Below are 57,305 nucleotides of genomic sequence, written 5' to 3' on the forward strand. Positions count from 1 at the left end.
GAGGAGCAGGCAAGCCGAGGCTCCAATGTCACAGAGTTGAAAATTGCTGCCAAGAAACGGGCGCTCCTCAAAAAGCGTAAAGCAGAGGAGCTAGCGAAACTTAGGGCAGAGAAAGCGCATAACCGCAGGTCTAGCGATAAACCGAACGGCAGAGTACCTAGTAGCTCAGGTGCGGGTGCATCGGGAGCGAGCTCCTCTGGCGTCAATACACATGCGGTTGCTGCCGTCGCAACCTCGCCGAATAAGTCAGTTGAAACGAACGCTGCTGCGCTTTTACCCATCATAGAAAAAAAGAAGGCGCTGGAAGATCAACTCACAGCTCCTTCGATCGATAAAAAGCACGTTAGTGACATGGCCACTGTATTTGGTCACCTCCCAGACCTCGATTGGTCCCAAGAAGCTGACCGCCGCCGTTTGCAGATAAGTCTGGATGGTATGTTACTGCCTTGGATTGAAAAAGCGGTTGCTGATGGCCGGGAGAAGTCCTCATCGGTTGCCATAGATGGTTTACATTTGCGTTTAGAGTACTTGCCTTGGACCGATTGCTTTGTCACTAATCTCACTGAAGAGGTGTTGTACACTGTCATGACAAGCCGATTTGGTATGGGAGAGCTTTCCATCAAATTTGGTGATGTGATCGAGGAAGACCTCCAAGACGGTCTCGGTTTCTCTGAGCGGGTGATGACAGCACAAGATTTGCTCTGGCTGAGTGGCCTTTGGACAGTGCAAGGTCGTATCTTGCCGAATGATGATCCAACACGAACGCGCCGTCTGAAGTACGCGCCTGAGTGTGTCAGAAATATCGCTGTCCCAGAGGTGCACGCTGTGATAAACCTCTGGCAAACAAGGCCCATGAGTGCCTTCCAAGTGATAAGTGAGTTGCAGATTCCTCAGCGCTACGTATTTGGTGTCATGGCTGCTGCAACCACAGCTCAGCTTTTTGAATATTAATTTGCCGGTCTTAAGTTTTAAGGGGTTAAAGTGAGTCTGGATGACAATGCTGCACGCTATCTTCAAGTAACTCCAAGCGGTGCATACTACGCTACGGTTAATTCACAGCCTGATGATGCCCGCGCGATACTGCTACAGCTTATGAGTAGTGAAGCGGCGCTAGAGTTTAGTATCGAGCTTTTTGCTGAGTTGGCGGATATGGAAGAGAGTAGTGCTCAGGCGCTCTTTGATCGCCTTTTAGCGCGTCGTTTCTTGGGGCTTGTGAGCGAGCCAACAGAACCGTTTAAAGGCAGTTTAGAAGCCGGTTTAGTTGATATTCTGCCAAGTTTATCGTCCTCTGGAAAAGTTGTTTTAGGCGACGATCAGGGGTTTTGCTTGGCATCCGCAGGCTTTGAGCAAGATCACGCAGATGGTCTTGCAGCGCTGTCTGCAGATTTAATTGCATTACATGAGCGGCACGGTCGCTTGCTCAATACTGATTTGAAACTAATGGGGCAATCATGGGGATTGCTGGACCCTGTTGGTAACAGTATCTTAGGCACATGGATCGTGCATATTGGATCTCAGTCATTCGCATTGATGATTCATGAACAGCCAAATCTGAATCAGCAGTCTTTTGTAGATTTGTTGAGTGCTCTAGCTGTTCGATATCTGAATTAAAAATAATTGGATCAAGTACAATATAAAAAACGGAGTAAGATTGTTATGCGTTCTGAAATGATGGGGTCAATTCTCAGTGACCTGAACGGAACTTCGGCTGAGATCGAGGCCTCTGCTGTAATTTCGACTGACGGCCTTATGATCGAGGCGCTCTTACCGGCAAGCATGGATGAAGACCGTGTAGGTGCTATGAGCGCAGCAATGCTGTCTCTGGGTGAGCGTACCGCGCAAGAGCTTGCGCGTGGCGAGCTTGAGCAAGTGCTCGTGAAGGGCGCAGACGGCTATATTTTGATGACACATGCAAACAGCGATTCGGTTTTAACGGTCGTTGCGAAACCAAATGCACGCCTTGGTTTGATTTTCCTAGACGTGAAGCGTGCTGCTGAAGCAATAGGGAAGCTACTGTAACGCTTATGCAAATCGAATATTTTGATGGTACGTCGCGAGATGCGCTTGTTGTAGATCGCGAAGTACCTTATCCCGACGGTAAACTTATTGTTTCGCGGACGGATACAAAAGGCTACATCACCCATGCAAACCAGGCTTTTGTTGACATGTCGGGCTACAAACTCGATGAGTTAATTGGCGCAAACCATTGTATTTTGCGCCATCCAGACATGCCAGCTGCTGCTTTTAAGGACCTGTGGGATACGATTCAAGCGGGTAAAAAGTGGCACGGTTATGTTAAGAACCTCCGTAAAGATGGTGCTTATTACTGGGTTAAGGCGACGGTGATACCCAATATCCGTAACGGTCAATTGATGGGGTATACGTCGGTTCGGCGTAAGCCATCGCGTACAAAGGTAGATGCAAGCGCGAAACTCTACGCTGAAATGTTGGCTGGGGAGGCAAGTGCATGAGCTATGTTCTGAGTGTTAGCCCTGACTTTTCGCCTGATCATTTGTCTGGTTGGTTTATTTTTAACACCTGGTTACAGCGGCGCCTCGAGGAGAAGTTCCATCTCGAGCTTTATGACGATTTTGAGTCTCAACGCGGCGATATCCAAAGCGATAAGATCGATCTGATTTATGCTAACCCTTATGACGCTGCAATGTTGGTTCGCGACAAGGGGTTTAAGGCGCTGGCTCGTCCTAGTGGTTTGAGTGATGAGGCAATTATTGTCGTACCAGAATCGTCACCGTACCAGAGTATCGAAGAGCTGAAACCAGGTGTGCGCGTTGCATGCACACAAGACCCAGATGTCAACATGATGGGTATGATCATGATTGAACCTGCGGACCTTGATCGGAGCACAATTGAGCAACAAAGTGCTGGTAGCTACGTATTAGTCGCTAAGGCGTTGCTAAACGGCCAAGCAGATGTGGGGTTTTTCCTGAAAGATGCCTTCGATGATCTTTCTGGTCTTATCCGAAATCAAATGCGAGTCTTGGTTGAGAGCCAAATTGATGTTGTTCATCATACCCTGATGGCTGGTCCAAAGTTGCAGGCGTTAGCGCCTAAGCTGTTGGATGAGTTAGTTGCGATGGATCAGGATGACAAAGGCCGCTCTGTTCTAGAGGCAATGAGCATCAAAGGGTGGGATGCTATGGCTTCGGAAGACACCGAATTCATGATAGATCTCATCGATACATTGATAGATTAGTCTCTCCTTCCGCGCTCGATACACTTGATCGGGCGCAATATTCTCTGCATTCCTGTCAGACCTATCCTGTCGTTCTAGAGTTCTCGCACTTAAAGTCATTATAATACGCTCTTCTCTTTAGTTAGGTTGTTGGTTCGATGGAAGTATTAGACGAGATTCGTGACTTTTTAGGCTGTGAAACGCCGCAAGCGTGGATTGATGAAGCGCTAAAGCAGCAGGATATATTATTAATTGATCATGCTCATTGTGAGAAAAAAGCTGCTTCGACAGCGATGACGCTAATGTTCCGTTATGTTGATCGCAGTGACCTGCTGAATAAGATGTCTCGCTTAGCGCGCGAAGAGCTGATTCACTTTGAACAGGTTTTAGAGTTGATGGAAGCGCGTGATGTAACATATTGCCATATGTCACCGTCCCGCTATGCATCTGGAATGAGAGAGCATGTTCGTACTCATGAACCTGGTCGCCTTGTCGATACGTTGATCGTTGGAGCTTTCATTGAGGCTCGCTCCTGCGAACGCTTTGCAAAACTTGCTCCTTACTTAGACGATATTCTGGCAAAATTTTATCGCTCGCTTCTAAAATCTGAAGGGCGTCATTACCAAGACTATCTTGGTTTGGCCGAAGACTACGCGGGGGAGCCTATCACAGAGCGGGTTGCGCATTTTAAAGCGATCGAAGAGCAACTCATTTGCTCAGAAGATGATACTTTCCGTTTCCACAGTGGCGTTCCAGCCGCTTGAAATTTGTTTTGAGGTGCGATTAGTGGGTAGCCGCACCTCAAACTCTCCCTAGTAAAGCGCTTGCTCAGAATCCCTCCTGTCAGTACTTTAAGAGCTCTTATACCCAGAAAGGCATTGGGCCTAATTAAGGAGAGTGAGCATGCACCAGAAGATAATAAAGCCGCTAGCACTCGGAATTACATTGGCGGGCAGTTGTGTCACTGCAGCGGAGCAAGTGACTGATGCGATAGCACCAGAGGCAACATCGGCAGTACAAGCAACGAGTGAGGTCACTGCGGCCCAGTATATCGTTGCGGCTGCTCATCCATTGGCATCGGAAGCAGGGTATCGGGTACTCCAGCAAGGTGGTTCAGCTATTGATGCAATGGTGGCGGTGCAGACCGTGTTGGGTTTGGTTGAGCCGCAGTCATCAGGCTTAGGGGGCGGTGCGTTCTTAGTTTACTATGACGCAGAATCTGGCAAGCTTACCACGTTTGATGGCCGTGAAACGGCACCGCTAGCAGCTACCCCCGAGTTATTCTTAAAAGATGGTCAGCCTCTGAAGTTTTATGATGCCGTGGTGGGTGGGCGCTCGGTCGGTACACCAGGCACAGTTAAGCTGCTGGGGGATACTCATGCCAAGTTTGGCAAGCTTGCTTGGTCGGACCTATTGGCACCAGCGGCGGAGCTCGCACGTAAAGGTTTTACGGTGAGCGAGCGTTTGGCCAGCGCCATCGCCAAAGATCGCGGTAGGTTATACCGTTATTCAGTGACGCGAGCCTACTTTTTTAATTCGGATGGTTCGCCACTTCAAACCGGCCAAACCCTGACGAATGAAGCCTATGCGGCAACGCTCGATACGTTAGCAACCAAAGGTGCAGATGCTTTCTATTTCGGCTCTATTGCTGAGGATATTGTTGCAACAGTCACAGGTGCTGAGGGCAATCCCGGTGTTCTAGCATTGCAAGATTTTTCAGTGTATCGCATCAAGGAGCGTGCACCGGTTTGTGGCGGTTTTATGAGCTACGAAGTTTGTGGCATGGGGCCACCGAGCTCGGGTGCACTTACGGTGGGGCAGATTTTAGGCATCGCTGATCAGTTTAGAATGCAGCAGCGCAGTGCAGATGATCCGATCAGTTGGCAAATTATTGGCGATGCCTCGCGGTTAGCGTTCGCTGATCGTGGGCGCTATATGGCAGATACCGATTATGTGCCGATGCCGTCAGGGCTGTTAGATGAGGGCTACCTGAAATCGCGGGCAGCGCTTATCAAGCCCGGCGAGGCGTTATCGGAGGTTGCCCCGGGCGAGCCTAGCTGGGAAAACGCCGTATCGTTGGCGGACGATGAGTCGATAGAGTTGCCATCGACGAGCCACTTTGTGATACGAGATGCAAAAGGGAACATTGTCTCGATGACCACAACCATTGAGAATGGTTTTGGCTCGCGTTTAATGTCGAATGGCTTCTTGCTCAATAACGAGCTAACGGATTTCTCATTCCGAGCCCATAAAGATGGCTTGCCGATCGCTAACCGCGTTGAGCCGGGTAAGCGCCCACGCTCTTCGATGTCGCCAACTATTGTTATGAAAGATGGCGTACCTTATATGGCGGTCGGATCGCCGGGCGGTTCGCGAATTATCGGCTATGTTTCTTCGGCACTGATACGGCACTTAGCTTGGGGAGAGTCACTAGACAGTGCTTTTAATAGCCCTCATGCTGTTAACCGCTTTGGCACATATGATGTTGAGCTAGGAGTACAGAGTAATAGCTTAGCGACTTCACTTGAAGGTATGGGATTTAAAGTGAATCGCCGCGACCTAAACTCTGGCCTTCATGGGTTTGTGATAAAACCCGATGGCACCATGGTGGGCGCTGCTGATAAGCGCAGAGAAGGTGTTGTATTGGGTGATTAGAAAGTAAGCCCAGCGTAGTGCTGGGCTTTTTATCACACATTACTTCTGGGCTTTGGCCCAAGAGTCACGCAAGGTGACAGTGCGGTTGATGACTAGCTGTTCTGATGTTGAGTCTGGGTCGACACAAAAATAGCCCATTCGCTCAAACTGATAGCGAGACTCAACAGCGGCCTCGCGCAAGCCTGCTTCAGCGCGTGCGTTAGGTAACACAACCAGCGATTCTGAATTGAGATGCTCTGTAAACTCCACCTCTTTATCACCGTCAGGGTTGGCTTCAGTGAACAGACGATCATACAGGCGTACTTCGCACGGTACTGAAAGCTCATCAGAAACCCAGTGGATAACGCCGTTCGGCTTGTAGCCTACTGGGTTCTCACCTTTCGTGTCTGGGTCATATGTGCATAGCAGTTCAATAATCTCGCCATGGCTATCTTTAACAACTTCGTTGCAGGTAATGACGTAAGCGCCACGCAGGCGAACAGCATCCCCGAGAGCTAAGCGCTTCCAGCGTTCATGTTTGTTCTTCGCCACCGGCTTAACTTCGATAAAATCCTCTTGTTCGATCAAGAGGTTTCGTGTCAGTCCAACACGGCGTACGCCAAGTGACTCATCCTTTGGATGGGCGGGAAGCTCGAACCACTCCTCATGGCCTTCATCCATATTGGTGAGGGTGACTTTAAGCGGACGAGTAACGCACATCGCGCGCGGTGCTGTTTTGTCCAGATCATCACGAATTGCAGCTTCTAGCATACCCACGTCAACAACAGCATTGGAGCGAGTAACACCAATCATGTCGCAGAAGTTGCGGATGGAGTTAGGTGTGTATCCACGACGGCGCAGGCCAGAGATAGTTGGCATGCGCGGGTCATTCCAGCTGCTAACCGTGCCATTATCGACGAGCTGCTTAAGCTTGCGCTTACTGGTAACGGTGTAGTTCAGCTCTAAGCGAGAAAATTCGTACTGCTTTGGTGTAGCAGGGACGGGTAGGTTCTCGATAAACCAGTCGTAAAGTGGGCGGTGGTCTTCAAACTCAAGCGTACAGAGTGAGTGCGTGATCTCTTCGATAGCATCAGACTGGCCGTGGGCGAAGTCATAGATCGGATAGATGCACCACTTATCACCCGTCTGGTGGTGAGGTACATGCAAAATGCGATAGATCATTGGGTCGCGCAAGTTCATGTTAGGTGCGCTCATATCGATCTTGGCGCGAAGAGCGCAAGCTCCCTCTGCAAACTCACCATTCTTCATGCGTTCAAACAGCGCTAAGTTCTCTTCAACCGAGCGGTCGCGATAAGGGCTGTTTTTGCCCGGCTCACTAAAGTTGCCGCGGTACTCTCGCGCTTGCTCTGGGCTTAAGTCGCAGACATAGGCCTTGCCCTCTTTGATCAGGTGTACGGCCCATGCATAGAGCTGGTCAAAGTAGAGTGAGGTATAACGGATATCGCCGTTCCAACTATATCCGAGCCACTCAATATCGGACACGATTGAATCGATGTACTCTTGGCTCTCTTTCTCTGGGTTTGTATCGTCAAAGCGCAGGTTACACACGCCGTTGTATTTTTCTGCAGTCCCAAAGTTAAGGCAGATAGACTTTGCATGGCCGATGTGAAGATAACCGTTCGGCTCAGGCGGGAAGCGCGTGACAACCTTACCCTGATGGGTTTGGTTCTCTATGTCCGCTTCAATAATTTGATGAATAAAGTTTGTTGGCTTTGCAGTGGATTCGTTTTTTGACATCGTCTCAGCAACTTTGTGGCTCATTCGAAGATTCGCAATGCGAATAGATAGCTCGCTAGTATAAACGCTTACGCAAAGACAGTTAATCGCCAGCCGGTAAAATATTATCAGTGCAACACCTTAATACTTGAGTATAATAACCTACCAACGAGTAGGCTTGAGAAATAGGAAGATAATAATGATCGTTTTCCATACGACACACGGTGATGTGCACATTGAACTTAATCATGAAAAAGCGCCCAACACAGCGGCTAACTTTGAACAATACGTGCGCGATGGGTTTTACAACGGTGTGATTTTTCACCGTGTTATCCATAACTTCATGATCCAAGGCGGTGGCTTTGAGCCAGGTATGGTACAGAAGGAGACACGCGATCCTATCGATAACGAAGCTGACAATGGTTTGTCGAACGTAGCGGGCTCTATCGCGATGGCGCGTACAATGGACCCACACTCGGCTTCTGCTCAGTTCTTTATCAATGTGAACGACAACACGTTCTTAGATCACACAGCGAAAACAACTGAAGGCTGGGGTTACACTGTATTCGGTAAAGTCGTTGAAGGCATGGACGTTGTTGAAAAAATCAAAATGGTTGAAACGACAACGCGTGCAGGCCATCAGGATGTACCTGTTGATGATGTTGTGATCGAGTCAGCTGAGGTGGTTGAAGCGTAACAGCTATGGCTGACTACTTTATCTCAGATCTTCATTTGAGACCTGAACGCCCGGATATCACCCGGGCGTTTTTGTCTTTTCTAGAGCAGATCAGCGCCGATGCCGAGAAGCTATACCTGCTAGGTGATATCTTTGAGGCGTGGATCGGTGATGACGCGATGTTGCCGCAGATAGAGCCCATAACCACCGCCTTAAAGCAGCTTGATAAGCTAGGTTGTCAGCTGTTCTTTCAGCATGGAAATCGGGACTTTCTGGTTGGCCCAGCGTTTGCCGAGCATATCGGCGCGACTCTACTGGAAGAGGCCTGTGTGATAGAACTACCCAATCATCAGTCGGCGTTGATTATGCACGGCGATCAGCTTTGCACCGATGATGTGGAGTACCAACAGTTTCGTGGACTGGTACGCAGCGCCGCTTGGCAGCACGAGTTTTTGGCAAAAACGCTTGAGGAGCGCGTTGCAATAGCGCAGCAACTGCGTGAAGCCAGTAAAGCTAGCGCTAAAATCAAATCCAACGCTATTATGGACGTGAACTCTCAGGCCGTTGCCCAGACCTTTGCGCAATATCAAGTGCCGATCTTAATTCATGGGCATACGCATCGTCCCGCTATTCACCAACAGCAGGGCGTGGTAGAGGGTGCTCGTATCGTCCTCGGTGATTGGGACACGCATTTGTGGTACCTGCGCGCAGACCAGCAAGGGCTAGAGCTGCTGAAAGAGCCCATCGAGGCCTAGATTGTGGGCAAGATTGACCTAACACAACGTAGTTACAGCAAGGCGCCTAGTGCGCATAGCCACGCCTTTCATCAAATCGTGATTCCGCTCCAAGGTGAACTAGAGATTCAAATAGGCCATGCGCAGGGTGTGTTATGTGCAGATCGGGCAGGTTTTATTTGCGCACAAGAGACACATGAGTTTGCTGCACCAGAGGGTAACAATCAGTTTCTTGTTGCCGATATTCCTATTGATCAAGCTCCCCGTATTGCTAACCTAGCGCCGTTCTTTTCGCTGTCTTATGCAGCACAGCACTATCGCCGCTTTTTAGCAGCCTCGCTCGAGCATATAGACTCTTCGGCACTGCGGTCTCAGGTGAGCGCGCTAGCGGTCGCCTTGTTAGAGGACGGCGCCGAAGCAGAGTATGATCGGCGTGTAGCGGCAGCAAAATGCTATATCGAACGTCACTTTCATCTGGATATTAACGTGCGAAACGTCGCTGATGCTGCGGCTTTAAGCCCTCGCCAACTAAACGCATTATTCAAAGCGCAGGTAGGCACGACGGTCCATGCTTACGTGGTGCGCTGCCGTATGGAACATGCCCGTGATCTCCTGCTGACATCATCAGCCACCATTACCGACATTGCCGCTGCGGTCGGCTATGATAGTGCCGCGGCGTTCAGCTATCGGTTTCGTCAGTTCTTCGATCGATCGCCACGGTATTACCGCCAAAACGTCTAGTTCGCTGTATCTCGATGATGCTGCGCCGTTTCTCGATAGTTTTATTGGCTGCTCGCCTCTAATCTACTTCCAGAGTATGTACGAGAGGTTTTTCATGAAAGCAACAGCCATTGGGTCGATCTCTATCCTGCTGTGGGGAACACTGGCCCTTTTTACTCAGCTTACCGGCGGCAAGATTCCACCGTTTCAATTGCTATCGATGGCGTTTGGCGTTGCCTTTGTCGTGATGGCAACCAACTGGCTACGAAAAGGGCATGTAGGGCAACGGTATCTGCGCCAGCCCTGGCAGGTTTGGGTCTTGGGAGTAGGGAGTTACTTTGCGTTTCACTTTTGTTACTTCATGGCGATGCGTTTTGCACCGGCCATTCAAGTCAGCCTGATCGCCTACATGTGGCCGCTGCTTATTGTATTGTTATCGAGTTTTTTGCCGGAGCATCGTTTTAGGTGGCAGTACATTGTGGGTGGTGGCGTGGCGTTGGCCGGATGTTGGGTGTTGATGGGGGGTGTTGACGCATTGATGCACATGGCGAAAGGCGAATTGAAAGGGTACCTCTTCGCTGCTGCGTGCGCATTCATCTGGTCAGGTTACTCGGTGTTGAGTCGTCTCACACAGGCAGTATCAACGGATGTTGTAGGGTGGTTTTGTTGCTTTACAGCCTTGTTGTCTGCCATCTGCCACCTGTTGCTTGAAACCACCGTATGGCCAACTTCAGGTATACAGTGGAGCGGTATTCTGTTGCTCGGACTTGGGCCGATGGGGGTTGCGTTCTTCACTTGGGATTATGGAATAAAGCATGGCAATTTGCCGCTATTGGGAGTGCTGAGCTACGGTGCGCCTCTGATCTCGGTTGTGTTGCTAGCGGCGTTTACTGAGGCAGTACTTACAAAAGCCACTATCATTGCAGCAGCGCTGATTGTTGTAGGCTCTTTGTTTGCTGCGATGGCCGCTAGAAAACCGGTGTAACGACTATCTGATGTAATGAAACTCAAACGAATAAAAAAGGCTGCAATAGCAGCCTTATGATGAGATTTTAGGGTTTAGCTCTGATCAGCCAGCGCTTGCATCGCCTCTTTAGTCCACAATACCGCCTCGCGATAGGAGGCTTCATAGACATCGCCATCGAAGTTCATGGGGAGTAGATCCCAGTCGCCCGCTTCATAATGAATCACGTTCTTCAGGACTTCGCCAATCTCGCCACTACCGTCAGAGATCGCTTGCTTGATATCGTCCCCTAGCGGGACCTGCTCAAGCATCATGCTACGTTCAAGATCGAGCAGCGCGTCTAAGCCTGACATCATGCCCGCCATAAAGTAGCTCGGCGCATTCGGGCGTTTATGGCGCTCGGCAACCTGCTCTGACATGCGCCCACGGATCAATAGTTGGCGTGATAGCTCTTCAGGTTTCTCGGTATTGGCAGACATCGCGATGAGCGTTGCCCATTTCTTAACCTGAGGAATACCTAATAGCACAATCGCTTCCGAAACAGACTCGACTTTGCGTACCAGTGAGTTGGCAGCCGAGTTAACGATACGTAGCAACTTGTAAGTCAAAACCGGGTCTTGAATGATAAGCGCTTCGAGCACTTCGGGCGTGGCATTACTTTTTTGCAGCTCTTGCAGCAGTTGCATCAACGCCACTTGGCTCGTGCTAACTTTACGGCCTTTAACGACTTTTGGCTTACTTAAAAAATGGCCTTGGAACAGCTTAAAGCCAAGCTCAACACACTCTTCAAGTTTTTCGTGCGTCTCAATCTTTTCTGCTAAAAGCGTGACCTTAAACGGGCGAATATGTTTGATCTGCTCCACGAGCTCCGCGTGGTTGTGCTGCATCACATCCAGCTTCACGATTTGTGCCATCTCAAGGAGAGGGTCGTAATCGGGGGTGTAGGTGAAATCATCCAGCGCAATGCGATACCCCTGATCAACTAGGTTGCGCACACCGTTTACGAAGGCTTCATCAACAACAACATCTTCTAAAAGCTCAAATACAACCTCTTTGCGCGGTAGTTCAGGGATATTCCCCTCAACCACAATATCGTAAGTTAGGTTGATAAAAGCCGGTACTTTACGCACAGAACCTGCATCAGAGATCGATGTGAATGCATTCAGTAGAACTTCGCTGGTGGCTGAGCTGCCATCCAGAAATGAGGCTTCCGCTGCGTCCTCTTTGCGATAGAGGAGCTCATAGGCGACCACGCGTTGCTTGTGGTCGAAAATTGGCTGCCTAGCCATCAGCACTTGGCTGTCTAAAACCTCACCGGTCATTAATTACTAGTCCCGTAACAAATATTAGTCATCCCACATTTTAGCGGGTGTTGAGCCAACTGCAAAAAATTAAGCGATATTTGCAACTGCGCAATAGAAGAACCGACGGTATAATGCGACCAACGATTTAGGAGATGTAGATGACAATTAACTGGTTCCCTGGGCACATGCATAAAGCCCGCAAAGAGATCGCCAAAGTAATGGATGAAATTGATGCCGTTATCGAGGTGCTTGATGCGCGCTTGCCTCTCTCGAGCGAGAACCCTCTGGTCGATTCTTTGCGCAAAGGGAAGCCGGTGTTAAAGATCCTCAATAAAAGCGATTTAGCTGACCCGAAACGTACCGCCGAATGGTTGGAGTTTCTCAACGGGCAAGAGGGCATTACCGCGATTGCTCTGAGTCAGGACCAGAAAAAGGTGATTCAAAAAATACCCGACATGTGCAAGCAGATGGTACCTGCGCGTGCTAACAAAGAGCGCACGGTGCGTGCCATGATTATGGGTATTCCCAATGTAGGTAAATCCACGCTGATCAACGCATTGTTGGGCCGCCGAATCGCTAAGGTGGGCAATGAGCCTGCGGTCACCAAGAACCAGAAACGCTACACCTTGAAAAACGGTATGGCGCTATCGGATACGCCAGGTTTCTTGTGGCCCAAAATTGAAGACTACGATTCGGGATATCGTTTGGCATCTAGTGGAGCCATCCGCGATACCGCCATTGAGTATGAGTTGGTGGGGCAATACGCGGCCAACTTTTTACTACAAGATTATCCCCAAAGACTCTTAGAACGTTACAAGCTGAAAGAACTACCGGAAACCAATACTGCGTTACTAGATGAGATCGGTCGTAAACGTGGTGGGCTTCGCCCAGGTGGTGTGATCGATGTACACAAAGCCTGTGAAGTTCTTTTAAACGATTTGCGCTCAGGCAAACTGGGTTTAATTACCTTTGAAACGGTTGCCGAGTGGGAAGAAAAACGCGCAGAAGCAGAACGAATGCGCCTAGAAGCAGAAGCAGCTGAAGCCGCAGAGCAAGACGTTGACAGAAAACAATAGGCGCGAGGAAGTACCAAAATGTCTAGAACCAAGAAAAAACGTGCCTTTGTGCACCAATATTTACCTGCAGATCCTGTGATCTCTAAACAAGAGCGCTTGGCTGATGGCGACAGCTACGAGAGCCGTAAAAAGCGCGCGCAGGAGAAGAAAAAGAAACACAAGTCGGTTTATCAGAAAGCTCAAGAGAATGAGCAAGCTGCGCAGAACTCTGAGCCAACACAGCGTGGCGCTCGAGGTGGGCGTTTAGCCGATAAAATTCGTAAGTTAAACCAACAGAAAGATAGCAGCGGCTCAGACGCTTAAAGAGACTCTACATTGGAATTTGACGTTATTGTAATTGGGGCGGGCGCATCGGGCTTGATGTGTGCCGCAACCGCTGGGTACCGAGGTAAGTCGGTCTTGGTGTTGGAGCACACCAAGAAGATTGGCCGCAAAATTCTGATGTCTGGTGGAGGGCGTTGTAACTTCACCAACTTGCACAACAGTGTTGAAAACTTCATCTCCCACAACCCGCATTTTTGCCGCTCCGCACTCAGCCGTTATCGCGTTAGCGACTTTGTTGAGTTGGTGGAGCGCCACGGCGTTGAATACCATGAGAAAACACTCGGCCAGCTCTTTTGTAACGAAAGCAGCAAAGAGATTTTGCGTGTTTTGATGACGGAGTGCGAATGGGCAGGGGTGCAGATACAAACCGAGACCACGATAGAGCGTCTCGTTGCAACGGATAATGGCTATCAACTGGTGACGTCAAGCGGGGCGATGAACGCTCCGTCTGTCGTGATCGCCACTGGTGGTTTGTCGATCCCCAATGGCGGCGCAACGCCTTTTGCCTATCATATTGCCGAGCAGTTTGGTTTAAAGATCTACCCAACCTCTGCTGCGCTGGTGCCGTTCACGCTGCAAGCGGAGCTAAAAGAGCATCTAAATCCGTTATCGGGTGTCTCCCACGCCGTGACAGTCAGCTGCAACGGTATGACGTTCAAAGAGAACATGCTGTTTACGCACCGTGGATTAAGTGGCCCAGCGATGCTGCAGATATCCTCCTATTGGCGGCCGGGCGATGCCATCTGCGTTAACTTCTTCCCAGAAGAAGACCTACTCGCGTTGTTAAAAGTGCAGCGTGAAGAAAAACCCAAAGCCGATATTGTTACGGTTATGGCCAGTCACATGAGTAAGCGGATGGCGCAAATTCTTTGCGAACTCTTTGGCTGCTCTGGACGCATGGCAGATCAAAGCAACGCCGATTTGGCAAAGGTGGCTGAAGCCTTTACCTGCTGGCAGGTAAAACCCTCTGGCACCGAGGGCTATCGCACCGCAGAGGTGACGATTGGCGGTATCGATACAGATGAGATCAACCAAAAAACGATGGAAGCGAAGCTAGCTCCCGGCCTTTATTTTATCGGTGAGTGCTTAGATGTGACCGGCCACTTGGGCGGCCATAACTTCCAGTGGGCGTGGGCATCAGGCTTTGCTGCTGGGCAGGCGGTTTGATGTGTTCCAGATAAAGCCAAGCGACTGATCGAAGGTGCCAAAGTCGCGGTTAAGCCCGGCACAGGTAAAGACGCAGAAGAGCAGTAGTCCAAGCCGTTCATTTCCCTGTATATTGCGCGTAAACGTGATATGCAGGGAAGAGCGATGAAGGACGATAAGCTACAAAAGAAGTTAGAGCGCTTAGAGAAGCGAAGTAGTTTTGCATACTTTATAGATAAAATTCGGCCTAATCAGTACTGGATTATTTTTGTACTGATTCCTTTCTTTATAGCGGCCTTTTTATCCAAGTTTCATGGAGACGTTGGGGCTATCCTTCCTGCTATTGATACCAAAGATATCAGAGAGCAGTACGCACTCTTAGGAGATACTTTGGGAGGCTTGCTCAACCCCTTGCTATCGTTCGTGAGTCTGGTTTTTCTTATTATGACGTTGCGGCAGAACCAGAAAGCCTTAAAGGTAAACTCAAAAGAGCTGGAGCTAAGTAGGGTTGAGTTAGGGCGAAGTGCTCAGGCACTTGAAACCCAATTGGACCAATCCGATGTACAGCACCTAACTGCAGTTGTGCTTGAAAGGTTATCGGGACGACGCTGCGGATAAGCCAACCATTACTATACTTGAAAGTCTTTTGATGACTAAAGAATCAAGTCTGCTGACATCGGTTGCGGCGACTGAAAATGCTTACGATCAGATGTTTACGGAAGTATTAGAGCTCGGGGAGGTAAAAGTATTAACGTCCCAAGTAGAAAATATATATGCTTTCATCCATAAGTTTTCTGATCAAAAATCTAGGGAAAAGTTATTATTCTTGGCTGATGCGTCCATAGATAAGTCAGTAGTTATGATGGTGCTAATTAAAGCTGCTCGTAACCACAATATCTCTTTAATGTCCCTTCTGAAATCTCTGTTAGGAGCATCAAAAATACAGCGATTGTGTCTTGATTTTTTGAATGCCAGAAGTATTAGGCTGCGCAGATTTGTTTATGGGGTCGGTGATCTTATTGAGAGCGATATAGACCAGATGGTCAAAGATCATAACCTAGACAAGTTCAAAGTTGGGTCCATGGTTATGTATATCTGTGAATATAGGTTTGTTCTGAGAGAGTTTGAATGCTCAACGAGCCTTACAGTAAGGCTCCGAGACGTAGAGACGCTGTTAGAGAAAAAGTGGGCGTCTATGTAACTTACACCTATCAACCCGCTCCGACGGGTTTTTTATGGGCGAAATATGAACCTATCCCTTGTTAAATCACACCTGCGTATCGATGAAGATACTCCTCTCGAAGGGTGATAAACGCAGAACTGACAACACGCATCATCGTCTGCTATCGTGCGTGCGTTACCTCACACGATCCTTTTCAGGCAAAAGGCGTGCGCAAAGGGATTAAACTGAAAGCAATTAGCCAATGCCCGAATGCAAGAGTCGAATAAGGGAAGTGGTGATCAAATTGTCTTCGTTTTACGAAGCTATTCTCAAATGCTTTGAATGTACTTTTTCTCAAGTTGATTTTGTCTTAAAAATCGTAGGGCTTCATCGCTTGAACCGAACCCTCTTTTGCGTTTCACCATGGACTCAAATACAGCTTTTTCTGCTCTTATTTATTTCGGCGCAGAGCGCTTACGCCAACTTTTGAATGCCCGTTATGGCCAAGATCCTAATATGCGCTTTAGCTAATATCTTTAGTTAGCTCTGTCTATCGCTTGTTTCAACTTATTGTTGCAACCAATGTAACCACCGCACCCCTACAGGTTGGGGGGCGCTTCTTAGATACTCACGCCACATTTGTTTAATCGACTCTAAGTTGGAGTGAGTTTCATGCATTTGCGCATACTTTCCAGTTTACTACTGGCTGTTGTCCTCGCGGGTTGCACCGCAGAAGCGGAAACACCGGCACAGTCAGCACCGCCGCCGCAGCCTGTGGATGTGGCAACCGTTATCTATGCCCAGTATAGCCCTGAGCATACCTTTACCACGCGTTTAGTATCGCCACAGCAAGTTGAGTTGCGCCCGCGTGTCTCAGGCGTGATTGATGCGGTTGAGTTTCGCGAGGGCAGCCATGTGAAAAAGGGCGATCTCCTCTTTCGTATTGATCCGCGCCCGTTCGCTGCGGACGTTGCTCGTTTAGAAGCAGATCTTAACCGTGCTCAAGCTGCACTGCGCCAAGCGCGCTCAGAAGCAAAGCGCGCAAAACGTCTGCAGGGGCGTAATGCGATGTCTGCCGAACAAGCGGAGTCGCGTTTATCGGTTGCAGCGCAACGTGCGTCTGAGCTGGCTTCGGTTAAAGCGGCGTTAGAGGCCGCTAAGCTGAATCTTGAGTTCACTGAGGTGCGTGCACCCATCGATGGCCAAGTCTCCAACGCATTTATCACCGCAGGTAACAACGTTATTGCCGGCCAGAGTGTATTGACCTCTTTGGTTGCAACGGATCGTTTATATGCCTATTTCGATATTGATGAACGGACGTGGAATAGCAGCTTCTCTGATGTTTCGATGCAGAGCCAAACACCGGCAGCATTGAGCTTGGTGGGCCGCAATGATCTGGCACACATGGGCCAGATCGACTTTATCGACAACCGTATCAACGAGCAAACGGGCACCTTGCGGGTACGCGCTGTGTTTACGGCGGATGCCGCTAACCTGCGCCCGGGAGCGTTTGCGCGCATCACGCTAGAGGCTTCAGCGTCTCAGCCGACCGTTGTTGTACCTGACCGTGCGATCGGTACTGACCTGAAAAATCGCTTCGTGTTGGTCGTCAACGACAGCAATGTGCTTGAGTACCGCAAAGTCGAACTGGGCGCACGTGAAGGCGCATTGCGTGTTGTGATGTCAGGTCTTGAGCCGGGTGAGCGCATTGCTGTTAACGGTCCTGCACGCGTTGGTCCGGGGATGCCGATCACGCCACGCGATGTTCAGATCGAAACGCAAGATCTCACAATACTCGCTTCTGACATTGAACCGTCTGCGTAAGTAGGGCCGCTATCGTTATGAAATTTAGCCACTTTTTCATCAGCCGGCCGATCTTCGCGGCGATGCTGTCTCTGCTGATTTTGGTAGGGGGAAGCATTTCGCTATTCCAACTGCCGGTCAGCGAATATCCTGAGGTTGTGCCGCCAACGGTTGTTGTGACCGCGAACTATCCAGGTGCGAATCCAAAAGTTATCGCAGAAACCGTTGCTGCTCCCCTAGAGCAGGAGATGAATGGCATCGAGAACATGCTGTACATGTTCTCGCAAGCCACAACAGATGGCCGGATGACCCTAACCCTGACCTTTAAGCTCGGTACCGATTTAGACCGCGCTCAGGTGCAGGTACAAAACCGCGTCACCAGTGCGTTACCGCGCCTACCACAAGAGGTGCAGCGTCTGGGTGTAGTTGCCGAAAAGTCGTCACCTAACTTAACCATGGTGGTGCATCTCTTCTCGCCTTCTGGTGAGCGCGAGATTAGCTACTTATCCAACTATGCCGATATCTATATCAAAGATCAGCTAGCCCGCTTGCCGGGTGTGGGCGATGTACAGCTATTTGGCGGTGGTAAATATTCAATGCGCCTGTGGCTTGACCCAGATGCCTTGGCCGAACGCGGGCTTGTGCCGGGTGATGTTGTGCGTGCTGTTCGCGAGCAAAACCAGCAAGTTGCTGCGGGTAGTTTAGGTGCGCAGCCCGTCACGTTAGAGAGCGAGTTTCAGGTGCTGCTTAACGTAAAAGGGCGCTTGGAAAGTACCGAAGAGTTCGAAAACATTGTGGTTCAAGTGGCGCCTTCTGGTGCTATCACGCGCCTGAAAGATGTGGCGCGTATCGATCTTGGCCAAGATAGCTACTCGCTCCGCGCCTTGCTAAACGGTAAAACAGCGGTTGCGATTCCGGTATTCCAACGCCCCGGCGCTAACGCAATCGAGCTATCAGATCAGGTGCGCGCCACTATGGATAGTTTGGCGCAAGCGTTCCCAGCGGGCGTTGAATATCGTATCGCATACGACCCGACTGTCTTTGTACGTGGCTCGATTGATGCCGTGATCGACACATTGCTAGAGGCGATCGTGCTGGTGGTGATTGTTGTGATCTTGTTTCTGCAAACATGGCGCGCATCGATCATTCCGCTCATTGCGGTCCCCGTTTCATTGATCGGCACCTTTGCTGTGATGCAGTGGTTGGGTGTCTCGATTAATACACTGTCGCTGTTTGGGTTAGTGTTAGCGATCGGTATCGTGGTGGATGATGCCATTGTTGTGGTCGAAAACGTTGAGCGTAATATCGGCGAAGGTCTATCTCCGATAGAGGCGACTCGCCAAGCGATGACCGAAGTCACCGGCCCGATTATCGCGATTGCATTGGTGCTGTGCGCTGTGTTTATTCCCACCGCCTTTATCCAAGGTTTGAGTGGCCAGTTCTATAAACAGTTTGCGCTGACGATTACCATCTCGACGCTGATCTCTGCATTTAACTCGCTCACACTATCACCTGCGCTATCCGCGTTGCTATTACGTGGCCACGATGCCAAGCCAGATCTGCTCACGCGCGTGATGAACGCGTTGTTTGGGCGCTGGTTATTCAACCCCTTTAACCGTTTGTTTGAGCGCATTGGCCGCCTCTATGAGAAGGGTGTTAAGAAGCTGATTCGCTTGGGCGTTGTGGTCGGTATTGTGTATGTGGGTTTGCTCGGCGGTACGATTAAGCTCTTTGATACCGTGCCCGGCGGTTTTATCCCGCTGCAAGATAAACAGTATCTTGTTGCGGTGGCGCAACTACCTGATGCGGCCAGCCTTGATCGCACGGAAGCGGTGGTTCGCCAGATGGAAGCATTGGCGCTGGATACGACCGGCGTGTTGCAAACTGTCTCGTTTCCAGGCCTATCAGTGAACGGCTTTACGAACAGCTCCAACAGCGGCATCGTCTTTGTAACCTTAGAGGACTTTGACAAACGCACTGATCCTGCGCTCTCTGCGAATGCGATAGCGGGCCAGTTGAATGGCCGTTTTGTTGAGATTGATGAGGCCTTCGTTGCCGTGTTTCCGCCTCCACCAATCTTAGGTTTGGGTACGACAGGTGGCTTTAAACTGCAGATCGAAGATCGCGGTAGTTTAGGCTTCGAAGCGCTGTTCGCAAATCTCCAAAAAGTACTGAACGCTGCGCGCCAAGATCCGGCATTAACGGGCTTGTACTCAAGTTTCCGTATTCAGGTGCCGCAGATGGATATCGAGATTGACCGCGAGCAAGCCATGCTGCAGGGGATTCCGCTAGCGCAAGTATTTGAAACGTTGCAGATCTACCTTGGCTCTCTCTATGTCAATGATTTCAACCTGTTTGGTAAAACATATCAGGTGAATGCGCAAGCAGATGCCAACTTCCGGGTCGATCCGGAGCAGATTCTGCGCCTTCAAGTGCGTAACGCCAAAGGGGACATGGTACCGCTGGGTTCGGTGCTCACGGTTGAGCCGGCGATTGGTCCTGATCGGGTGATGCGCTATAACGGCTACCCGAGTGCGGAGCTCAATGGTAACCCAGCGCCGGGTTATAGCTCGGATCAAGCGCAGCAAGCGATTGAGCGCATCCTCAACCAAGAGTTGGACAAAGGCATGGCCTTTGAGTGGACCGAAGTCACCTATCAGCAGATCTTGGCGGGTAACACGATGGTCTATATTTTCCCGCTGGTGGTGTTGCTGGTGTTTATGGTGCTGGCGGCCCAGTACGAGAGCCTGACGTTGCCCCTGGCGATTATTCTGATTGTGCCAATGACTATTCTTTCAGCATTGGCGGGTATCTGGCTCATGGAGGGCGACAACAACATCTTTACACGCATCGCGTTGATCGTGTTGGTGGCTCTGGCGTGTAAGAACGCTATCTTGATGGTCGAGTTTGCGCGCGATAACCGCAATAGCGGCACAACGCGCTTAGCAGCGATCTTAGAAGCGTGCCGCTTACGTCTACGGCCTATTCTCATGACATCCATCGCCTTTACCGCAGGTGTGGTGCCGTTGGTACTGGCGAGCGGCGCTGGAGCAGAGATGCGCCAAGCGATGGGTGTGGCAGTCTTCTCCGGCATGATAGGCGTGACCTTGTTTGGCTTGCTGTTTACGCCGGTGTTCTACATGGCAATGACCGCCCTAGAGCGCCGCCGAGACCCACAGCTACCGTCAGTGAAGGAGGCAAACCATGAGTAAGTCACTGACCAAAACTAAGCTTAGCGCTGTGATAGCAACAGCGTTGCTGGTGGCCGGTTGTGCGACAACTAGCCCGCGCCATGCGCTACCTGAAGTGGACTATCTTGCTATCGAGGTGATCTCGGAGCGGCTTGCCAATCAGACCGAATTGCCCAACACCGGTGCTCATTGGTGGCAAGCGATGGGCGACCCCGCGCTCGATCAGTTGGTCGAGCGTGCACTCGCTGCTAATCATGATTTAAAGGCTGCGGCGTTGAGGGTTGATGCACAGCTAGAGCGCTTGCGCGTTAGCCGTGATCAATATCGCCCCCAAGGCGGTGTAGCTGCACAAGCCTCATCCTCTCGGCAGCAACCGTTGGGCGGAGGGGATGCGCAACGTACCGAGCAACTGAGCGCAGGTCTAAGTGCCGATTGGCAGCTCGACCTGTTTGGCAGGATCAGCGCACGCGTGCGTCAGGCACAAGCCAGTACCAACAATGCTCAAGCGGCAAAGGCGCAGGTCTTGGCGGATGTTGTGAGTGGCGTCGTCTCAGCTTATTCCGGTCTTGCTGGTGCTGAGGAGCAGCTCGCGGTGCTAGATCAGCAGCTGAAACTACTCGATGAGAGTGTCGATGTATTGCAGTTTCGTGTTGACGAGGGGCTTGCAACCTCGCTGGAATTGAGCCGAGCTAAAGCACTGCAGTACGAGTTTCGTGCTCAAAAGCCAGCGCTAGTGCAGCAGCAAAACCGTTACCGCGAGACCCTAGCAGTCCTCACGGGGTCGAGGGTTCAAGGCATTGTGACTGGGCAGACCGCAGGGTTGCTCGCGTCCGCCAACTCGATGTTGTGGGCGATCGATAAACCTGTTGTCGCGTTGGTTAAAGCCCCCTCTGTGCTGCTGGCAACATCTAACGTTGCCAGCGCTTTTGCACTCACCGATGAGGCGCAAGCATCGCTATATCCGCAAGTGAGTATTAGAGGTGTACTCGGTGTGCTAAACGGTGGCGGGTTGAGCTTAGGTGATGCGCAAGGGCAGCGCCTTGTACAGCCGACGTTGCGCTGGTCGCTGCTCAACTTTGCAGCACTGAAGGCTAACTTACGTGCGGCTAAACTAGAGGAGCAAGCAGTGCTTGAAGCCTACGAAAAGCAGTGGCTAACGGTACTCAATCGCGCAGATACCGCCATCTCCCAGTGGCAAAGCCAACAACAGCGCTTGACACTATTGATAAATCGCCAGCGGTTTGCTCAAGATGCTCATACACAGGCAAAGTCGCGCTATGAGGAAGGGATCATCCCTTACTTGGACTATCTGGATGCACAGCGCGATCTACTCTCGTCCGAGTCTGAGCTGGTGGCCGCCCGCACACAGCTGCTGGCGCGTTACACTGAACTGCGCCGCGCGTTTGCAGGAGACTGGGCCAACACGCTCTACGATGCCTAAACGGCTCGGCTCTTCCTGTACCTAATTAGCCTTGCTGCGCACCGCAGCAAAGCTTTTGCGCCATGCTTGCGGGCTCACACCGAAGCGTTTGCGGAACTGCTGGCGTAGTGAAACGGTGGAGCCAAAACCGCTTTTCTCGGCGATGGCTTCAATCGGGTAGCTGCTGGTTTCCAACAATTGTTGAGCGAGTGTAAGGCGTTCGTTGAGCAGCCATTGGCTCACGGAGCTTCCGGTGAGTTGGCGAAAGTGGCGCGTGAAGCTGCGGCGGCTCATGTGAGCATGTTCGGCAAGCCCGTCGATATCTAACGGGCGGTGCAGGTTGGCGCGTATCCAGTCCAGTTGCTGAGCAAGGTGGTGATCGCGTTCTGCGCTGGGTACTGGGCTTTCAATAAACTGGGCTTGCCCGCCTTGGCGGTGCGGCGGCACTACCAAGCGGCGGGCGATGCGGTTTGCCATCTCGGCACCCGCTAATTCACGTACGAGATATAAGCAACAATCCATACCTGCCGCGGTTCCTGCGGATGTAACAATACGCTCCTCTTGAAGATAAAGCACATCGGCGCTGAGCTGAACTTTGGGGAAGCGCTTGGTGAAGTGATCACCGTATTCCCAATGGGTCGTGGCGTGCTTTCCATCCAGCAGGCCAGCTTCTGCGACGACATAAGCGCCAAGGCATAGCCCCACAATCATCGCGTCACGTTGGTGTGCTCGCTTCAACGCATCAAGCAGTGCTGTTGGCGGTGTCTCATCAGGGTTACGCCAGCTCGGAATCACCACAATATCAGCATGATCTAGCAGCGCGAGCGTTGCTTGTACCTCAATGGCGTAACCGGCACTGGTGCTTAGCTTGGTGCCCTCGGCTGAGCACACGGTCAATGCAAAATGTGGCTGGCCATGGCGGCTTTCGCGAAAAACCACGCCCGGCACAGCAAGGTGAAATGCGCTGATCCCCTCGAAAGCAACCACCGCGATCTGAATTGGTGAATGGGTCATGATGTTTACCGTGCTCTTTTGGCCCAATATAATCGAAATATGTATTTTGGGCCACTCGTTGGTGTGTTGATCGTAGGTGACAATGGCACTTAGTTAACTCACATTGGAGAAGGAAATGTCACATACATCCAAACGCGCTTTGCTAGTTATCGATCTACAAAACGACTATTTCGCAACAGGTAAATTCCCGTTGTGGAACACAGAAGAGGTGCTAAAAAATACGCTGGTGGCGATAGAGAAAGCGCAGCAAGCGGGAGACCTTGTTGTGCTGGTCCAACATGTGGCCGATGCCAGCCGCGGTATAGCGCCGTTCTTTAACGAGGGCACAACCGGTGTGGAGATCCACCCACAGATACTCGCCGCAGCGCCAGATGCTCCGGTGGTGGTTAAGAGCAACGCGGACAGCTTTGTTGATACCTCTCTTGCCGCTGTACTTGCATCGCACAACATCGAAAAGTTGCTGGTCTGCGGCATGATGACGCAGAACTGTGTGGCGCATACAGCGCTCTCGCCCGATGCAAGTGGCTACGATCTGCAGGTGCTGGCAGAGGCGACTTCTACGGTTGATGTGATGATCCATAACATCGCACTTAACGCGATCTCAACGCGACGTCCGCTTGTCACACTGGATACAGCGTTCGCCTAATGACTATTAATGCCGATATATCACCCGTGCTAACTGCTTAGGTGATATATCGTAAATTAGATATATCAATGAAAGAATATATGGATAATTGTATATGTTGTTTTAGGTATGTATAGTGCACCCAAATATTAAGAGGGTGTCGCGTGAAAAAAGTCCTATTTCTTTGTACCGCTAACTCCGCACGGTCACAAATGGCGGAGGTGTTGCTGCGCCAGTTAGCGGGCGATCAGTTTGAGGTGTTTAGTGCTGGCACCGAGCCATCCGAGGTAGACCCACGCACGATAGAGGCGATCGAACACTTTGGTTTATCCGCCGAGGGATTAGTGGCTAAGTCGGTACAGAGCTTGGGCGATCAGCCGTTCGATTACATCATCACCTTGTGCGATAAAGCGCATCGAGAATGCCGAGCTTGGCCCCATGGCGGCGTTGTGCTGGCGTGGGACTTCCCAGACCCGAAAGCCAGCCCAGACCCAAAAGCCTTTACCCGCACCCTGCAGGAGTTAAGCGAGCGCCTGCGCTTGTTCGTGTTGGTGAACAGCAAGAACGTGGATTCACAAGTCAAAGCGCTGGATGCTGTTACCTTCTTTAAATCTATCGCCGATGAGACACGCCTACTAAGCCTGCTGTTGATTGAACAAGAGGGCGAGCTGTGCGTGTGTGAGTTGATGGAGGCGTTGGAACTATCTCAGCCTAAAATTTCGCGCCATCTGGCTCAGTTACGCAAAAACGGTTTATTGCTTGATCGCCGCCAGGGCCAATGGGTTTTCTACCGTTTACACCCGCTGTTGAATGATTGGATGTTGAACATTCTGCGTGAAACACGCCTGCACAGCAGCACTTTGCTAGACGCCCCTCAAGACCGTCTGCAACAGATGAGTGCGCGACCTAGCGCATCGAATACCGCCTGCCAGTGAGTTTTTAAAACATGAAAGACCTACCCAATATTGATCCGCAACAATGGCGTTCACCCCAGCTTACTAAGCTTGCCGCCGAGGGTGAAACTGCGCCCAAAATCTTGCTGCTATATGGCTCTTTACGTGAACGCTCCTTTAGCCGCCTAGCAGCGGAAGAGGCGGCGCGTATTCTGGAGGCGTTAGGTGCTGAGGTGCGCTTTTTCCATCCGCACAAGCTGCCTCAGCCCGATGCTGTGGAAGATAACCACGCCGTTGTGCAGGAGCTACGCGATCTGGTGCTGTGGTGCGACGGTATGGTGTGGTCATCGCCTGAGCGCCATGGTGCGATGACCTCCACCATGAAGGCGCAGATCGACTGGATTCCACTGAGCTTAGGCGCAGTAAGACCCACGCAAGGCAAAACATTAGCACTGATGCAGGTGTGCGGCGGCTCGCAGAGCTTTAATACCGTTAACCAGATGCGTGTGTTAGGGCGCTGGATGCGCATGATCACCATACCGAACCAGTCGTCGGTGCCAAAAGCCTATATGGAGTTTGATGAAGAGGGGCGCATGCTGCCATCGGCGTACTACAACCGCATCGTTGATGTGATGGAGGAGTTGGTGAAGTTTACGCTACTGACCCGCAGCCGCGGCGAGTACCTCACCGACCGTTACTCTGAACGGGTTGAAACGGCAGAGCAGTTATCAGCGCGAGTTAACCAGCGCGCTATCTAGAGGAGAGAGTTCATGGGCTTGTTTGAGCGTTATTTAAGCCTCTGGGTTGCGCTATGTATTGTTGCAGGTGTGGTGTTGGGTAATCTGGCACCTGCGCTTTTTGTTGCCGTTGCGCAGTTGGAGTTTGCGCATGTGAACTTGGTGGTGGCGCTGTTTATCTGGGTGATGATCTACCCCATGATGGTGCAGATCGACTTTTCGGCGATCAAAGATGTCGGTAAAAAGCCGAAAGGGTTGTTGCTAACGCTGGTGATCAATTGGCTAATTAAGCCTTTCACAATGGCGCTGCTAGGTTGGTTCTTTTTCCGCGTACTTGTGGCTGATTGGGTGGATCCACAGAGCGCAACAGAATATATCGCCGGTATGATTTTATTGGGTGTCGCCCCTTGCACCGCGATGGTGTTTGTTTGGAGCCAGCTCACCAAAGGCGATCCAAACTACACCTTAGTGCAGGTTTCAGTAAACGATCTGATCATGATCTTTGCGTTTGCACCGATTGCCGCATTTTTGTTGGGTGTGAGTGATATCGAAGTGCCATGGGAAACGCTGCTGCTGTCCGTGGTGTTATATGTGGTGCTGCCGCTTTTAGCGGGTGCGTGGACACGCCGCCAGCTCGAGAAGCAGGGTGATACCGAGCGTCTCAACCATTTTTTACAGACGCTTAAACCTTGGTCGGTACTTGGCTTGCTCGCCACCGTTGTACTGCTATTTGGTTTTCAGGCTGAAACGATTATCAGCCAGCCCGAGACTATCGGTCTTATTGCGATACCGCTGCTGGTACAAACATACGGTATTTTTGTTATCGCTTATGCTGCGGCTTATTGGTTGCGGTTGCCACATAATGTAGCAGCACCGGCTTGTATGATTGGCACCTCTAACTTCTTTGAGCTAGCGGTGGCCGTTGCGATCTCGTTATTTGGTTTACACTCGGGGGCAGCGCTGGCCACCGTAGTTGGGGTGTTGGTGGAGGTGCCGGTGATGTTATCGCTGGTGGCCATCGCAAACCGTACAGCACATTGGTTTGATCGAGCTGAGGCGTGATCGACCAAACACTGATAATAGATGTGGGATAAAGAAGATGAGCTTAAAGATCGGTATTAATGGGTTTGGCCGCATGGGGCGGCTAACGTTCCGCGCTATCTGGGGTAAAGGCGATGTTGAGATCGTCCATATCAACGACCCGGCGGGCGATGCGCCAACCCTTGCACACCTATTGAACTTTGATTCGGTACATGGCCGTTGGGAACAAGACGCACAGGCCAGTGATAACACCATCACGATCAACGAGCAGGTGATCACCACGAGCCAGAATAAACAGATTCATGAAACAGACTGGTCTGGCTGCGATCTGGTGATTGAAGCCTCTGGCAAGATGAAAACTAAGGCGCTACTGCAAGCATACCTAGCGCAGGGCGTTAAGCGTGTTGTTGTGACTGCACCCGTCAAAGAGCAGGGTGTACTCAATATTGTGATGGGTGTGAATGATCACCTTTACAATCCAGATGAGCACCGTATTGTGACGGCAGCCTCCTGCACCACCAACTGCCTAGCGCCAGTGGTAAAAGTGTTGCACGAAAAGCTCGGTATCGAGCATGGCTCGATCACTACCATCCACGATATTACCAACACCCAAACAATCCTGGATGCACCACACAAAGACTTGCGCCGTGCACGCGCGTGCGGAATGAGCTTGATTCCTACCACAACGGGCTCAGCAACCGCTATCACTCATATCTTCCCCGAGCTAAAAGGGAAGCTGAATGGCCATGCGATCCGCGTGCCGTTGGCGAACGCCTCCATCACTGACTGCGTATTTGAAGTGGCCCGCGATACCACCGCCGAAGAGGTAAACGGCTTTTTGCAGGCGGCGGCTGAGAACGAACTAAAAGATATTCTCGGTTATGAAGAGCGCCCGTTAGTATCCATTGATTACAAGACAGACCCGCGCTCTAGCATTATTGATGCGCTATCAACCATGGTGATTAATGGCACGCAGGTGAAGATCTACGCGTGGTATGACAACGAATGGAGTTATGCGAACCGCACCGCTGAGTTGGCGTTAAAGGTAGGGCGCAGCTAAATGCTAAGCCAGCTCACCCCCGCTATTCGCCAGTACCTCGTTGTTACCGGTAACTACTGGGCATTTACGCTTACGGATGGTGCGTTACGGATGCTGGTGGTGTTGCACTTTCACAGCCTTGGCTATGCGCCGCTCGATATTGCGCTGCTATTTCTCTTTTACGAAATTTTCGGGGTTGTCACCAATCTGGTCGGGGGCTGGTTAGGCGCGCGTTGGGGCCTTAACCGCACCATGAACATCGGTTTGGTGATGCAGGTGGTGGCATTGAGCATGTTGTTGGTGCCCGCCTCATGGCTCACCGTACCGTGGGTGATGGCGGCTCAAGCGCTGTCTGGAATCGCTAAAGATCTAAACAAAATGAGTGCCAAAAGCTCGATCAAGCTACTGGTGCCCAGCGATGCACAGGGCCAGCTCTATAAATGGGTCGCTATTTTGACAGGTTCAAAAAACGCACTCAAAGGGGTGGGCTTCTTCTTAGGTGGCGTGCTGCTCAGTTGGCTAGGCTTTGCGGGTGCTGTCGCCTCCATGGCCATCGCGCTAGCCGCCGTATGGCTAATGAGCTTAGTCTTGCTAAAAGACGATTTAGGCCGAGCCAAAAGCAAACCTAAGTTCCGCGATATCTTCTCGAAAAGCGAAGCGATCAACGTACTCTCTGCGGCGCGTATGTTTTTGTTTGGTGCCCGTGATGTTTGGTTTGTGGTAGCACTGCCGGTGTTTTTATCACAAACATTAGGCTGGAATCACAGCGAGACCGGCGCGTTTATGGCACTGTGGGTTATTGGCTACGGCGTGGTGCAGGGTGTCGCGCCAAAAATTACGCGTGGCCATGGCAACCAAACACCCGATGGTGCCAGCGCGCTGGCATGGGTAAGCCTACTCACACTCATCCCCGGCGCAATCGCTGCAGCGCTCTGGCTGGGCATGCCCGCCAGCTGGGTTGTGGTATGCGGCCTGATGCTCTTTGGTGCTGTATTTGCAATTAATTCATCGCTGCATAGCTATCTTATCGTGCAATACGCAGGGCGAGATGGTGTATCGCTGGATGTTGGTTTCTATTACATGTCGAACGCGATGGGACGACTATTGGGCACACTGCTCTCTGGTGCACTGTTCCAGTATGCAGGGCAGGGAAGCAGCGGGTTGCAAGCCTGTTTGTGGGTATCGATGCTGTTTTTGCTCGCAGCAGCGGGTGCTTCTATCAAGCTCCCCCGCCACCCTCAAGAGGCTGCTTAAGTAGCCTCTTATTTCACGCAGCCAGCCCCATTGCCTGCTTTGGATCATCCAGCGGCTAATCCACCACACACTCAGCTATTGATCCACTTTACGTAAACCGCTAATGTTCGCAACCAGTCATGATAAGCACGCAGGACGCGTAGCAACGCTTAAGGTAAGGAAGCCGGGCCAACTAAGTGCCTCTCTTTATTAATAGATAGCACCTTTATCTTTTATCCTTCTTAAGCAACAGCGCATCGGCTTGCTTGTCACTCTGTTTTTCTGGGTGTTTTAGGCTGTTTTTACTCTATTTTATAGCTAAATAGGGTTTTAAAAATCAGGTAATTATTCAGGAGGATATGAGGAGGAATTTATTTAATTAATTGTTTTGATGCAGGTTGGCATCTTAATCATGTTTTTATTTTTCAAGCCAAACGTTTTAGAGGTCCTAATATGAATCGAATATTGTTAGTTATTTTTATTTCTTTATTTTCTTACAAAGCATCAGCCGGCCCAATTGTCCAAGTTTATGACAATCTTTATGAAATAAACACAGTTACTGGTTTGTTAAGCACTCATCGTTTAGTAATTGAAGACCAAGCTTGGTTTGGTGACAGCGATCTTGCTCGCATTTTTGCTAATGAGCTTGGCACACAGCTCTCGCTACCTAATCTCGGACTTGGACCTGTTTTCGGTTTTTCTATATATGATGGAGTGGGTGCTGATTACACTAAAGGTTGGTTCTACAACCCAAGAAAGCCTCACCAACATGAAAACAACAGAGCCCAAGTTCAAAATGCTGGTGCTGGTGTTTATTATACCTATGCAGTCGCAAAACATATCGGAGTAGCGGAGGTGCCTGAGCCAAATTTATTCATTATTTTCGTTATGGCTTGTATTTCCATGCTTTTTCGCGTGCGCCGTAAAAGTATACAAGACTCTCGAGTATTTTCCGCTAGCTAAGATTAGCTCTCTAGCAAGATTTTATGCTCTAAAAGATTTAAAGATTACGAAAAATATAAGATTGTTTGTCAGCTTTAGTTAGAGGAATCTGCGAAGTTTTCGGTGTTTTTAACGAGTGAGATTATTGAACGTGCCGGAGCACGATGATTTGATATATCTCTAGCAGAAACCTATGTGAGATTTATGTTTCAACCGGTATTTTTCATGTAATTTTGGCGTTTTATCATGATAAATTAATTGAATTTGGTTCTGTTTTTTTTGATGGATATTAACTTTGCAACGAAATGGTTTTTTTATTTATTAGCAGAGTGCCGCTCAAACGAAGTCGGTAAATATCTTGTTATTGATATAATGAAAATTTTTACGAAATGGTGATCTTGCTTAGAGGGGAATTTATATAGGGATCTATAGGAATTAATGATCTATACTTTATAATTAGAGGTAATCAGTATATTTTTATAAAAATTAATTTTTATATTAGGTTTTTTCTAAGAAAAGAGTAAATAAACAGGGCGGATGCTGGTTTTTCTATTGTTTTGAGGAATTGTTTAAAAAAGGAAGCAGTGAATGATTGTATATATCGATATGGATGATGTGCTTTGTAACTTCACCGAAGCATTCAATCAAGCCTTAGCGTTAAATCCCGCTATTAGTTTTCCGCAATCTCAATACGGATTTTTTACGGCGCTCGCACCCAAAGAGGGTGCCATTGAAGCGGTGAGTGCTTTGCTCGCATCAGATCGGTATGACCCATACATACTGACTGCACCATCGGTTAAAAATCCGCTTTGCTACACAGAAAAGCGCGTATGGGTGGGTGATCATTTGGGAATGGAGATGGTGGAGCGGCTTATTATCTGCCGCAATAAGAGCCTGCTTAAGGGCGATTACCTTATCGACGATAATATCACGGGCCGCCGCCAAGAGGCGTTCGAAGGGCAGTTGCTGCACTTTGGCTCAACTGAGTACCCAGATTGGCGGGCGGTGCGGGATTACTTAAACGTATAAGAGGCGAACGTTTTTTACTTGCCGGTCAGTAGAAAAGTTACTAAATGCTCGTGCTAGAGAACACCGCTCTGCTAACAAAGAGCGTGTTTCTTTGGGCAGCGCGGCTTTAACTGTTCAACTGCTTTGCCGGTTGCCGCTAAAAAGGACTAATTGGAATGGGTAGCCTATTTGCTTGTCACCCGAACTGTAGCTTGCAGAGCTTAGCGCTAGTGGATTGGTTAGTCGTTGTAGTGTTGTTCTTTTCGATAGCCTTTGTGCTCACTGTTTGGCGCCGGTGGGCCTTCAGTCATAGTCAGCATCCTGCTGCATCTATCCGTTGGCATATCCCTCGCTTTATCTATATTGCCGTGGTTTTAGCACTGCTGACTATCCCTGCTGTGTGGTGGTTGTTTGGCTACACGGGGGCAAAGTTATTCGGGCAGTTTGGCTTTCCGGTGTTGGCCATCGTTGGCTACATTCTGTGGCTCTTGAGCAGTGAAGAGCAAGATAAGAACCACTGACCTTCAATGCACAGTGTCCAAATAGGCTCATACGCGCATGGGACTCCTGCTATAAATAGTCGGTGGGGTACATTAGCCATCAACCCGTTTCTAACCCATATCACTATAAGCTAGGCATTGGCGCTACCTTTTCGCATCGATTCGCGCATACAGTCTGCCAACAGTGAGAGCAGTTTAGGCTCAAGGGTGCTCGCTTGGATCAGGTTTGCATAAAGCACATGGCTTTCTGGCCAGCCGGGTAGCTCGCGCAGTTCGGGGTTGGTGTGTAGGCACGACTCGGGCAGTAAACTAACCGCCAGGCCACTTGCAACAGCAACCTCTAGGTTGATGATCTCCGCGCTCTTTACCACTGGCTTAAAGTTGATCTCACGTTTCTTAAGGTCGTTAAGGCAGATGTCTCTGAGGATACAGTCACCATCGTAGAGCGCGACGGGGAGGGCTGTGTTTGGCTCAACCTCTAGGTGTTTGGTGCCAAGCCATAGCAGCCGTTCCGACCAGAGAGTTTCGCTATCTTTCAAAGTGGGTTCTCCTGTCACAATAGCGATATCAACTTCGGCTCTGGCTACCATCTTGCGTAACTCACGGCTGCGTGCGCATGTCACAAGGGGCACGAGTTCAGGAAACGTGAGGCGTAACTGCGGTATGAAATGACGTAAAAAGTAGGGCGCATAATCGGTGGGAACACCAAAATGCACCTCTCCCCGGAGTGGCGTTTTGCTCAACGCATTGAGGGTTTCGTTGTTTAAACTGAGCAATTTGTCGGTATATGCGAGCAATGTTTCGCCAGATTGGGTGAGTTTGATACCGCGGTTGTTGCGCTGCAAAAGGCTGGTTTCTAGTAGCTCTTCTAATCGCTTGATCTGCATACTGATAGCCGCTTGCGAGCGGAACAGCTTGGAAGCAGCGCCTTTAAAGCCACCTTCGGCGACAACCGTTGCAAAGGTGTTTAGCAGTTCAAAATCTAACAGCGGTTTCATAAGCGGCCCTATCAGCATAGTTTGTGGTTCAATAAAAATGAATTATGGTCTTAATTATATTCGTTTGACGAAATTATGAGCAAGCCGTTAGCCTAACCTTATGTTGCACAATAACAGCGAGAAGAGGCGCTAATCATGCCAACAGATAGCATTCCAACGACAATGAGTGGGGTTGTGTTAACCGGCCACGGCGGGCTGGATCAACTAGAGTACCGTCACGATCTTCCCGTACTTGAGCCCAAAACTGGCGAGGTATTGATCAAGGTGGGTGCCAGTGCGATCAACAATACCGATATCAATACCCGTATCGGCTGGTATTCCAAAGCGGTGCAGTCTGGCACCGATACAGGTGCCACTCAGGGCTTTAGTGATGTGGATGCTGGGGATGCCACATGGTCAGGTGCAGCACTGAGCTTTCCCCGTGTGCAAGGCGCAGACTGCTGCGGAGAGATTATCGCGGTGGGTGCAGGTGTCGATGCGGCTCGTATCGGTGAGCGGGTGCTGGTGCGGCCTATGCATCCGAGCTGTGAGCATGCAGCAACCTACGATTTCATCACGTTTGGTTCAGAGCGCGATGGTGGGTATGCGCAATACACAACGGCGCCTGCACGTGAAGCATTTACTATCCAGAGCGACCTTACCGATGCGCAGCTGGCGTCGTTTCCTTGTGCGTACTCGACAGCGGAAGGGATGCTCGAAAAAGCAGCGGTTGATGCCAATGATAGGGTGTTAATCACAGGTGCATCCGGCGGAGTTGGCTCGGCAGCTGTGCAATTGGCTAAGCGCCGCGGTGCTTATGTGATCGCGATATGTGGCGCTGAGAAAAAAGCCCAAGTTGAAGCGTTAGGCGCTGATGAGGTGATCGCCCGTGATGCACCGTTAGCGCAGGCGCTTGATTCAGAGTCGGTCAGTGTGGTGGTGGATCTTGTGGCGGGTGGCCAGTGGCCACAACTGCTGGATGTATTGCAGCGTGGTGGGCGCTATGTGGCATCGGGCGCAATTGCCGGGCCGATTGTCGAGCTGGATGTACGCACTCTGTATTTGAAGGATCTGAGCCTGTTCGGCTCCACATGGCAGCCGCGGCAGGTGTTTGCCAATCTGATTCGTTATATCGAAGCCGGTGAGATTAAACCTCAGGTTGCTGCGCGTTTTGATCTGGCTGATATCCAGCAAGCTCAAGCGGTGTTTCTGGAGAAGAAGTACGTTGGCAAACTGGTGCTGACGCCCTAAGTGATAAGGCTCCCATAAGGAGCCTTTGTGGTTAAATTTCGTGGATCATATCGTCCATATTGATCTCTCGCTCATCATGGAAATGGTCGAGCATATGATCAATAAATAGGCGTGTTTTTGCAGGTAGGTAGTTGCGCGATGAGTAGTAGATCATCACTGGGATTGGGAGGAAGTTGAGCACAAGGCGAATATTGATTTCCTCCAGATTTCACCTTAAAAATCCTCCGCACTTACAACTTCTCTTAACCAGAGCTGTTTAGAATTTCACCATCAAGGAGCCCTTGTTCACATAGGGAAGTAATCACTTCAACAACCAAATCTTCAATGACACGGCATGCTGCTGTTACAGGCCGCCCTTTCAACCGCACCAAAGAGTGAACCCGGTCAATAGAAGGCTGAATCACCTTCAGAGCATCCAATTCGCCTTTCTGTAATTCTACGTTCATCACATCCTTAGGGATAAGCGCGTTAGCAATGCCACTGTTGATTAAACTACGCATTCCCTGAGCTGCATCCTGCTCATAACGGATATCCAGCGGGCGGCGTGCCTCCAACGCCGTTTGTTCGATATGCATCCTTATATTGTGAGGTCGGGACGGGGCAACCAGAGGATAATTTGACAGTTTTTCAAACAGAATCGTCTGCTGATCTTCATCAATATCAGTATTCTTCTGTCGTATATCTTTCCCCACCAGGTGCATCGACTCACGATAAACAGGCAGCACCTCAACATCGCTGAGATCTGCAGCATTGGGAATCAAGCCTATATCAACTTTACCATCAGCAATATTTTGGGCGGCTACCAGACTCATTGCTTCAAAAACTTGAAGCTGAATTTCAGGAAAGCGCTGGGCGGTTTCGGTTACCAATAAAGGCATTAATGTATACGCCTTAGAAGCATCCAACACTAGACTCACTTCACCACGAGGTGAGGCTTCATCAGATATAACATCCGCGCGTGCATTTTCGATCTGGCGTAAAATCAGACCTGCATGATGTATCAACTTCTCCCCGGCCGGCGTTAATTGAACACCTTTCACCGAACGTATGAACAGCTTAACCCCAAGGTCCTTTTCCAGTGCTGAAATCTGATGACTGAGAGCAGGTTGGGCAATAAACAGATCGCGTGCTGCCGCAGATACGCTACCTACCTCAGCAATTCTGAGAAAGTATTTCAACTGAGTAAGTTTCACTATTGCCTCCCTAACCCGGTATCAATGTAAAGCTATATTGATTTTTTATGGATAGCCATAATGAATATGTATTTTTTTTTATAAACGGCGCTGTTTATATTAATTTCAATTGCATTCTATCTGGCTGATAACTGTGTGGTTGCTCTCGGCACCTGCCGTTGTAGACAGAAAAAATAATTACAATCTGGCTTTAGAGGGATAGATGATGAGCGTCATTCTCAAACAAAAAATCGAAGATGCAACTGCATGGAAAGGCAAAGACATAAAAGATGATACTTCGTGGATTTATCACTGGTCCGATCAGTCAATTACTGTTCTTGAAAAAGCCCTAGAAAACGTCAAGGCTAAAGGGCTGAAAGTCCCAGACTTTACCAAAGAAGACTTCCCAATCACTGAGCTCGCAGAAGAGATCAACCACTTCAACGAAGAACTTGAAAACGGACGCGGATTTATCCTTATTCGCGGCTTACCCATCGAACGCTACTCAGATGAAGAGGCGGCCATACTTTACTACGGTTTAGGTCTGCATATGGGTAAACCTGTATCACAAAACATGAATGGCGATATGTTGGGGCATGTCAAAAATATCGGGGCGGAAGATACCAAACAAGTTCGTGTGTACGAGACAAATGAATATCTTCCTTATCATGCCGACCTGTCAGATGTGGTGGGTTTACTCTGTCTACGCAAGGCCAAATCGGGTGGTATGAGTAGTCTTTCAAGTGCAATGACTCTTTACAATGAAATTCTCGAAAAACACCCTGAGTATCTCGGGCTCCTTCACCGTCACTTTCTGTTAGAGCACCTAAATGATGGTGATGTTGGTCAAACACCCATATTTAGCTATCACAAAGGCAAATTAAGCGGCATGTATCTACGCCAGTATATAGAGATAGCCCAGGAAAACGCAGACTTACCGCTATCGCCAGTAGAAATTGAAGCGTTAGATCTCGTTGATTCGATTCTAAGCGATCCAGATATCCGCTTAGACATGATGATGGAGCCCGGCGATATTCAGTTTGCTAACAATTACGCTATCTTTCACTCCCGCACAGGCTTCGAAGATTATGAAGAACTTGACCGCAGAAGGCACCTTTACCGGCTATGGCTAAAAATGCCTAACTCCAGAGAGTTGGCTCCTGATTTTCCTGGGCGTAATGGTATTTCCAAACGCTAAGGATGAGCGAGCCCTCGCGATTCTTAATAACCAGATCTGATTTAGAGATATAAAAATAAAAAGAAGGTAGACCATGAAACTAAAGACTCTGTTTAAACCACTAGTGGGTATTACCCTAAGTATGACCCTAACTGCGACCGCAATAGCCGAAACCAAAATGCGTGTTGCGAGCTGGCTTCCGCCAACCCATCCCCAAAACTCAGTAGTGCTGGATACCTGGGGTAAGTGGATTGACGAAGCTACCGAGGGGAGAGTGAAAATGGTAATCGAGTATGGTTTGGGGCACCCCAAAACCATGTTCGAACTGGTGGAGGATGGGGTAGTTGATGCTAGTTGGAGTGTGCACGGCTATATACCAGGCCGCTTTAAACTCACTGAATCTGTGGAGCTTCCTAACCTGAATGCCAGCGCTGAGGCAGCATCGGTTGCTCTGTGGCGAGTGAGTAACAAATATTATAAGCAGGCTAATGAACATGAGGGACTTACCCTCGCTGCATTATTTACTCACGGGCCAGGCCAGATCCATTTGGCGGAGTCTATCGACTCACTGAAGGATTTAAAAGGCCGTAAAATACGTCTAGGTGGGGGAATCCAGGGTGCTCTGGGCAAGCGAATGGACATCACCCCGGTTGGAGCCCCTGCCCCTAAAGTTTACGAAATGATGCAGCAACGGGTTGTCGAGGGCGTATTCATACCGGCTAGCGAACAAAAAACGTTACGTCTGAACGAAGTAACAAAACAGTTAGTACTCCTGCCTGGCGGCATGTACACAATGAGCTTTTCTATGTTCCTCAACCCGGATTTTATGGCAACTTTGAGTGAGGACGATCAGAAGGCGATTATGAATGTATCTGGAGAAAAGTTGTCCGCACTGGCGGGGCGAGCCTGGGATAATGGTGACGCGGCAGGGCTGAAGGCAGCAAAAGAAGCCGGAGTATCCATCCTAGAAGTAAAACCAGGTGATCTGATAGATAAAGAGTTCCAGTCAATGATTAAAGGCATGGACGAAGAATATCTAGCCCGAGTCGCAGATCGAGGCGTGGATGCGGCAGGAGCGCTGAAAGAGTTGCGTGAAATCGCAAGAAATTATAACCGCTAATCTATATTTTCCGACAAAGCTGCGAAGTTAGTCACATCATCAGATTGTTCATATCACTTTTGCCGCCAGCATGCTGATTAACAAGTATGTAGGCGGTCCTCCCCTGAGCCTTGATTCATTAATAAATGCAACGCTCATGGCTGAAAAGAAAATGTCAAACCAGAGGTCTTTACATGGAACATTCATTGGTTATCAAGTCGTTGGGCGCATTAGTAGGAGAGGCTTATGTATTAAGCGGCGAACAAGACCGCGAAAAGTACGACTGTGATTGGACTGGTAAATGGAAAGGCGAGTCACTGGCAGTTGTACGCCCGTCAAACACATCAGAAGTGGCAGACGTCATCAAGTTTGCCTATGAGCATGATATTTCAGTAGTACCGCAATCTGGTAACACGGGTATTGCTGGGGGGGCGTACCCTGGTCAGGATAAAAGCCAAATCATTCTTTCTTTAGATCGAATGAACAAAATTATTGAGATTAACACTAATTCCCATTTAGCAATTGTTGAAGCAGGGGTGGTGCTTCAAGAGCTACATCAGACGGTGGAAGAGTATGGGCTCATCTTTCCCCTAACATTTGGTGCACAGGGCAGTTGCATGATTGGTGGTAATTTGGCCACTAATGCAGGTGGCTCCAATGTTGTCCGATACGGGAATACAAGAGATTTGTGTATGGGACTCGAAGTTGTAACGCCTGATGGCCGCATCCTCAATCTGATGTCCCAGCTTCATAAAGACAATACCGGTTACTCGCTAAAAAATTTATATATTGGCTCGGAAGGTACACTGGGAGTGATTACATCGGCCGTGCTAAAGCTTTTCCCAATGCCGAAAGCCTATGCAACAGCATTGGTTGCTATCCCGAGTGTCGATGCCGCACTAAATTTGCTTAATCGATTTCAAGAGGCGACAAGAGGGAGCGTAGAGGCTTTTGAGCTAATGCCGCATCAATTTATTGAGTTAGTAACAAATCATTTTGATAATTTATCTCCTCCTTTTGACCAACCAATGGAATACTCCGTTCTTATCGAAATTGGCGCAGTTTCACCTGAAGATGTAGCCCCTCAGGAAGATGGTTCAATCCCTGTTATGAACCTGCTTGAGTCGCTACTAGAAGAACTCTTTGAAGAGGGCGAAGTCTTGGATGCGGTAATAGCTCAGTCAGAGGAGCAACGTAAAACTCTTTGGAGTATAAGGGAAGGAGGCCTTGAAGCCATACTCGCCAAAGGCCGTCCAATAATAAGTGACATAGCCGTGCCGCTTGATAAGGTGCAAAGGTTCATTGATGAAATGGAGAGCAGATTAGCAATAATTGCCCCTAATTCAGAATACAGCGTAATTGCCCACTTAGGTGATGGGAATCTTCACTATGGGATATGGCCTAATGTACTGGCTGGAGCTGAATGGGATCCGATACTTGAATCAGAGATAGTTGAAGAAATAGAAGTAGTGATAAAAGAGCTTAGTGGAACGTTCAGTGCGGAACATGGAATTGGTTGTTCAAAAACGGATACGATGGAACGAATGAAGGACATTGTGGCACTAGATGTCATGTGGCAGATCAAACAATCGCTAGATCCGAAAAACCTGATGAATCCAGGAAAACTATTACCTTGCAGGTAATGTTTAAAGGATCTGAGCCTGTTCGGCTCCACATGGCAGCCGCGGCAGGTGTTTGCCAATCTGATTTGTTATATCGAAGCCGGTGAAATTAAACCTCAGGTTGCAGCACGTTTTGATCTGGCTGATATCCAGCAAGCTCAAGCGGTGTTTCTGGAGAAAAAGTATGTTGGCAAATTGGTACTGACGCCCTAAGTGATAAGGCTCCCATCGGGAGCCTTTGTGGTTAAATTTCGTGGATCATATCGTCCATATTGATCTCTCGCTCATCATGGAAATGATCGAGCATATGATCAATAAATAGGCGTGTTTTTGCAGGTAGGTAGTTGCGCGATGAGTAGTAGATCATCACTGGGATTGGGTCGGCTTCGTACTCGCGCAAAATACGATAAAAACAGCCCTGCTCAATGTAGTTTTTTGCATGCCCGATGCTCACTGCGGCAATACCAACCCCCATCTCAACCGCTTTGACGGCAGCCGATAGGTTGTTAACGATCAGGTTGCCTTCTGGCTCTATTTGCAGCAGCTCACCATCAACACGGAAGTTCCATGTTTTCTTGCGCCCAGTGGTGGAGGAGCGGTAAGCAATACAGTTGTGCTCGACAAGCTCAGATGGGGTTTTTGGCATCCCGTACTTATCAACGTAGCAGCGGTTTGCAACCAAAATGGGCTGGACTTTGTAAAACTCCCGAGCGATCAGGCGGCTATCTTGGTTCAACATGACGCCAATGCCCACATCCGCGCCCTCTTTTACAAGGTCACCGATGCGGTCATCAAAGCGCAGGTCGATCTCGATATCGGGGTACTTTTCGATAAAAGATGGGATCAGTGGGAGCACCACCATGCGTCCAAAGCTATCAGGCAGGTTGACCTTTAAGCGGCCATGCGGCGCTTTTTGCTTATCGGTGCTGAGACGGATCTGATCTTCAAGTTGATCCACCAGTTGACCGGTACGCCGGAATAGATCGTGGCCATCTTCTGTGAGTGTGAGTGAATGGGTTGTGCGATGAAACAGGCGTAAGCCGAGGTTTTTTTCAAGCTGCGCAACCGCTTTACTCACGGCTGCGGATGAAACACCAAGCTGGCGAGCCGCTTCTGAGAAGTTGCCGTTTTTTACTACGGCTATAAAAACCGGTAACTGGTTTGGAATCATTGAGCGCGATAGGCCCCTTTATCGTCGTATGGGTGGTTGCTGCCCGGCGTTCGGGCAGCTGTCTGTGCTAAGTTTAGTCCAGATCGTTGGCGCTGTGGCGCTCAGCCAGCTGCTCCGACTCATCGCCCCAGACACGGTTAACGCGGCGGCCGCGTTGTACAGCAGGGCGTTGAGCAATCCGCTCAGCCCAAGCGATCACGTTGGGGTAATCGCTAACGGATAGGAACTCTGCGGCGCCATAGAGTTTGCCCTGCACCAAAACGCCATACCATGGCCAGATCGCGATATCGGCGATGCTGTATTCGTCACCGGCAATATAGGCATGATCTGCTAACTGGCGCTCTAGTACGTCTAGTTGGCGCTTGGTTTCCATGGTGAAGCGGTTGATAGGGTATTCAAACTTCTCTGGCGCATATGCGTAGAAGTGGCCAAAGCCGCCCCCTAAATAAGGTGCTGAGCCCATCTGCCAGAATAGCCAGTTCATCACCTCAGCTTTTGCTGCTGGCTCTTTTGGCAGCAGTTCGCCAAATTTATCTGCAAGATAAAGTAAGATAGACCCCGATTCAAAAACACGTACGGGTTCGTCAGCGCTACGGTCTAAAAGCGCCGGGATTTTCGAATTTGGGTTCACATCCACAAAGCCACTCGAGAACTGATCGCCCTCATTGATGCGGATGAGCCACGCATCGTATTCGGCACCGCTGTGGCCAAGCGCCAGCAACTCTTCAAGCATGACGGTGACTTTGACACCGTTAGGTGTGGCTAAGGAGTACAGCTGAAATGGGTGCTCGCCTGTCGGTAGTGCTTTGTCGTGGGTAGGGCCTGCGATAGGGCGGTTTATGCTGGCAAATTCGCCCCCGTTGGAGCTGTCCCACGTCCATACTTTTGGTGGGGTGTAGGATGTTGTCATGGGTGTCTCCTTAGTTTTTAAACGGTGGAATACTCAGCGGCGTATCGCGAGTTATATTCTCTAAGCGCGACTGATATTGATCTAGCAATACGATGCGTTCTTGCTCGCTAAGTTCCGCAGGCTCATAGGCGATAAACGGTGGTAAGACCTGAAATCCCGTCATCGCTAAGACACCGCGGTGAATCGGTTTAAGAACGCCCAGCATATCGCCATGTACGCCATCTGGCTCATACATACACTTAGGGTCGCCTGTGGTGACTGCGAGCAGTGCTTGCTTATCGGTAAAGCGGCCACACTCATAACGAGCTTCTTGGCAGTAGGTTTGCTGGTACACAAAGATACGATCGATCCAGCCTTTCATCATCGCTGGCATCGCGAACCAGCACAGCGGAAACTGGAACAGTAGCAGATCACACCAAGCGAGCTTCTCAAGCTCGGCGGCAACGTCGTCTGAAAAGCAGTGCTGTTCAACAGCATGTTGCTCCTCGTGCTGCTGTTTAAAGTATTCAGCGTTGGCCGCAAGTGTAAAATTATGGCGGCCGGAAACCGGGTTAAACGATTGTGCGCCAAGGTCAGATGTTTGAACATCATGCCCCTGTGCTAACAGTGTTTTTTGCGCAGTGCGCAACATGGCTGCGTTAAAGCTTGCCGGTTCCGGATGCCAGTAAACAATTAGTACATTCATAGTTTAAGGGCTCCCTATTGTTTCGCTAGGGTAAGCCAAGGGCAGGTGGTGCGTGTAGGGCATGACCGGGTGGAACGGTTTCAACCATTGGTTGAAGTATATGGGCTGCGGGGGCTTTTAGTAGGAGAGCGTGCGGGATAAAAGTGCAGGTGCATGTTGATACATACACCTGCAAAGGGTGATTAACTCGGTAAGAACTCCTTACCCCAACCAAGCCCGGCAATCTTGCGCTCGATCATGTCGTCGATCTCGTTATCTGAGTAGCCCACCTCACGCAGGACCTCGCGAGTTGAGTGGCCAAAGCGCTCAGTTGGAGCGACTGCTTTAATGCGCGCCTCCGTCGGACGGATCGAGTAGTGATCGATCTGTGTTAGGCAGTGGCCGCTTGGGTGGTCAGGGTAGATCGAGAACGCATAGCTGCCCTTATCGATACCCGACGAACCATCGGCGATTCGGCTGTACTGCTCACGCAGTGTCTCGATCGATAGCGGCGTTGCTGCGGCGATATCAGCACTGTGCAGTACGTCGATCCAGTAGTCAGTGGATGCTTGGGCAAAGGCTTCCGTTAGGAAACTGCGAACATCACTGGTGCTCTCGACACCGGCCAGCCCCTCAATAGCCGCCAGTTTAGGCAGTTCTTGGGTATTGGAGTCTAGGAAGATCCAGCCGTCTGCTGTCTGGTAAAAATAGGACAGCTCATGGTTGCCCAATGCTTCGCGGCCAGAGGCTTCGTTAAAGGGTGCGCGCCCCTCATAATCAAATGCGAACGGCACTTGTGCAAGGTTGGTAACCGCCGACAAAGATGTACGAGTACGCGATACAATGCCCGTTTTGTGCTTGTGGTAGATCGCTAACGCCATGCCAAGTCCTGCAGCGAAACCACAGTTTACATCCAGTGTTCCTAAGTGCGCGTGCTCTTCTGGTGTATCTGGGCCGCCGAATCGGCTCATGATGCCGCTGTTGGCCTGAATAATATCGTCATAGCCGATGTAGTTTGTTTTCGGGCCTGGGCGCGGACCACCGAGGCAGTCAAGGCGGCAGAAAAGCACACCCGGGTTCACCGCTTGCAAGCTGTCGTGATCTAAACCGAGTGGCTTCATTTGACGATCAGGTGCATTGATCAACACAAGATCCACTGAGCGAACCAGACGGTTAAACGCCTCGCGCCCATCATCGGTGGTGATATCCACTAGCGCCTTCTTCTTGCCCATATCCGTTTGGAAGGTGAACAGCGTGCCGATCAGCGGATCATACAAGGGCGTTACCGGATCAAGCTTGATCACTTCCGCACCGAAGCGACCCAAGAAAGCACCAGAGTGGGGGCCAGCAATGACGTTAGTGAGGTCCAACACACGTAAACCATCAAGCCAACCTTTGCCGCTGGCAGGTAAAATATTGTCGCCCGTTGGGCGTGATAGCGGCGCTTGCGCGGCAGCGTTTTGCAGCGTCGCGAGCGCCTCCTCATAGCTGACATTGCGCCGCGGAGCAGGCGTGAGCATCGCTTCGGCATTGTGTTCAAACCATGTGATTGGCCCCGGTTGTTTCATCAGACCATACTCTGGGTCATCCACCTCCACGATGAGGCCCGCAGTATTGGTGTGCTCGTCGTTGACCCACTCTTGGGTAGTGCGGTGCGGCGCGCCGGGGATCTGGCCCTCGCCAAAGATACGTCCCCACTCATCGGAGGTTTTGGTCAGGAAAGCTTGTTTCATCTTCGCTGAGATAATATCTGCCCACTTTTTCGGTAGTGGGTAAACACCAATCGAGGTTTCACCTTCCCACTCAGCGATAGGCTGGTGGAGATCTTTTACATCCGGTAGGCCTTCCGCGATCAACTCATCATAGATACCGAGGGCTATCAGGGCGCGCTTAGCGTGGTTGCGGTGCGATGGGCAAACACAGTAAAACTTGCGGCCGTCGGCGCACTCATAAGTGCGGTAGAAGGGGTCGAGGTACTCTTGAAGATCTGCATAGGTCAGATCCATTTTGATGTTGTTGGTTTTGCGATACTCAATCTCATGCTCGCGCATGGTTTTGTAGCGCTCAGGAAGGCCTTCGACCACATAGGAGTTATAGGATAAACCCTCCATCAGCGCGGCTGTCACAGGCACTTCAATGCTATCACCGCGGCCCGTCTTTTCACGCTCTAGCAGTGCGAGTACCACTGAACTTGCAGCAAGGGAGGTGGCGTAAGAGGAACCAAGCGGCAGCGGTGAGAAGCTTGGCTCTATGCCCATTAGTACACGGTTAAAGCCCATATCAGTGAAGGCCCCAGAGGTGGCTGCAACAATCGCTTCGGTTGCTTTCCACTCGCGGCGCAGCTCGTCATTGCTGGCAAAACCGGGTACCGAAAGCGTAATCAACTCTGGGCGGTTTTGGCGTAGTTGCTCAAAATCGATACCCAGGCGCTGCATTACGCCCGGGCGGAAGCTCTCAATGACGATATCGGCTTCGGCAATCAGACTGAGCGCCTGATTCAGTCCGGCTGCGGTTTTTAAGTCGAGCCGTAAGCAATGCTTGTTTCGCTGCAGCACTGCATTGGCAGGATGGTCCCACATTGGGCCCTCTGGCGGATCGATATGCACTACCGTTGCCCCTAAATCTGCGAGTGTCATCGCAACAGCGGGACCGGCAATCTGCTGGCCAAAATCGACTACACGGACGTCTTTCAGAGGTAGTTGATTGTTATTATTCATCTCGATTTATCCTGTCAAAAAAAGCGTCCAATCCGATAGCAGATGGTGGTGGACGCGCAGTTGTCATTCGCTAAGCAGACGCTCGGTCTGTGCTAAACGCTGTTCGCAGCACCCTGCATCGGTCTGGCTCCCGATAGGATTGAATGCCGTTGCGGTAGAGGTGACTGGTCCGGGAGATGGTATGAACGAATTTTTTTTTGAACCAGCAATAAAAAATTAGCCTAAGGCGTCATTTTTTTTATGGCTTGTTTTGGGGTGTGCGCCGAATTACAGCTAAAGCTCGGTAAATATTAGATATTTCTTATGGTTTGTTAGTGGTTTTGATTTTTAGCTATAAAAATAATTAGGTCTTAGGGGTTCTTTTTTTTTCTTTTCACGGCCGGGGGTATTTCATAACAATGGCCGTGAAATCACTTCATCAACAGGTTTGCCGAAGTGGTTTATGCCATTGGGCTCGAATAAAAATCATGAACCCCAAGCAAAGAGACGAATCATGCATAATAAATACAAGAATATCGTCATTCCGGTGGACTTGGCCCACGACTCCTCGTGGCGCGCCTCGTTGCCAGACGCAATCGAATACGCCCGTAACCACAGTGCCGATCTCCATGTTGTTACTGTGGTGCCGAATGCAGATATCCCTGCCATTGCGGCGCATCTACCCGACGGTATTGACGCTCATATCCGCGAAGATGGCTTGCAGCATTTGCAGTCGCTGATCACTCAGCAGGTTCCTACTGGGATCCGCTCCCATGCTGCGGTGGGGCAGGGTAGTGTCCCTCGCGAAGTATTACGTATCGCCAAAAAGGTGAATGCGGACCTTATTGTGATGTCCTCACACCGCCCTGAGCTGAAAGACTATGTACTTGGCGCGAATGCGGCGCATGTAATGCGTCATGCCGACTGCTCAGTACTGGTCATCCGAGATAAGGGAGGGTTAGAGCATGCGTAACGAAACTATGCTCGCGAAAGGAGGCTTGCTTGCCGATACGTCGCCAATTATGGCGATTGGTTCTGGGCTGTTGGTCCTAGCCTTTGTGCTGTTTACGATCGTTGATCCTGAATATGCGAATGGGCTTTACAGTGCAGCGAAAAATTATATCGCCTCAGACCTTGCCTGGTACTACGTAGGCGTTATCAGCTGCTTTCTCTTTTTTGCAATTTGGCTCTCTCTAAGCCGCTACGGCAGTATCCGTCTTGGTAAAGACCATGATCGGCCCGAGTTTAGCAATTTCTCGTGGTTCTCTATGCTGTTCGGGGCAGGTATTGGTATCGGCATTCTCTTTTGGAGTATTGCGGAACCTATTTACCATTTTCAGAGTAATCCGCTAATTACAGAAGACCAGCAACTGACTCAAGAAGCGGCGCAAGTTGCTATGCGCATCTCGATTTTCCATTGGGGTTTGCATGGTTGGGCGCTATTTTCAGTGATTGGTTTGGCTCTTGCGTACTTCTCTTACCGTAAAGGGCTGCCACTGAGTATCCGCTCGAGCTTGTATCCGATCTTTGGTGAACGTATTTACGGCCCCATTGGGCATATAGCGGATCTATTGGCGGTGTTTGGTACGGTCTTCGGTATTGCCACGTCACTAGGTCTTGGTGCGCAGCAGATGAATGCTGGCCTGAGCTATCTGCTGGGTATTGAGGTGTCGTCGACCAATCAGGTCATATTAATCGTTGCCATCTCGATCATTGCGACCGTGTCTGCGCTGACGGGTGTGAATAAAGGCATTCGTATTCTAAGTGAGCTGAATATGCAGCTCACGGCGTTGATTTTGGTGCTATTTGTTGTTTTTGGCCCAACGGCATACCTACTGGGTGCGTTTTTCACGAATACCGGTGACTACCTTCTTCACGCGGTTGAACTTGGCCTTTGGGTCGACCCTGATCCTGAAGGGCAGTGGCAAGGCTGGTGGACCATCTTCTATTGGGGTTGGTGGATCGCTTGGGCACCATTTGTAGGAATGTTCATTGCCCGAATCTCTAAAGGGCGCACGGTTCGCGAGTTTGTATTAGGTGTCTTGATCGCACCAACGCTACTTTCAACTTTCTGGATCACTATCTTTGGGAATAGCGCCATCTTCATGGAGTTGCATAGCCAAGGTGGTGTTGTTGAGGCGGTGAATAACGACATTACCATGGCGCTGTTCAAAACGATTGAGCTGATGGTGGCCAATGAGTGGCTAACCATGGTGTTGGCAGCGATCTGTACCGTCATGCTAGTGACCTACTTTGTGACGTCTGCAGATTCGGCAACATTGGTGATCTGCACATTGATCTCTGTCGGTAATGAACACCCTCCTGCGAGACTACGCGTGTTCTGGGGGCTAGCTATTGGTGCGGTAGCCGCGGTGCTGCTATACGCCGGCGGCCTTAAAGCGTTACAAACAGCGTCTATCGTGGCGGCGTTACCCTTCTCGGTCATCGCGATCATGGCGACCTACGGTTTATTGCGCTCCCTTCAGGAGGAGGTGAATCCGTGCCAGTCGTCAGTGGCTGAAGAGGCACGCGAGATCGAAGCCGAAGCTGATGGAGCATTGGTGCCTGAGCGCTAATCCCTAACCCAAGCGCCCTCTATGGCATCACATGGAGGGCACTCTTTCGATGATTACACTGTTTTTCCCACATGGCTGGGTGTCGGAGTTCTTATGTCTACACAAATCATTCTTCCTCGTGTCCTGCAAGTAGGCGAAGGTGCTAGCGGGGATATAGCTGGGGTCCTCGCCAGCTTAGGCTGTGCCAAGCCGCTCATCATTACCGATAAGATGATGGTGGAGTTAGGCTATGCCGCAGCGATTCAAACGAGTTTGGCAGATGCATCGATACGCGCAGATGTATTTGATGACACCGTGCCTGAGCCGACCATCAGTTCGATTCAAGCCGGCGTCGAAGCCGTTAAAAATGGTAGCTACGACAGTATTATCGCGCTCGGCGGCGGTAGCCCAATCGATAGTGCTAAGGCGATCGGAGTTCTAGGGAAGTTCGGTGGTGATATGCGCGACTATAAGTTTCCGCGCATCGTCAATGAAGCTGGCTTACCGATTATAGCGGTACCAACGACTGCGGGTACCGGCTCCGAAGTCACGCGGTTTACGATCATCACTGATGACCATAGTGACGAGAAGATGTTGTGCGTTGGGGTCGGCTTTATGCCAGTTGCGGCCTTGGTTGACTATAACCTCACATTATCTTTGCCAGCCCGTATCACGGCAGATACCGGTATTGATGCGCTGACCCACGCGATGGAAGCTTATGTCAGTAAAAAAGCGAGCTTGTATAGCGATAGTCAGGCTATTGCGGCAATGCGCTTAATCGGGCCAAACCTACGCCGCGCTTATCATGACGGCAACGACAAACCCGCGCGTGAAGCGATGATGTTAGGTTCAACCCTTGCGGGTATTGCGTTTTCTAACGCCTCGGTCGCGCTGGTGCATGGCATGAGCCGGCCAATTGGTGCTGCGTTCCATGTGCCTCATGGGTTGTCTAACGCCATGCTATTGCCGGCTGTAACGGAGTTCTCGATTCCAGAGGCATCAGCTCGCTACGCCGACTGCGCGCGAGCGATGGGTGTCGCTGATGAACATGAAAGCGATGCAGTGGCGAACGCTAAGTTAGTTGAGGAGTTGCGCGCCCTAAACGCTGAACTGCAAGTGCCTACGCCTGCCCAGTTTGGGATTGAGCGGGCGGCCTTCTTTGATCTGCTGGAGATCATGGCCGAACAAGCATTAGCTTCTGGCTCCCCGAATAACAACCCCCGAGTACCGACCCACGCGCAGATCATCGACATCTATAAGCAGCTGTGGTGATCAATCGGCACGCATCTAATTAAGTCATAGGAGTAGTTATTAGGCTGCTCGATTCAATCTTGAGGAAACACCCATGAACATTGTTGGACATCTAATAAACGGCCAAATCAACACAGATGCAGCCCGTACGCAGGAGGTTTTTAACCCTGCAACTGGCCTTGCATCTAAGCAAGTGGCGTTAGCGTCAAAGCAGACGGTGGAAGAGGCGATTGCTGCTGCCGAAGCTGCATATCCGCAGTGGCGTAACACGCCGGCTATTAAGCGCGCCCGTATTATGTTCCGCTTCAAAGAGCTACTGGAGCAGAACGCTGATCGCATCTGCGAATTGATTGGTGAAGAGCACGGTAAAATCAGCCATGATGCGGCAGGTGAGTTGCAACGCGGTATCGAGAATGTTGAATATGCGTGCGGGATCCCAGAGCTGCTCAAAGGCGAATACAGCAAAAACGTGGGCCCAAACATCGACTCGTGGAGCGAGTTTCAACCACTGGGTGTGGTTGCGGGCATCACGCCATTTAACTTTCCTGCGATGGTGCCAATGTGGATGTTTCCGCTTGCTATTGCGTGCGGCAACACCTTTGTACTGAAACCATCTGAACGTGACCCATCGTCCACCCTATTTATTGCGCAGCTACTGCATGAAGCGGGTCTGCCGGAGGGAGTTCTCAATGTCGTGAATGGCGATAAAGAAGCCGTTGATGTACTGCTTACCGACGAGCGTATCAAAGCGGTGAGCTTTGTAGGTTCAACGCCGATCGCAGAATATATCTACACGACAGCTAATGCCAACGGCAAACGTTGCCAAGCGCTGGGCGGCGCGAAGAACCACGCTATCGTGATGCCAGATGCGGATATGGACAACGCGGTTAACCAACTTCTGGGCGCGGCATTCGGATCGTCTGGTGAGCGCTGTATGGCGCTGTCGGTGGCTGTTGCTGTGGGGGATGCTGCGGCTGATGCGTTGGTTGCCAAGATGCGTGATGCCATGCAGACCCTGAAAGTTGGGGCTTACAGCGATAGCAGCAATGATTTCGGTCCGGTTATTACTCGCCAACATCAACAGAAAGTGGTTGGGTATATCGATAGTGCCGAAGCGGATGGTGCATCCGTTGTTGTGGATGGCCGAGCACCACAAGTAAGCGGCTATGAAGAGGGCTTCTTTGTCGGTGCAACTCTCATCGATGGTGTGACACCAGCGATGCAGAGTTATCAGGAGGAGATCTTTGGGCCGGTGCTACAAGTGGTCCGCGTTGAGAGCATGGATGAGGCGATGCAACTGATCAATGATCATGAGTACGGTAACGGCACATGTATTTTTACACGTGATGGCGAAGCTGCACGCTACTTCTCGGATCATATTCAAGTCGGTATGGTAGGTATCAATATTCCCCTGCCGGTACCGGTGGCTTACCATAGCTTTGGCGGTTGGAAACGCTCATTGTTCGGTGATCTACACGCCTATGGGCCAGATGGTGTACGTTTCTACACGAAGCGTAAAACCATCACCCAACGCTGGCCTTCTGCGGGTGTGCGTGAAGGTGTTGAGTTCTCCATGCCAACAATGAAGTAGGCTAGCGCAGCCCACATGGCAGGCTTACAGATCTGTAGGCCTGCTTGCGCCAGTATCGATAATAAAATTAGCTCCGTAGGATCGAGTGATGAAAAAACGACTCCCGCCCTTAAATTGGCTGCGTACCTTTGAAGTCTCTGCAAGACATCTGAACTTCACCCAAGCGGCGGCCGAACTAAATATGACGCAGGCTGCGATCAGCCAGCAGATTAAGGGGCTTGAGTCTCAGTTAGGAGTTACGCTTTTCAAGCGGCTTCCGCGTGGCCTTGAACTCACCGAAGCGGGATTAGCCTATCTGCCAGTCGTGCATGAATCGATTAAGCGCCTTGCTGTGGCAACGGATGAGCTGTTTGGGCGCGGGCGTGACCGCTCGTTAACCGTACGAACAAATCTGGTGTTTTTTACCAACTGGTTAGCGCCGAGAATTGGCCGTTTCCGTGAGCAGTTTCCAAGTGTAGGGCTGCGTTTCACCAGTAATATCTGGGCTGAAGAGAGCGAAAAAGATGCTGATTTAGACATCCGCTACGGCAAGGGCAGCTGGCGTGGCTTTCGTGCCGATCGGCTCTCTTGGGATGAGCTTATACCAGTCTGTAGCCCCAGTATTGGTGACACACTGCCAAGCTCCCCCGAGGATTTAATCAACTACACCTTGCTGCATGTGATCGGCTATGAAGAGGGGTGGGGTTATTGGCTAAGTCAGACCGGCTACCCCCATATCGATTCAGACCAGAGCATCCAATTGGATACGCTGATTACCGGACTTGAGATGGCAGTTCAAGGCCATGGTATCGCGTTGGGGCGAACCTCTTTGGTGGCTGAGTTGATTGAGTCGGGCCGTTTGACCGCTCCGCTTGAAGAGCGTATTCCTGCCTCAGAAGCCTTTTATCTGGTCAGCCCTGACAAACAGTATGAACACCCTCATGCAGGCATTTTCCGTGATTGGATTTTGGAAGAAGCGGAACATACCCGAGATATTGATAGCATGTAGAGCAAAACCGCGAAGGCGTGGGAAACCCAAAGTTTCCTTCGTTGTACGTCACAGAACAGTCACATTAGTGCCATAAGATATTCAAAAATTTAGGTTAGCTAAGTGTGAGGATATCATGAAGGTTAGACGTACCCCCTTGTTTGTAAGCGTACTGGCGGCATCTTTGCTGACCGGTTGTAACAACGATAATGACAAAACGCTCACAGGCCGATTTGTCGATTCTCCTGTGCAGGGGCTGAGCTTCAGCACGCCAAGCCAATCAGGCGAAACGAATGCAAACGGTGAGTTTACCTACCAAGCTGGCGAGATGGTCACCTTCGCTATTGGTAACCTGCAATTACCCGCTGTGAAAGCTCAGCAGACGATTACACCGCTGGATCTTTTTGGTGCTAGCTCTGCGTACAACCCCGCCGTGGTGAATCTAGCGCGTCTGTTGCAAAGTTTGGATGCAGATAGTGTGGCTGAAAACGGTATCGCGCTGAGTATTCCAGATACACTACCAGCTAGCGTTAGTGATTGGCGTGATAGCGCTGCTATCGATGCCTATCTCACGGTATCCGCAAAGGATGCAGTGAGCCATTTGCAAACATCGCTCAACAGCTTAAGTGGCGATGCCGCCATGAATTTGGTGGGCCGTTATGTGCCTGCTGATCAGCAGTTAGATAAAAGCCAAGCGGAGATTGTCGGCTACCACAAAGCCAGTGAGTCTGTGTTGCTGATCAATGCAAAGGACAGCACGGTTGATATTTTAGACACCGCAACCCTTGGCTCGCAGCCGCTATTGAACCCGCTATCGACTTCTAACCTCACGTTGCGTCACCAACTGGATGTCACGGCAGATGTTGAGCAAGCGTTGTCAGGTTTCAGTGTTGGTGGCATCAATAGCCTAGCTATCAGTAACGACCTACTGGCGATTGCGGTACAAAATGACGATAAGCAAGCAGCAGGTGCTGTGGCTTTTTATGGCTTAGATCAGAACGGGACCGCGACGTTCCAGAAAGCCGTCATCGCTGGTGCTCTGCCTGATAACGTCGTGTTCTCTGCTGATGGAAAATACGCGCTAGCAGCTAACGAAGGTGAACCTTCAAGCGACTACACTAATGATCCAGAAGGCTCTGTGACGTTGATTGCGATCGACAACGGCGTTGCTGCAGATACCGCCACGCAAATCACCTTTAGCGATTTCAACCAAGGTGGCTCGCGCGCGAGTGAACTGGGTTCGATGGTACGTATCTCACATCCAAATGCGACGGTTGCTCAAGACCTAGAACCTGAGTACATCGCCGTTAGCAGTGATAGCACAAAAGCCTATGTTGCGATGCAAGAGAACAACGCGGTCGCCGTGATTGACCTTGCAACAGCCCGTGTCGATAGCATTTGGGGGCTTGGCTATAAGGATCACAGTGTAAGCGGCAACGGCTTAGATGCCAGCAACAAAGATGACGCTATTAATATCCGCACTTACAGCAACCTTTACGGTGCGTACATGCCAGATACCGTCGCAAGCTACCGTGTTGATGGGGTTAACTATCTTGTGACGGCAAACGAAGGCGACTCGCGTGAGTACATCTATGATGGCGTAACGCAAAGCGAGTGCGAGCAAGCCGGTCATACCTATGATGATGGCGACTGTATCTCGTGGATTGATGAAGCGCGCATCAAAGACTTCACGCTGGATAGCAGCGTGTTCCAAGACGCCGACATGCTGCAAGATAGTGCCGTACTGGGGCGCCTTAAAGCGATCACCACTGAAGGCCTAAACCAAGATGGCCAGAGCTACTCTAAGCTGGTGGCGTTTGGCACCCGTTCATTCTCAATCTTCAATGCCGATAGCGGCGAGCTGGTGTTTGATTCCGGTGATGACTTTGAACAAACCACAGCGGTTGTGTTGGGCGAGATGGGCTTTAATGCCAACAATGATGAGAACGGCTTCGATAACCGCTCCGACGATAAAGGTCCAGAGCCTGAAGCGCTCGCGATTGGTAAGGTCGGTAACGAAGTTTACGCATTTATCGGTTTAGAGCGTGTGGGCGGTATCATGCAGTACCGCATCACTAACCCTAAAGCGCCGGTCTTTGTGAACTACCTCACCAACCGTGATTATCAGGTAGATATCGAAAACAACGTATCAGCGGCTGGCGATTTGGCACCGGAGGGCATGAAGTTTGTTGCTGCAGAACACAGCCCAACGGGCGCGGCACTGCTGATTGTCGGTAATGAAGTATCCGGCACAGCGAGTGTTTACGAGATTAAATAACCGGCATTGTTAACCGTTTTATAAGGCGCCCAGCGAGGCGCCTTTTTTTATTGGGAGGAGTAACCAAAAGAGGAGAAAGTAGCAGCGGTTATTGTGCTGTTTATGCAGGCTTTGCTCAGTACTTTGATGGTGCAATACCGTAGTACTGCCGAAATGTGCGCACAAAGTGGCTTTGGTCGTAAAAACCCACCTCCATTGCGACTTGAGCAAGTGTGAGTGTGGCGCGTTTTAGCAGTAAGCAGGCGCGCTCTAGTCGTAAGAGTGTGAGCCAGTTGTGAGGCGTTAGGCCAACAGTACGCTCAAAGCGGCGCAGCAACTGAAAGCGGCTCAAACTGCACAAGCTGGCTAGCTGCATCAAGCTAATTTTGCTGGCTAAATTGGCCTCGCAAAACTCCCGAATCGATCGCATCTGCGTCTGGGTTAAGCCGCCAGAGACCGTAGCGGGCTTAACTGCTTTAAGCTCTGCAAACAGCGGTTCAAAAATGTTAAACCAAGCAGTCTCACTGGATAGTGTTGCCTGGCGGGTGTGCTGTAACGAGGCAAATAGTTGGTCTAGGCGGCCAGCGAGCTGTGGGTGTTCCAGCATCGCTCCTGCAAAGCTGATTTCGTTATCGCAGCCTTGTAGCTCGCACAGGTAGCTGTCGAGTAGGGTGGGCGCGATACGAAACGTGCGCATCTGGTAGGCGTCTTGTTGATACGCGCTGCCATCATGTACCTCGCCCGGTGGCATAATCGAGATTCTGCCCGGCCCCAGCAGAACCGAGCGCCCACGAAACTGCTGGCGCTGCACCCCTTTAACCACCATGCCGATATGGTAATCCAGATGATAGTGAGGCTTAAACGCAAAGTTGGCGTAGGTGCCTTCGCTGAGTATCAGGTCGGAGTTTGCATCGATATGCTGATATTGGATCTGATCTCTCATAAATTTTGAGCTAATCGGTGTTTTGATTGAGTTGTGCTGCCGCTGCTATAAATGAATCAACCTGCGCTTGCGTGGTCGCAAACGAGGTGACTAGCCGCACAATACCATCTCCCCAGCGGTCGTGATAGAACTGAAAACCCTGCTGCTGGAGTGCTGCGACCATCTTAGTCGGCATACGGCAAAAGATAATATTGGATTCGGTTGGTGCGATAAGGCTCACGCGACTCAAAGCCGACAAACCCGCTGCTAGCCTTGCCGCTATCAGGTTGGCGTGGCGCGCGTTGGTTAGCCACAGATCATCAGCCAGATAGGCGTGCATCTGCGCGGATAGGAAACGCATTTTGGAGAGCAAGTGGCCACCGCGTTTACGGCGAAACGCGATCTCTTGGGCGTAGCTTTTGTCGAAGAGTATGATCGCTTCCGCACACAAGGAACCATTTTTTGTGGCACCGAATGACAGAACATCCACCCCGGCTTTCCACGTCATCTCAGCGGGTGTGCAGCCCAGCGCCGCCAGCGCATTGGCAAAGCGTGCGCCATCCATATGTAGCTTTAGCCCTTCATTACGGCAGATCTGGCCTATCTCGTTCAGCTCGTCTAACGCATAGATACTGCCCACCTCGGTTGCTTGCGTAATGCTCACGGTGGTTGGCTCCACAGAATGAACATCGCCCCGTTTGTTGCGGGCGGCTTGGGTAAGTGCTTGCGGATCGAGCTTGCCGTGGGTACCTGCAACGGCAACAAGCTTGGCACCTGCGGTGAAAAACTCAGGTGCACCGCACTCGTCGTTGTTGATGTGGCTCTCTTGGTGGCACAAGATCGCTCCCCAAGGAGGAGTCAATGCCGCAAGGCTGATGGCGTTGGCCGCCGAACCTGTCGGCACCAGAAAGAGTTGGAGATCGCACTCAAAGATGGCTTTAAGCTGCGCTTCAACGTTTTGCGTAAGGGCATCGCCGCCATAGGGTTGCGCGTTGCCTTGGCAGGCTTGTGCCATCGCTTGCACTATTTCAGGTGCGGCAGCGGCGATGTTATCGCTGGTGAAACTAACGGTATCTTCAATACATGAGTCGTTGGATGCCATAGCAAGAGAGTTCCTGTAAGCCTGTGGGTTTGCAAGAGATGATGGCGCGTTTAGGTGATCGTGGATTGTAAAATATTGCAGCTTAGGCGCGTTTGGCCGGTTTTAACGGCGCTTACCCGAGCAGTGCTTGCAGCAGGGTCTTGATGGCGGTGAAGCGTGATGGCAGTTCTCGGTGCCGCTTGGTGATCAAAAACAGAGGCTCAACCACCGCATGGTTTGGTGAGTGGGTTGCCAGCGCGTCTTGATCTGCGAAGCTCTCAACGGCTGAGTAGGGCAGTGCCGTGAAACCCAACCCCTGCGCGACGGGTAGTAAAATCTGATGTAACTGGTTGATGTAGCCTGTGCGTGGTAGCTCATGCAGTGGCAAGTTAGCCAGCTCTGGATCGCCACACTGGTTGCAGTAGAGCGCTAGGTACTGCATCGCATCGGGGTGCTCAATCAGGCCCAGCTGGCCCAGCGCTTTTGCGATTGGCTGATCCACGGTATGAGCTTTAGGTAAGACGAGACAGAGTGTTTCGCTCCCTATCGGCTCGACCTTAAAGTGCGCCTCTTCTGGCGCCCTGGTTACGATGCCCATATCGATCAAACCTTCACGCACCTGATGCATGATGCGGGTATTGGGCGCGGCTTCCAGCTCGATGCGTAGGCCTGGATGGCGGCGCTGCTTTGCCAACATTGGCGCATAGATCCGCATGGCTACGGCACCAGAGCAGGAGAGCTTACATATGCCTTGATGCGGGTTGTCTTCGCTTAGGCTGGCGAGGAGTTCGGCCTCTTGGGCTTGCTGCTCAAGCGCATAGCGATAAACAGCTCGGCCTTGCTCAGTGATTTCGAAACGCTTGCCCTCGCGCTGGATAAGGGGGTGGCCGCAGGCCTCCTCAAGCTTACGCAGATGTTGGCTTACACCGGGCTGCGTCATAAAAAGTTGTTCCGCGGTGTGGGTGAAGTGGCCCACCTCCACAAGCGTTTGGAAGGTTTTCAACCATATTGGATTTATCATAATTTTAGGTTATCAAAATAAAAATAAATCATAATTTTATGTAATTGTATCGCAGCATTATGCTTTCACTCAATCGAAACAGATATGAATGAGGTGAACGTTATGCAGCCCTATCCACGTACTTTTTCCCACATCGGCATCTCAGTACCTGATCTTGAGAAAGCCGTTGAGTTTTACACTCAAGTGATGGGTTGGTACCTGATCATGGAACCCACTGAGATCACCGAAGATGACTCGGCGATTGGTGAGATGTGTACCGATGTATTCGGCGCAGGCTGGGAGCGTTTCCGTATTGCCCACCTATCCACCGGTGACCGGGTAGGTGTTGAGCTGTTCGAGTTTAAAAACCAAGAGAACCCAGAAGATAACTTTGAGTATTGGAAAACCGGCGTCTTCCACTTTTGTGTTCAAGACCCCAACCTTGAGGAGCTGGCCGAGAAAATCGTCGCCGCTGGCGGTAAAAAGCGGATGCCGGCACCACGCTACTATTACCCCGGCGAGAAGCCTTACCGCATGATCTATATGGAAGATCCGTTTGGCAACATCGTTGAGATCTACAGCCATAGTTACGAGCTGCACTACTCAAGTGGCGCATACACCAGCTAATTTTTAATTGAGATTCGGATACAAAAGCTACATGAAAGCAATTACTTACAGCAAAGATCGCGACCGGTTTGTTACGCAAACGTTACCTTTGCCGCCCATCAAGAGCCCATATGATGTGCGCGTAAAAGTACATGCCGTGGGGCTTAACCCCGTCGATGCGAAAATTCATCACTGGCATACCATGGTGCCAGATATGGATGATCAGTTTGTCGGCGGTTTGGATGTGGCAGGGGAGATCTGCGCTGTAGGTGATGCAGTAACCGATTGGAAAGTGGGCGACTACGTGCTGTACCACGGGGATATGCGCCGAGCGCATGGTGGCTTTGCTGAGTATTCGATCCAAGATGCCCGCACGTTAATCGCACACTCCAATGTGGCATCAACACTCGCAGCAGCAACGCCTTGTGCAGGCTGGACTGCGTATCGTGCACTCGTTGACAAGCTTCATGTCCCCCACAACAGCTTGCTTATTATGGGCGGCGCCGGTGGTGTGGGAAGCTTTGCGCTCCAGCTGGCGCGCCGGTTTGATGTGGAGACGATTATCGCCACGGGCTCAGCAGAAAGCACAATTATCTGCGCTCGCTAGGTGCGACCCACACACTGGACTACCGCACACAAAACATTCCCGAGCAGGTGATGCAAATTACAGGTCAGCAGGGTGTTGAAGCGGCACTAGATGCGGTTGGCGGTGAGAATGCCAAGCTGGCCGCGCTGAGCCTTGGCTTTGAAGGGCAGATGGTGGAGCTGGTGGACACAATCAATGCACAGCAGTATCCCGGTGCATTCCTCAAAGGGTTGAGCTTTCACCAACTGAGTTTAGGCTCTGGCCATGTTAATGGTGCCAAAGGGCGCAACAGTATCGTACGTGCGGGTATCGCGTTTTCGACGTTATTAGAGATGGGCGCAATCCGTGTACCGCAGCTTGATGTCATCGCCCTTGATGATATTGGCGATGCGTTGATGACACTACGAGAGCAGCGCACGCTGGGCAAGGTGGTTGCGCGGATCACCGGTTAATTTAGTTTGCTCGCTAAGGTTAGGCGCGGCTCTATAAAGTCGAGAAACGCAGATATGCGCCGCGATAAGCTGGTGTTGCGGTAGTACACCGCATTTACCTGCTCGCGTGTGTTGGGTGTGCTGATCTCAGGGACCGGTGTTGCGCGCTTTTTAGATGAGCTGAAGCAGATCAAAGATCTCCC

General features: G+C 50.6%; 55 protein-coding genes and 1 pseudogene. 43 read left to right on the forward strand and 13 right to left on the reverse strand.

Going from position 1 to position 57,305, the window contains the following annotated elements; all coding sequences use genetic code 11:
* The 7 genes from E4L36_RS14225 to ggt form a co-directional block, all read left to right on the forward strand.
* On the forward strand, positions 1 to 951 hold a 951-nt coding region (locus E4L36_RS14225; RefSeq protein ID WP_206064566.1), incomplete at its 5' end, for a hypothetical protein.
* A 30-nt stretch (positions 952 to 981) separates the two neighbouring features.
* A complete protein-coding gene (locus E4L36_RS14230) occupies positions 982 to 1,611 on the forward strand; it encodes a hypothetical protein (protein WP_127693893.1) in 630 nt (209 codons plus the stop codon).
* Between the two features lie 45 nt (positions 1,612 to 1,656).
* Positions 1,657 to 2,019: a roadblock/LC7 domain-containing protein gene (locus tag E4L36_RS14235; RefSeq protein ID WP_127693892.1), complete on the forward strand. Its 363-nt coding sequence runs from the start codon at positions 1,657 to 1,659 to the stop codon at positions 2,017 to 2,019.
* 5 nt (positions 2,020 to 2,024) lie between these two features.
* Positions 2,025 to 2,471 (forward strand): PAS domain-containing protein, encoded by a 447-nt coding sequence (locus E4L36_RS14240; RefSeq protein ID WP_127693891.1) that lies wholly within the window; start codon positions 2,025 to 2,027, stop codon positions 2,469 to 2,471.
* The gene (locus tag E4L36_RS14245; RefSeq protein WP_136681153.1) at positions 2,468 to 3,214 is read left to right on the forward strand and encodes a phosphate/phosphite/phosphonate ABC transporter substrate-binding protein; all 747 of its coding nucleotides are present in this window, start codon (positions 2,468 to 2,470) and stop codon (positions 3,212 to 3,214) included. The genes E4L36_RS14240 and E4L36_RS14245 overlap by 4 nt, the downstream gene beginning before the upstream one ends.
* Positions 3,215 to 3,351: 137 nt before the next feature.
* Positions 3,352 to 3,957 carry a tRNA isopentenyl-2-thiomethyl-A-37 hydroxylase MiaE gene (gene miaE, locus E4L36_RS14250; protein ID WP_127693889.1) on the forward strand — a complete coding sequence of 202 codons (606 nt, stop codon included), beginning with the start codon at positions 3,352 to 3,354 and terminating at the stop codon, positions 3,955 to 3,957.
* Between the two features lie 139 nt (positions 3,958 to 4,096).
* On the forward strand, positions 4,097 to 5,848 hold the full coding sequence (ggt, locus tag E4L36_RS14255) for a gamma-glutamyltransferase (protein WP_136681154.1): 1,752 nt from the start codon (positions 4,097 to 4,099) through the stop codon (positions 5,846 to 5,848).
* Positions 5,849 to 5,887: 39 nt separating this feature from the next.
* Here ggt and E4L36_RS14260 read toward each other — a convergent pair whose 3' ends face one another.
* The gene (locus tag E4L36_RS14260; protein ID WP_136681251.1) at positions 5,888 to 7,585 is read right to left on the reverse strand and encodes a glutamine--tRNA ligase/YqeY domain fusion protein; all 1,698 of its coding nucleotides are present in this window, start codon (positions 7,583 to 7,585) and stop codon (positions 5,888 to 5,890) included.
* A gap of 178 nt (positions 7,586 to 7,763) precedes the next feature.
* On the opposite strand from E4L36_RS14260, the gene E4L36_RS14265 reads away from it, so the two are divergent.
* The 4 genes from E4L36_RS14265 to E4L36_RS14280 all read left to right on the forward strand — a co-directional run bounded on the left by E4L36_RS14265 (position 7,764) and on the right by E4L36_RS14280 (position 10,679).
* Positions 7,764 to 8,261, forward strand: a complete 498-nt coding sequence (locus tag E4L36_RS14265) for a peptidylprolyl isomerase (RefSeq protein WP_127693887.1) — start codon at positions 7,764 to 7,766, stop codon at positions 8,259 to 8,261.
* Positions 8,262 to 8,266: 5 nt separating this feature from the next.
* Positions 8,267 to 8,995 (forward strand): UDP-2,3-diacylglucosamine diphosphatase, encoded by a 729-nt coding sequence (locus tag E4L36_RS14270; RefSeq protein WP_136681155.1) that lies wholly within the window; start codon positions 8,267 to 8,269, stop codon positions 8,993 to 8,995.
* Between the two features lie 3 nt (positions 8,996 to 8,998).
* A complete protein-coding gene (locus E4L36_RS14275; protein WP_169051550.1) occupies positions 8,999 to 9,715 on the forward strand; it encodes an AraC family transcriptional regulator in 717 nt (238 codons plus the stop codon).
* A gap of 94 nt (positions 9,716 to 9,809) precedes the next feature.
* Positions 9,810 to 10,679 (forward strand): EamA family transporter, encoded by an 870-nt coding sequence (locus E4L36_RS14280; protein WP_240770746.1) that lies wholly within the window; start codon positions 9,810 to 9,812, stop codon positions 10,677 to 10,679.
* A gap of 74 nt (positions 10,680 to 10,753) precedes the next feature.
* On the opposite strand, the gene E4L36_RS14285 is transcribed toward E4L36_RS14280, so the two are convergent.
* Complete coding sequence (locus tag E4L36_RS14285) at positions 10,754 to 11,980, reverse strand: HDOD domain-containing protein (protein WP_136681157.1); 1,227 nt, start codon at positions 11,978 to 11,980, stop codon at positions 10,754 to 10,756.
* 140 nt (positions 11,981 to 12,120) lie between these two features.
* Here E4L36_RS14285 and ylqF point away from each other — a divergent pair, with 140 nt between their 5' ends.
* The 8 genes from ylqF (at position 12,121) to E4L36_RS14325 (ending at position 22,105) form a co-directional block, all read left to right on the forward strand.
* On the forward strand, positions 12,121 to 13,038 hold the full coding sequence (ylqF, locus tag E4L36_RS14290; RefSeq protein WP_136681158.1) for a ribosome biogenesis GTPase YlqF: 918 nt from the start codon (positions 12,121 to 12,123) through the stop codon (positions 13,036 to 13,038).
* 18 nt (positions 13,039 to 13,056) lie between these two features.
* The gene (locus tag E4L36_RS14295; RefSeq protein ID WP_136681159.1) at positions 13,057 to 13,341 is read left to right on the forward strand and encodes a hypothetical protein; all 285 of its coding nucleotides are present in this window, start codon (positions 13,057 to 13,059) and stop codon (positions 13,339 to 13,341) included.
* 12 nt (positions 13,342 to 13,353) lie between these two features.
* Positions 13,354 to 14,529, forward strand: a complete 1,176-nt coding sequence (locus tag E4L36_RS14300; RefSeq protein ID WP_136681160.1) for an NAD(P)/FAD-dependent oxidoreductase — start codon at positions 13,354 to 13,356, stop codon at positions 14,527 to 14,529.
* Between the two features lie 144 nt (positions 14,530 to 14,673).
* The gene (locus E4L36_RS14305; RefSeq protein ID WP_136681161.1) at positions 14,674 to 15,126 is read left to right on the forward strand and encodes a hypothetical protein; all 453 of its coding nucleotides are present in this window, start codon (positions 14,674 to 14,676) and stop codon (positions 15,124 to 15,126) included.
* A 31-nt stretch (positions 15,127 to 15,157) separates the two neighbouring features.
* Positions 15,158 to 15,709, forward strand: a complete 552-nt coding sequence (locus E4L36_RS14310) for a hypothetical protein (RefSeq protein WP_136681162.1) — start codon at positions 15,158 to 15,160, stop codon at positions 15,707 to 15,709.
* Positions 15,710 to 16,342: 633 nt separating this feature from the next.
* On the forward strand, positions 16,343 to 17,494 hold the full coding sequence (locus tag E4L36_RS14315; RefSeq protein WP_136681163.1) for an efflux RND transporter periplasmic adaptor subunit: 1,152 nt from the start codon (positions 16,343 to 16,345) through the stop codon (positions 17,492 to 17,494).
* Positions 17,495 to 17,511: 17 nt separating this feature from the next.
* A complete protein-coding gene (locus E4L36_RS14320) occupies positions 17,512 to 20,685 on the forward strand; it encodes a multidrug efflux RND transporter permease subunit (protein WP_136681164.1) in 3,174 nt (1,057 codons plus the stop codon).
* Positions 20,678 to 22,105, forward strand: a complete 1,428-nt coding sequence (locus E4L36_RS14325) for a TolC family protein (RefSeq protein WP_136681165.1) — start codon at positions 20,678 to 20,680, stop codon at positions 22,103 to 22,105. The genes E4L36_RS14320 and E4L36_RS14325 overlap by 8 nt, the downstream gene beginning before the upstream one ends.
* A gap of 21 nt (positions 22,106 to 22,126) precedes the next feature.
* On the opposite strand, the gene E4L36_RS14330 is transcribed toward E4L36_RS14325, so the two are convergent.
* Positions 22,127 to 23,098 (reverse strand): helix-turn-helix domain-containing protein, encoded by a 972-nt coding sequence (locus tag E4L36_RS14330; protein WP_136681166.1) that lies wholly within the window; start codon positions 23,096 to 23,098, stop codon positions 22,127 to 22,129.
* Positions 23,099 to 23,213: 115 nt separating this feature from the next.
* On the opposite strand from E4L36_RS14330, the gene E4L36_RS14335 reads away from it, so the two are divergent.
* The 10 genes and pseudogenes from E4L36_RS14335 (at position 23,214) to E4L36_RS14375 (ending at position 31,137) form a co-directional block, all read left to right on the forward strand.
* Complete coding sequence (locus E4L36_RS14335; protein ID WP_136681167.1) at positions 23,214 to 23,744, forward strand: cysteine hydrolase family protein; 531 nt, start codon at positions 23,214 to 23,216, stop codon at positions 23,742 to 23,744.
* 143 nt (positions 23,745 to 23,887) lie between these two features.
* Positions 23,888 to 24,256 (forward strand): annotated as a pseudogene (locus E4L36_RS18005) (arsenate reductase ArsC); the annotation flags it as partial.
* A 54-nt stretch (positions 24,257 to 24,310) separates the two neighbouring features.
* Positions 24,311 to 24,658, forward strand: a complete 348-nt coding sequence (locus E4L36_RS18090; RefSeq protein WP_276317506.1) for a metalloregulator ArsR/SmtB family transcription factor — start codon at positions 24,311 to 24,313, stop codon at positions 24,656 to 24,658.
* Between the two features lie 11 nt (positions 24,659 to 24,669).
* On the forward strand, positions 24,670 to 25,374 hold the full coding sequence (gene arsH, locus E4L36_RS14345) for an arsenical resistance protein ArsH (protein ID WP_136681169.1): 705 nt from the start codon (positions 24,670 to 24,672) through the stop codon (positions 25,372 to 25,374).
* A gap of 12 nt (positions 25,375 to 25,386) precedes the next feature.
* Positions 25,387 to 26,415: an ACR3 family arsenite efflux transporter gene (gene arsB, locus E4L36_RS14350; protein WP_136681170.1), complete on the forward strand. Its 1,029-nt coding sequence runs from the start codon at positions 25,387 to 25,389 to the stop codon at positions 26,413 to 26,415.
* Between the two features lie 37 nt (positions 26,416 to 26,452).
* Complete coding sequence (locus tag E4L36_RS14355; protein ID WP_136681171.1) at positions 26,453 to 27,454, forward strand: ArsJ-associated glyceraldehyde-3-phosphate dehydrogenase; 1,002 nt, start codon at positions 26,453 to 26,455, stop codon at positions 27,452 to 27,454.
* Positions 27,455 to 28,687, forward strand: coding sequence for an organoarsenical effux MFS transporter ArsJ (gene arsJ / locus E4L36_RS14360; protein WP_136681172.1), 1,233 nt, complete (start codon positions 27,455 to 27,457; stop codon positions 28,685 to 28,687). It begins immediately after the preceding gene.
* A gap of 432 nt (positions 28,688 to 29,119) precedes the next feature.
* Positions 29,120 to 29,629 carry a hypothetical protein gene (locus tag E4L36_RS14365; protein ID WP_136681173.1) on the forward strand — a complete coding sequence of 170 codons (510 nt, stop codon included), beginning with the start codon at positions 29,120 to 29,122 and terminating at the stop codon, positions 29,627 to 29,629.
* 567 nt (positions 29,630 to 30,196) lie between these two features.
* Positions 30,197 to 30,637, forward strand: coding sequence for a hypothetical protein (locus E4L36_RS14370; RefSeq protein ID WP_136681174.1), 441 nt, complete (start codon positions 30,197 to 30,199; stop codon positions 30,635 to 30,637).
* A 155-nt stretch (positions 30,638 to 30,792) separates the two neighbouring features.
* Entirely contained in the window at positions 30,793 to 31,137 is a 345-nt protein-coding gene (locus E4L36_RS14375; RefSeq protein ID WP_136681175.1) for a hypothetical protein, read from the forward strand.
* Positions 31,138 to 31,247: 110 nt separating this feature from the next.
* Here the strand turns inward: E4L36_RS14375 and E4L36_RS14380 are convergent, their stop codons facing one another.
* Positions 31,248 to 32,114: a LysR family transcriptional regulator gene (locus tag E4L36_RS14380; RefSeq protein WP_169051551.1), complete on the reverse strand. Its 867-nt coding sequence runs from the start codon at positions 32,112 to 32,114 to the stop codon at positions 31,248 to 31,250.
* 135 nt (positions 32,115 to 32,249) lie between these two features.
* On the opposite strand from E4L36_RS14380, the gene E4L36_RS14385 reads away from it, so the two are divergent.
* Entirely contained in the window at positions 32,250 to 33,344 is a 1,095-nt protein-coding gene (locus E4L36_RS14385) for an alcohol dehydrogenase family protein (RefSeq protein WP_206064567.1), read from the forward strand.
* Positions 33,345 to 33,375: 31 nt separating this feature from the next.
* Here the strand turns inward: E4L36_RS14385 and E4L36_RS14390 are convergent, their stop codons facing one another.
* Both E4L36_RS14390 and E4L36_RS14395 read right to left on the reverse strand, forming a co-directional pair.
* Positions 33,376 to 33,525, reverse strand: a complete 150-nt coding sequence (locus E4L36_RS14390) for a hypothetical protein (protein ID WP_206064568.1) — start codon at positions 33,523 to 33,525, stop codon at positions 33,376 to 33,378.
* A 61-nt stretch (positions 33,526 to 33,586) separates the two neighbouring features.
* Entirely contained in the window at positions 33,587 to 34,537 is a 951-nt protein-coding gene (locus tag E4L36_RS14395; protein ID WP_136681177.1) for a LysR family transcriptional regulator, read from the reverse strand.
* 202 nt (positions 34,538 to 34,739) lie between these two features.
* Between E4L36_RS14395 and E4L36_RS14400 the strand changes: the two genes are divergently transcribed.
* The 4 genes from E4L36_RS14400 (at position 34,740) to E4L36_RS14415 (ending at position 38,627) form a co-directional block, all read left to right on the forward strand.
* A complete protein-coding gene (locus E4L36_RS14400; RefSeq protein ID WP_240770748.1) occupies positions 34,740 to 35,714 on the forward strand; it encodes a TauD/TfdA family dioxygenase in 975 nt (324 codons plus the stop codon).
* Positions 35,715 to 35,787: 73 nt separating this feature from the next.
* Positions 35,788 to 36,813 carry a TRAP transporter substrate-binding protein gene (locus tag E4L36_RS14405; RefSeq protein ID WP_136681178.1) on the forward strand — a complete coding sequence of 342 codons (1,026 nt, stop codon included), beginning with the start codon at positions 35,788 to 35,790 and terminating at the stop codon, positions 36,811 to 36,813.
* Positions 36,814 to 36,986: 173 nt separating this feature from the next.
* A complete protein-coding gene (locus E4L36_RS14410) occupies positions 36,987 to 38,435 on the forward strand; it encodes an FAD-binding oxidoreductase (protein ID WP_136681179.1) in 1,449 nt (482 codons plus the stop codon).
* Positions 38,436 to 38,453: 18 nt separating this feature from the next.
* Positions 38,454 to 38,627, forward strand: coding sequence for a zinc-binding dehydrogenase (locus tag E4L36_RS14415; RefSeq protein WP_276606072.1), 174 nt, complete (start codon positions 38,454 to 38,456; stop codon positions 38,625 to 38,627).
* Positions 38,628 to 38,658: 31 nt separating this feature from the next.
* Here E4L36_RS14415 and E4L36_RS14420 read toward each other — a convergent pair whose 3' ends face one another.
* From E4L36_RS14420 to E4L36_RS14435, 4 genes are all read right to left on the reverse strand, one after another.
* Positions 38,659 to 39,585, reverse strand: coding sequence for a LysR family transcriptional regulator (locus E4L36_RS14420; protein WP_127693853.1), 927 nt, complete (start codon positions 39,583 to 39,585; stop codon positions 38,659 to 38,661).
* Positions 39,586 to 39,658: 73 nt separating this feature from the next.
* Positions 39,659 to 40,495 carry a glutathione-dependent disulfide-bond oxidoreductase gene (yghU, locus tag E4L36_RS14425; RefSeq protein ID WP_136681181.1) on the reverse strand — a complete coding sequence of 279 codons (837 nt, stop codon included), beginning with the start codon at positions 40,493 to 40,495 and terminating at the stop codon, positions 39,659 to 39,661.
* Positions 40,496 to 40,505: 10 nt separating this feature from the next.
* On the reverse strand, positions 40,506 to 41,180 hold the full coding sequence (locus E4L36_RS14430) for an NAD(P)H-dependent oxidoreductase (protein WP_136681182.1): 675 nt from the start codon (positions 41,178 to 41,180) through the stop codon (positions 40,506 to 40,508).
* A gap of 182 nt (positions 41,181 to 41,362) precedes the next feature.
* Positions 41,363 to 43,876, reverse strand: a complete 2,514-nt coding sequence (locus tag E4L36_RS14435) for a CoA transferase (protein WP_136681183.1) — start codon at positions 43,874 to 43,876, stop codon at positions 41,363 to 41,365.
* Positions 43,877 to 44,369: 493 nt separating this feature from the next.
* Between E4L36_RS14435 and E4L36_RS14440 the strand changes: the two genes are divergently transcribed.
* The 6 genes from E4L36_RS14440 (at position 44,370) to E4L36_RS14465 (ending at position 52,497) form a co-directional block, all read left to right on the forward strand.
* On the forward strand, positions 44,370 to 44,828 hold the full coding sequence (locus E4L36_RS14440; protein ID WP_169051552.1) for a universal stress protein: 459 nt from the start codon (positions 44,370 to 44,372) through the stop codon (positions 44,826 to 44,828).
* A complete protein-coding gene (locus E4L36_RS14445; protein ID WP_206064569.1) occupies positions 44,821 to 46,431 on the forward strand; it encodes a BCCT family transporter in 1,611 nt (536 codons plus the stop codon). The genes E4L36_RS14440 and E4L36_RS14445 overlap by 8 nt, the downstream gene beginning before the upstream one ends.
* A gap of 93 nt (positions 46,432 to 46,524) precedes the next feature.
* Complete coding sequence (locus E4L36_RS14450) at positions 46,525 to 47,682, forward strand: iron-containing alcohol dehydrogenase (protein WP_136681185.1); 1,158 nt, start codon at positions 46,525 to 46,527, stop codon at positions 47,680 to 47,682.
* Between the two features lie 73 nt (positions 47,683 to 47,755).
* Positions 47,756 to 49,252: a CoA-acylating methylmalonate-semialdehyde dehydrogenase gene (locus tag E4L36_RS14455; RefSeq protein WP_136681186.1), complete on the forward strand. Its 1,497-nt coding sequence runs from the start codon at positions 47,756 to 47,758 to the stop codon at positions 49,250 to 49,252.
* Positions 49,253 to 49,340: 88 nt separating this feature from the next.
* The gene (gcvA, locus tag E4L36_RS14460) at positions 49,341 to 50,240 is read left to right on the forward strand and encodes a transcriptional regulator GcvA (protein WP_136681187.1); all 900 of its coding nucleotides are present in this window, start codon (positions 49,341 to 49,343) and stop codon (positions 50,238 to 50,240) included.
* Positions 50,241 to 50,355: 115 nt separating this feature from the next.
* Positions 50,356 to 52,497, forward strand: coding sequence for a choice-of-anchor I family protein (locus tag E4L36_RS14465; RefSeq protein WP_136681188.1), 2,142 nt, complete (start codon positions 50,356 to 50,358; stop codon positions 52,495 to 52,497).
* Between the two features lie 115 nt (positions 52,498 to 52,612).
* On the opposite strand, the gene E4L36_RS14470 is transcribed toward E4L36_RS14465, so the two are convergent.
* The 3 genes from E4L36_RS14470 to E4L36_RS14480 all read right to left on the reverse strand — a co-directional run bounded on the left by E4L36_RS14470 (position 52,613) and on the right by E4L36_RS14480 (position 55,500).
* Positions 52,613 to 53,419, reverse strand: coding sequence for an AraC family transcriptional regulator (locus E4L36_RS14470; RefSeq protein ID WP_136681189.1), 807 nt, complete (start codon positions 53,417 to 53,419; stop codon positions 52,613 to 52,615).
* Positions 53,420 to 53,429: 10 nt separating this feature from the next.
* The gene (locus tag E4L36_RS14475) at positions 53,430 to 54,500 is read right to left on the reverse strand and encodes a low specificity L-threonine aldolase (RefSeq protein WP_136681190.1); all 1,071 of its coding nucleotides are present in this window, start codon (positions 54,498 to 54,500) and stop codon (positions 53,430 to 53,432) included.
* Positions 54,501 to 54,612: 112 nt separating this feature from the next.
* Positions 54,613 to 55,500 carry a LysR family transcriptional regulator gene (locus E4L36_RS14480; protein WP_136681191.1) on the reverse strand — a complete coding sequence of 296 codons (888 nt, stop codon included), beginning with the start codon at positions 55,498 to 55,500 and terminating at the stop codon, positions 54,613 to 54,615.
* A gap of 102 nt (positions 55,501 to 55,602) precedes the next feature.
* Here E4L36_RS14480 and E4L36_RS14485 point away from each other — a divergent pair, with 102 nt between their 5' ends.
* The 3 genes from E4L36_RS14485 to E4L36_RS17920 are packed head-to-tail and all read left to right on the forward strand — an operon-like array spanning position 55,603 to position 57,123.
* On the forward strand, positions 55,603 to 56,106 hold the full coding sequence (locus E4L36_RS14485) for a lactoylglutathione lyase family protein (protein ID WP_240770751.1): 504 nt from the start codon (positions 55,603 to 55,605) through the stop codon (positions 56,104 to 56,106).
* Positions 56,107 to 56,137: 31 nt separating this feature from the next.
* Positions 56,138 to 56,692 (forward strand): alcohol dehydrogenase catalytic domain-containing protein, encoded by a 555-nt coding sequence (locus E4L36_RS17915; protein WP_206064572.1) that lies wholly within the window; start codon positions 56,138 to 56,140, stop codon positions 56,690 to 56,692.
* A 14-nt stretch (positions 56,693 to 56,706) separates the two neighbouring features.
* On the forward strand, positions 56,707 to 57,123 hold the full coding sequence (locus tag E4L36_RS17920) for a zinc-binding dehydrogenase (RefSeq protein ID WP_240770779.1): 417 nt from the start codon (positions 56,707 to 56,709) through the stop codon (positions 57,121 to 57,123).
* The last annotated feature ends 182 nt before the right edge of the window (positions 57,124 to 57,305 follow it).

The sequence above is a fragment of the Neptunomonas sp. XY-337 genome, assembly GCF_004959845.1.
In the GTDB taxonomy this organism is placed as follows: domain Bacteria; phylum Pseudomonadota; class Gammaproteobacteria; order Pseudomonadales; family Balneatricaceae; genus Neptunomonas; species Neptunomonas marina.

Excerpts from the sequence above, each read along its gene's own strand:
- E4L36_RS14235 (WP_127693892.1), top strand. The coding sequence starts at position 1,657 with ATGCGTTCTGAAATGATGGGGTCAATTCTCAGTGACCTGAACGGAACT.
- E4L36_RS14240 (WP_127693891.1), top strand. The coding sequence starts at position 2,025 with ATGCAAATCGAATATTTTGATGGTACGTCGCGAGATGCGCTTGTTGTA.
- E4L36_RS14245 (WP_136681153.1), top strand. The coding sequence starts at position 2,468 with ATGAGCTATGTTCTGAGTGTTAGCCCTGACTTTTCGCCTGATCATTTG.
- miaE (WP_127693889.1), top strand. The coding sequence starts at position 3,352 with ATGGAAGTATTAGACGAGATTCGTGACTTTTTAGGCTGTGAAACGCCG.
- ggt (WP_136681154.1), top strand. The coding sequence starts at position 4,097 with ATGCACCAGAAGATAATAAAGCCGCTAGCACTCGGAATTACATTGGCG.
- E4L36_RS14260 (WP_136681251.1), bottom strand. The coding sequence starts at position 7,585 with ATGTCAAAAAACGAATCCACTGCAAAGCCAACAAACTTTATTCATCAA.
- E4L36_RS14265 (WP_127693887.1), top strand. The coding sequence starts at position 7,764 with ATGATCGTTTTCCATACGACACACGGTGATGTGCACATTGAACTTAAT.
- E4L36_RS14270 (WP_136681155.1), top strand. The coding sequence starts at position 8,267 with ATGGCTGACTACTTTATCTCAGATCTTCATTTGAGACCTGAACGCCCG.
- E4L36_RS14280 (WP_240770746.1), top strand. The coding sequence starts at position 9,810 with ATGAAAGCAACAGCCATTGGGTCGATCTCTATCCTGCTGTGGGGAACA.
- E4L36_RS14285 (WP_136681157.1), bottom strand. The coding sequence starts at position 11,980 with ATGACCGGTGAGGTTTTAGACAGCCAAGTGCTGATGGCTAGGCAGCCA.
- ylqF (WP_136681158.1), top strand. The coding sequence starts at position 12,121 with ATGACAATTAACTGGTTCCCTGGGCACATGCATAAAGCCCGCAAAGAG.
- E4L36_RS14295 (WP_136681159.1), top strand. The coding sequence starts at position 13,057 with ATGTCTAGAACCAAGAAAAAACGTGCCTTTGTGCACCAATATTTACCT.
- E4L36_RS14305 (WP_136681161.1), top strand. The coding sequence starts at position 14,674 with ATGAAGGACGATAAGCTACAAAAGAAGTTAGAGCGCTTAGAGAAGCGA.
- E4L36_RS14310 (WP_136681162.1), top strand. The coding sequence starts at position 15,158 with ATGACTAAAGAATCAAGTCTGCTGACATCGGTTGCGGCGACTGAAAAT.
- E4L36_RS14315 (WP_136681163.1), top strand. The coding sequence starts at position 16,343 with ATGCATTTGCGCATACTTTCCAGTTTACTACTGGCTGTTGTCCTCGCG.
- E4L36_RS14320 (WP_136681164.1), top strand. The coding sequence starts at position 17,512 with ATGAAATTTAGCCACTTTTTCATCAGCCGGCCGATCTTCGCGGCGATG.
- E4L36_RS14325 (WP_136681165.1), top strand. The coding sequence starts at position 20,678 with ATGAGTAAGTCACTGACCAAAACTAAGCTTAGCGCTGTGATAGCAACA.
- E4L36_RS14330 (WP_136681166.1), bottom strand. The coding sequence starts at position 23,098 with ATGACCCATTCACCAATTCAGATCGCGGTGGTTGCTTTCGAGGGGATC.
- E4L36_RS14335 (WP_136681167.1), top strand. The coding sequence starts at position 23,214 with ATGTCACATACATCCAAACGCGCTTTGCTAGTTATCGATCTACAAAAC.
- arsH (WP_136681169.1), top strand. The coding sequence starts at position 24,670 with ATGAAAGACCTACCCAATATTGATCCGCAACAATGGCGTTCACCCCAG.
- arsB (WP_136681170.1), top strand. The coding sequence starts at position 25,387 with ATGGGCTTGTTTGAGCGTTATTTAAGCCTCTGGGTTGCGCTATGTATT.
- E4L36_RS14355 (WP_136681171.1), top strand. The coding sequence starts at position 26,453 with ATGAGCTTAAAGATCGGTATTAATGGGTTTGGCCGCATGGGGCGGCTA.
- arsJ (WP_136681172.1), top strand. The coding sequence starts at position 27,455 with ATGCTAAGCCAGCTCACCCCCGCTATTCGCCAGTACCTCGTTGTTACC.
- E4L36_RS14365 (WP_136681173.1), top strand. The coding sequence starts at position 29,120 with ATGAATCGAATATTGTTAGTTATTTTTATTTCTTTATTTTCTTACAAA.
- E4L36_RS14370 (WP_136681174.1), top strand. The coding sequence starts at position 30,197 with ATGATTGTATATATCGATATGGATGATGTGCTTTGTAACTTCACCGAA.
- E4L36_RS14375 (WP_136681175.1), top strand. The coding sequence starts at position 30,793 with ATGGGTAGCCTATTTGCTTGTCACCCGAACTGTAGCTTGCAGAGCTTA.
- E4L36_RS14380 (WP_169051551.1), bottom strand. The coding sequence starts at position 32,114 with ATGAAACCGCTGTTAGATTTTGAACTGCTAAACACCTTTGCAACGGTT.
- E4L36_RS14385 (WP_206064567.1), top strand. The coding sequence starts at position 32,250 with ATGCCAACAGATAGCATTCCAACGACAATGAGTGGGGTTGTGTTAACC.
- E4L36_RS14400 (WP_240770748.1), top strand. The coding sequence starts at position 34,740 with ATGATGAGCGTCATTCTCAAACAAAAAATCGAAGATGCAACTGCATGG.
- E4L36_RS14405 (WP_136681178.1), top strand. The coding sequence starts at position 35,788 with ATGAAACTAAAGACTCTGTTTAAACCACTAGTGGGTATTACCCTAAGT.
- E4L36_RS14410 (WP_136681179.1), top strand. The coding sequence starts at position 36,987 with ATGGAACATTCATTGGTTATCAAGTCGTTGGGCGCATTAGTAGGAGAG.
- E4L36_RS14420 (WP_127693853.1), bottom strand. The coding sequence starts at position 39,585 with ATGATTCCAAACCAGTTACCGGTTTTTATAGCCGTAGTAAAAAACGGC.
- yghU (WP_136681181.1), bottom strand. The coding sequence starts at position 40,495 with ATGACAACATCCTACACCCCACCAAAAGTATGGACGTGGGACAGCTCC.
- E4L36_RS14430 (WP_136681182.1), bottom strand. The coding sequence starts at position 41,180 with ATGAATGTACTAATTGTTTACTGGCATCCGGAACCGGCAAGCTTTAAC.
- E4L36_RS14435 (WP_136681183.1), bottom strand. The coding sequence starts at position 43,876 with ATGAATAATAACAATCAACTACCTCTGAAAGACGTCCGTGTAGTCGAT.
- E4L36_RS14440 (WP_169051552.1), top strand. The coding sequence starts at position 44,370 with ATGCATAATAAATACAAGAATATCGTCATTCCGGTGGACTTGGCCCAC.
- E4L36_RS14445 (WP_206064569.1), top strand. The coding sequence starts at position 44,821 with ATGCGTAACGAAACTATGCTCGCGAAAGGAGGCTTGCTTGCCGATACG.
- E4L36_RS14450 (WP_136681185.1), top strand. The coding sequence starts at position 46,525 with ATGTCTACACAAATCATTCTTCCTCGTGTCCTGCAAGTAGGCGAAGGT.
- E4L36_RS14455 (WP_136681186.1), top strand. The coding sequence starts at position 47,756 with ATGAACATTGTTGGACATCTAATAAACGGCCAAATCAACACAGATGCA.
- gcvA (WP_136681187.1), top strand. The coding sequence starts at position 49,341 with ATGAAAAAACGACTCCCGCCCTTAAATTGGCTGCGTACCTTTGAAGTC.
- E4L36_RS14465 (WP_136681188.1), top strand. The coding sequence starts at position 50,356 with ATGAAGGTTAGACGTACCCCCTTGTTTGTAAGCGTACTGGCGGCATCT.
- E4L36_RS14470 (WP_136681189.1), bottom strand. The coding sequence starts at position 53,419 with ATGAGAGATCAGATCCAATATCAGCATATCGATGCAAACTCCGACCTG.
- E4L36_RS14475 (WP_136681190.1), bottom strand. The coding sequence starts at position 54,500 with ATGGCATCCAACGACTCATGTATTGAAGATACCGTTAGTTTCACCAGC.
- E4L36_RS14480 (WP_136681191.1), bottom strand. The coding sequence starts at position 55,500 with ATGATAAATCCAATATGGTTGAAAACCTTCCAAACGCTTGTGGAGGTG.
- E4L36_RS14485 (WP_240770751.1), top strand. The coding sequence starts at position 55,603 with ATGCAGCCCTATCCACGTACTTTTTCCCACATCGGCATCTCAGTACCT.
- E4L36_RS17915 (WP_206064572.1), top strand. The coding sequence starts at position 56,138 with ATGAAAGCAATTACTTACAGCAAAGATCGCGACCGGTTTGTTACGCAA.